General features: G+C 65.8%; 53 protein-coding genes and 1 tRNA gene (1 of these 54 cut by a window edge). 35 read left to right on the plus strand and 19 right to left on the minus strand.

The genetic code is table 11. The features are described from left to right. Positions 1-145 precede the first annotated feature (145 nt). The 9 genes from lysS (at position 146) to dhaM (ending at position 10,868) form a co-directional block, all read left to right on the plus strand. A complete protein-coding gene (lysS, locus tag J7I92_RS15525) occupies positions 146-1,675 on the plus strand; it encodes a lysine--tRNA ligase (protein ID WP_214841894.1) in 1,530 nt (509 codons plus the stop codon). A 2-nt stretch (positions 1,676-1,677) separates the two neighbouring features. Continuing rightward, positions 1,678-1,890 (plus strand): hypothetical protein, encoded by a 213-nt coding sequence (locus tag J7I92_RS15530; protein ID WP_214841895.1) that lies wholly within the window; start codon positions 1,678-1,680, stop codon positions 1,888-1,890. 134 nt (positions 1,891-2,024) lie between these two features. Next, complete coding sequence (locus J7I92_RS15535; RefSeq protein WP_214841897.1) at positions 2,025-2,351, plus strand: Lsr2 family protein; 327 nt, start codon at positions 2,025-2,027, stop codon at positions 2,349-2,351. A gap of 371 nt (positions 2,352-2,722) precedes the next feature. Beyond that, complete coding sequence (locus tag J7I92_RS15540; protein WP_214841899.1) at positions 2,723-5,215, plus strand: ATP-dependent Clp protease ATP-binding subunit; 2,493 nt, start codon at positions 2,723-2,725, stop codon at positions 5,213-5,215. Between the two features lie 116 nt (positions 5,216-5,331). Beyond that, the gene (locus tag J7I92_RS15545) at positions 5,332-7,494 is read left to right on the plus strand and encodes a prolyl oligopeptidase family serine peptidase (RefSeq protein ID WP_214841900.1); all 2,163 of its coding nucleotides are present in this window, start codon (positions 5,332-5,334) and stop codon (positions 7,492-7,494) included. An 87-nt stretch (positions 7,495-7,581) separates the two neighbouring features. Then, positions 7,582-8,100: an amino-acid N-acetyltransferase gene (locus J7I92_RS15550; protein ID WP_251040002.1), complete on the plus strand. Its 519-nt coding sequence runs from the start codon at positions 7,582-7,584 to the stop codon at positions 8,098-8,100. 451 nt (positions 8,101-8,551) lie between these two features. Continuing rightward, on the plus strand, positions 8,552-9,553 hold the full coding sequence (gene dhaK / locus J7I92_RS15555) for a dihydroxyacetone kinase subunit DhaK (protein WP_214841904.1): 1,002 nt from the start codon (positions 8,552-8,554) through the stop codon (positions 9,551-9,553). 2 nt (positions 9,554-9,555) lie between these two features. Continuing rightward, entirely contained in the window at positions 9,556-10,188 is a 633-nt protein-coding gene (dhaL, locus tag J7I92_RS15560) for a dihydroxyacetone kinase subunit DhaL (RefSeq protein ID WP_214841906.1), read from the plus strand. Further along, entirely contained in the window at positions 10,185-10,868 is a 684-nt protein-coding gene (dhaM, locus tag J7I92_RS15565; RefSeq protein ID WP_214841908.1) for a dihydroxyacetone kinase phosphoryl donor subunit DhaM, read from the plus strand. Before dhaL ends, dhaM begins: the two co-directional genes overlap by 4 nt. Positions 10,869-10,946: 78 nt before the next feature. Here the strand turns inward: dhaM and J7I92_RS15570 are convergent, their stop codons facing one another. Continuing rightward, positions 10,947-11,444, minus strand: a complete 498-nt coding sequence (locus J7I92_RS15570; RefSeq protein ID WP_214841910.1) for a hypothetical protein — start codon at positions 11,442-11,444, stop codon at positions 10,947-10,949. 77 nt (positions 11,445-11,521) lie between these two features. Next, positions 11,522-12,478 carry an A/G-specific adenine glycosylase gene (locus J7I92_RS15575; protein ID WP_214841912.1) on the minus strand — a complete coding sequence of 319 codons (957 nt, stop codon included), beginning with the start codon at positions 12,476-12,478 and terminating at the stop codon, positions 11,522-11,524. A 113-nt stretch (positions 12,479-12,591) separates the two neighbouring features. Between J7I92_RS15575 and J7I92_RS15580 the strand changes: the two genes are divergently transcribed. Continuing rightward, entirely contained in the window at positions 12,592-13,275 is a 684-nt protein-coding gene (locus J7I92_RS15580) for a hypothetical protein (RefSeq protein WP_214841914.1), read from the plus strand. A 17-nt stretch (positions 13,276-13,292) separates the two neighbouring features. On the opposite strand, the gene disA is transcribed toward J7I92_RS15580, so the two are convergent. Beyond that, positions 13,293-14,369, minus strand: coding sequence for a DNA integrity scanning diadenylate cyclase DisA (disA, locus tag J7I92_RS15585; protein ID WP_214841916.1), 1,077 nt, complete (start codon positions 14,367-14,369; stop codon positions 13,293-13,295). Positions 14,370-14,765: 396 nt separating this feature from the next. Here disA and J7I92_RS15590 point away from each other — a divergent pair, with 396 nt between their 5' ends. Continuing rightward, a complete protein-coding gene (locus J7I92_RS15590) occupies positions 14,766-16,379 on the plus strand; it encodes a peptide chain release factor 3 (protein ID WP_214841918.1) in 1,614 nt (537 codons plus the stop codon). A 13-nt stretch (positions 16,380-16,392) separates the two neighbouring features. On the opposite strand, the gene J7I92_RS15595 is transcribed toward J7I92_RS15590, so the two are convergent. Then, complete coding sequence (locus tag J7I92_RS15595; RefSeq protein ID WP_214841921.1) at positions 16,393-17,331, minus strand: manganese catalase family protein; 939 nt, start codon at positions 17,329-17,331, stop codon at positions 16,393-16,395. Positions 17,332-17,581: 250 nt separating this feature from the next. Then, on the minus strand, positions 17,582-18,784 hold the full coding sequence (locus tag J7I92_RS15600; RefSeq protein WP_214841924.1) for a CdaR family transcriptional regulator: 1,203 nt from the start codon (positions 18,782-18,784) through the stop codon (positions 17,582-17,584). Between the two features lie 99 nt (positions 18,785-18,883). Here J7I92_RS15600 and J7I92_RS15605 point away from each other — a divergent pair, with 99 nt between their 5' ends. Beyond that, a complete protein-coding gene (locus J7I92_RS15605) occupies positions 18,884-20,011 on the plus strand; it encodes a ferredoxin reductase (protein WP_214841927.1) in 1,128 nt (375 codons plus the stop codon). Positions 20,012-20,021: 10 nt separating this feature from the next. Then, positions 20,022-21,200, plus strand: a complete 1,179-nt coding sequence (locus tag J7I92_RS15610) for an acyl-CoA desaturase (RefSeq protein WP_214841930.1) — start codon at positions 20,022-20,024, stop codon at positions 21,198-21,200. A 97-nt stretch (positions 21,201-21,297) separates the two neighbouring features. On the opposite strand, the gene J7I92_RS15615 is transcribed toward J7I92_RS15610, so the two are convergent. The 5 genes from J7I92_RS15615 to J7I92_RS15635 form a co-directional block, all read right to left on the minus strand. Continuing rightward, positions 21,298-22,419, minus strand: a complete 1,122-nt coding sequence (locus J7I92_RS15615) for an FAD-binding oxidoreductase (protein WP_214841933.1) — start codon at positions 22,417-22,419, stop codon at positions 21,298-21,300. A 53-nt stretch (positions 22,420-22,472) separates the two neighbouring features. Next, on the minus strand, positions 22,473-23,516 hold the full coding sequence (locus tag J7I92_RS15620; protein WP_214841936.1) for a Gfo/Idh/MocA family oxidoreductase: 1,044 nt from the start codon (positions 23,514-23,516) through the stop codon (positions 22,473-22,475). Next, positions 23,516-24,298, minus strand: a complete 783-nt coding sequence (locus J7I92_RS15625) for an amino acid ABC transporter ATP-binding protein (RefSeq protein ID WP_285290119.1) — start codon at positions 24,296-24,298, stop codon at positions 23,516-23,518. Before J7I92_RS15625 ends, J7I92_RS15620 begins: the two co-directional genes overlap by 1 nt. Then, complete coding sequence (locus tag J7I92_RS15630) at positions 24,295-25,083, minus strand: amino acid ABC transporter permease (protein WP_214841939.1); 789 nt, start codon at positions 25,081-25,083, stop codon at positions 24,295-24,297. Before J7I92_RS15630 ends, J7I92_RS15625 begins: the two co-directional genes overlap by 4 nt. 122 nt (positions 25,084-25,205) lie before the next feature. Further along, entirely contained in the window at positions 25,206-26,072 is an 867-nt protein-coding gene (locus J7I92_RS15635; protein WP_396020399.1) for an ABC transporter substrate-binding protein, read from the minus strand. Positions 26,073-26,235: 163 nt separating this feature from the next. Between J7I92_RS15635 and J7I92_RS15640 the strand changes: the two genes are divergently transcribed. Then, entirely contained in the window at positions 26,236-27,336 is a 1,101-nt protein-coding gene (locus tag J7I92_RS15640; RefSeq protein WP_214841944.1) for a LacI family DNA-binding transcriptional regulator, read from the plus strand. Here the strand turns inward: J7I92_RS15640 and radA are convergent. Further along, positions 27,326-28,699 (minus strand): DNA repair protein RadA, encoded by a 1,374-nt coding sequence (radA, locus tag J7I92_RS15645; protein ID WP_214841947.1) that lies wholly within the window; start codon positions 28,697-28,699, stop codon positions 27,326-27,328. The two genes, J7I92_RS15640 and radA, sit on opposite strands and share 11 nt — an antisense overlap. A gap of 91 nt (positions 28,700-28,790) precedes the next feature. Next, positions 28,791-29,918 (minus strand): aromatic acid exporter family protein, encoded by a 1,128-nt coding sequence (locus tag J7I92_RS15650; protein ID WP_214841950.1) that lies wholly within the window; start codon positions 29,916-29,918, stop codon positions 28,791-28,793. Positions 29,919-30,153: 235 nt separating this feature from the next. Between J7I92_RS15650 and pstS the strand changes: the two genes are divergently transcribed. The 4 genes from pstS (at position 30,154) to pstB (ending at position 34,337) form a co-directional block, all read left to right on the plus strand. After that, entirely contained in the window at positions 30,154-31,275 is a 1,122-nt protein-coding gene (gene pstS / locus J7I92_RS15655) for a phosphate ABC transporter substrate-binding protein PstS (RefSeq protein WP_214841953.1), read from the plus strand. 194 nt (positions 31,276-31,469) lie between these two features. Further along, positions 31,470-32,402 (plus strand): phosphate ABC transporter permease subunit PstC, encoded by a 933-nt coding sequence (gene pstC, locus J7I92_RS15660; protein ID WP_214841956.1) that lies wholly within the window; start codon positions 31,470-31,472, stop codon positions 32,400-32,402. Beyond that, positions 32,403-33,512: a phosphate ABC transporter permease PstA gene (gene pstA, locus J7I92_RS15665; RefSeq protein ID WP_214841958.1), complete on the plus strand. Its 1,110-nt coding sequence runs from the start codon at positions 32,403-32,405 to the stop codon at positions 33,510-33,512. Positions 33,513-33,557: 45 nt separating this feature from the next. Continuing rightward, positions 33,558-34,337 carry a phosphate ABC transporter ATP-binding protein PstB gene (pstB, locus tag J7I92_RS15670; protein ID WP_214841959.1) on the plus strand — a complete coding sequence of 260 codons (780 nt, stop codon included), beginning with the start codon at positions 33,558-33,560 and terminating at the stop codon, positions 34,335-34,337. 70 nt (positions 34,338-34,407) lie between these two features. On the opposite strand, the gene J7I92_RS15675 is transcribed toward pstB, so the two are convergent. The 3 genes from J7I92_RS15675 to J7I92_RS15685 all read right to left on the minus strand — a co-directional run bounded on the left by J7I92_RS15675 (position 34,408) and on the right by J7I92_RS15685 (position 37,019). Then, on the minus strand, positions 34,408-35,424 hold the full coding sequence (locus J7I92_RS15675; RefSeq protein ID WP_214841960.1) for an inorganic phosphate transporter: 1,017 nt from the start codon (positions 35,422-35,424) through the stop codon (positions 34,408-34,410). 1 nt (position 35,425) lies between these two features. Further along, positions 35,426-36,043: a DUF47 domain-containing protein gene (locus J7I92_RS15680; RefSeq protein ID WP_214841961.1), complete on the minus strand. Its 618-nt coding sequence runs from the start codon at positions 36,041-36,043 to the stop codon at positions 35,426-35,428. A 316-nt stretch (positions 36,044-36,359) separates the two neighbouring features. Beyond that, positions 36,360-37,019 (minus strand): hypothetical protein, encoded by a 660-nt coding sequence (locus J7I92_RS15685; RefSeq protein ID WP_214841962.1) that lies wholly within the window; start codon positions 37,017-37,019, stop codon positions 36,360-36,362. 239 nt (positions 37,020-37,258) lie between these two features. Here J7I92_RS15685 and J7I92_RS15690 point away from each other — a divergent pair. Then, positions 37,259-37,331: transfer RNA gene (locus J7I92_RS15690), tRNA-Lys, on the plus strand. An 84-nt stretch (positions 37,332-37,415) separates the two neighbouring features. Here J7I92_RS15690 and J7I92_RS15695 read toward each other — a convergent pair. Next, positions 37,416-38,219, minus strand: a complete 804-nt coding sequence (locus J7I92_RS15695; RefSeq protein WP_214841963.1) for a dioxygenase — start codon at positions 38,217-38,219, stop codon at positions 37,416-37,418. A 111-nt stretch (positions 38,220-38,330) separates the two neighbouring features. On the opposite strand from J7I92_RS15695, the gene J7I92_RS15700 reads away from it, so the two are divergent. The 4 genes from J7I92_RS15700 to araA all read left to right on the plus strand — a co-directional run bounded on the left by J7I92_RS15700 (position 38,331) and on the right by araA (position 43,501). Continuing rightward, positions 38,331-39,344: a LacI family DNA-binding transcriptional regulator gene (locus J7I92_RS15700; RefSeq protein ID WP_214841964.1), complete on the plus strand. Its 1,014-nt coding sequence runs from the start codon at positions 38,331-38,333 to the stop codon at positions 39,342-39,344. Between the two features lie 143 nt (positions 39,345-39,487). Beyond that, entirely contained in the window at positions 39,488-41,257 is a 1,770-nt protein-coding gene (araB, locus tag J7I92_RS15705; RefSeq protein ID WP_251040003.1) for a ribulokinase, read from the plus strand. Continuing rightward, the gene (locus tag J7I92_RS15710) at positions 41,254-41,934 is read left to right on the plus strand and encodes an L-ribulose-5-phosphate 4-epimerase (protein ID WP_214841967.1); all 681 of its coding nucleotides are present in this window, start codon (positions 41,254-41,256) and stop codon (positions 41,932-41,934) included. Before araB ends, J7I92_RS15710 begins: the two co-directional genes overlap by 4 nt. Positions 41,935-41,965: 31 nt before the next feature. Continuing rightward, positions 41,966-43,501 (plus strand): L-arabinose isomerase, encoded by a 1,536-nt coding sequence (araA, locus tag J7I92_RS15715; RefSeq protein WP_214841970.1) that lies wholly within the window; start codon positions 41,966-41,968, stop codon positions 43,499-43,501. 24 nt (positions 43,502-43,525) lie between these two features. On the opposite strand, the gene J7I92_RS15720 is transcribed toward araA, so the two are convergent. Beyond that, on the minus strand, positions 43,526-44,620 hold the full coding sequence (locus tag J7I92_RS15720; protein ID WP_214841973.1) for a S1C family serine protease: 1,095 nt from the start codon (positions 44,618-44,620) through the stop codon (positions 43,526-43,528). Positions 44,621-44,710: 90 nt separating this feature from the next. Here J7I92_RS15720 and J7I92_RS15725 point away from each other — a divergent pair, with 90 nt between their 5' ends. Both J7I92_RS15725 and J7I92_RS15730 read left to right on the plus strand, forming a co-directional pair. Next, a complete protein-coding gene (locus J7I92_RS15725) occupies positions 44,711-44,938 on the plus strand; it encodes a hypothetical protein (RefSeq protein ID WP_214841978.1) in 228 nt (75 codons plus the stop codon). Between the two features lie 41 nt (positions 44,939-44,979). Then, positions 44,980-45,795: a nucleotidyltransferase domain-containing protein gene (locus tag J7I92_RS15730; RefSeq protein WP_214841981.1), complete on the plus strand. Its 816-nt coding sequence runs from the start codon at positions 44,980-44,982 to the stop codon at positions 45,793-45,795. Here J7I92_RS15730 and J7I92_RS15735 read toward each other — a convergent pair. After that, complete coding sequence (locus J7I92_RS15735; protein WP_214841983.1) at positions 45,792-46,277, minus strand: NUDIX domain-containing protein; 486 nt, start codon at positions 46,275-46,277, stop codon at positions 45,792-45,794. The genes J7I92_RS15730 and J7I92_RS15735 overlap by 4 nt on opposite strands. Before the next feature lie 279 nt (positions 46,278-46,556). On the opposite strand from J7I92_RS15735, the gene J7I92_RS15740 reads away from it, so the two are divergent. The 9 genes from J7I92_RS15740 to efeB all read left to right on the plus strand — a co-directional run bounded on the left by J7I92_RS15740 (position 46,557) and on the right by efeB (position 55,691). Further along, positions 46,557-46,814, plus strand: a complete 258-nt coding sequence (locus J7I92_RS15740) for a hypothetical protein (protein ID WP_214841986.1) — start codon at positions 46,557-46,559, stop codon at positions 46,812-46,814. A 110-nt stretch (positions 46,815-46,924) separates the two neighbouring features. Beyond that, a complete protein-coding gene (locus tag J7I92_RS15745; protein ID WP_214841990.1) occupies positions 46,925-47,245 on the plus strand; it encodes a hypothetical protein in 321 nt (106 codons plus the stop codon). Positions 47,246-47,403: 158 nt separating this feature from the next. Then, the gene (locus J7I92_RS15750; protein WP_214841993.1) at positions 47,404-48,417 is read left to right on the plus strand and encodes a pirin family protein; all 1,014 of its coding nucleotides are present in this window, start codon (positions 47,404-47,406) and stop codon (positions 48,415-48,417) included. A gap of 165 nt (positions 48,418-48,582) precedes the next feature. After that, positions 48,583-50,106, plus strand: a complete 1,524-nt coding sequence (locus tag J7I92_RS15755; protein WP_214841996.1) for an alpha-N-arabinofuranosidase — start codon at positions 48,583-48,585, stop codon at positions 50,104-50,106. 116 nt (positions 50,107-50,222) lie between these two features. Further along, positions 50,223-50,945, plus strand: coding sequence for an SDR family NAD(P)-dependent oxidoreductase (locus J7I92_RS15760; protein ID WP_251040004.1), 723 nt, complete (start codon positions 50,223-50,225; stop codon positions 50,943-50,945). Positions 50,946-51,034: 89 nt separating this feature from the next. After that, positions 51,035-52,039, plus strand: coding sequence for a LacI family DNA-binding transcriptional regulator (locus J7I92_RS15765; protein ID WP_214841999.1), 1,005 nt, complete (start codon positions 51,035-51,037; stop codon positions 52,037-52,039). A gap of 133 nt (positions 52,040-52,172) precedes the next feature. Next, positions 52,173-53,027 (plus strand): iron uptake transporter permease EfeU, encoded by an 855-nt coding sequence (efeU, locus tag J7I92_RS15770; protein WP_214842002.1) that lies wholly within the window; start codon positions 52,173-52,175, stop codon positions 53,025-53,027. A 31-nt stretch (positions 53,028-53,058) separates the two neighbouring features. After that, positions 53,059-54,294 (plus strand): iron uptake system protein EfeO, encoded by a 1,236-nt coding sequence (gene efeO, locus J7I92_RS15775; RefSeq protein WP_251040005.1) that lies wholly within the window; start codon positions 53,059-53,061, stop codon positions 54,292-54,294. Continuing rightward, a complete protein-coding gene (gene efeB / locus J7I92_RS15780) occupies positions 54,291-55,691 on the plus strand; it encodes an iron uptake transporter deferrochelatase/peroxidase subunit (protein WP_214842006.1) in 1,401 nt (466 codons plus the stop codon). The genes efeO and efeB overlap by 4 nt, the downstream gene beginning before the upstream one ends. A 138-nt stretch (positions 55,692-55,829) precedes the next feature. Here the strand turns inward: efeB and J7I92_RS15785 are convergent, their stop codons facing one another. Then, the gene (locus J7I92_RS15785; RefSeq protein WP_214842009.1) at positions 55,830-56,660 is read right to left on the minus strand and encodes an oxidoreductase; all 831 of its coding nucleotides are present in this window, start codon (positions 56,658-56,660) and stop codon (positions 55,830-55,832) included. 140 nt (positions 56,661-56,800) lie between these two features. Between J7I92_RS15785 and J7I92_RS24665 the strand changes: the two genes are divergently transcribed. Beyond that, positions 56,801-57,004: the 5' portion of a hypothetical protein gene (locus tag J7I92_RS24665; RefSeq protein WP_396020400.1), read on the plus strand. Its footprint extends 51 nt past the window's final position; the window shows 204 of its 255 coding nt (coding positions 1-204); its start codon is at positions 56,801-56,803; the stop codon falls past the right edge of the window.

Genomic DNA, 57,004 nt, shown 5'->3' on the forward strand with positions numbered 1-57,004 from the left:
TAACCCCAGCGTTGCTCCCACCGTATGACTTTGCCCGCCCGCAGCCCGCGTTATCTGGACAAAAACTCCAGTGGACGGCTCGGGTGAGGGGGATCATGGGCGGCCGGAAAAACATGCCGCGTAACTCCCGGTAAACTTAGGGATTGTGACTTCCCAAAACACCCCCACCCCGACCAATGCTGCCGAACCGGCGGACGCCAGCGAACAGATGCGCATCCGCATGGAGAAGCGCGCCAAGCTGATCGAACGCGGCGAGGCCTACCCGGTGGGTGTTGAGCGCACACATTCCCTCAGCGAGATCCGGGAGAAGTACGCCCACCTCGAAGCTGACGACACCACCGGCGACGTCGTGGGCGTCAGCGGCCGCATCGTGTTTATCCGCAACACCGGCAAGCTTTGCTTTGCCACGCTCCAGGAAGGCGGCACCGACGGCAAGGGCACCCGGCTTCAGGCCATGCTGAGCCTGGCTAATGTCGGCGAGGAATCCCTGGCCGAATGGAAGGCCCTGGTGGACCTGGGCGACCACGTCTTTATCAGGGGTGAGGTCATCTCCTCCCGCCGCGGCGAGCTGTCCGTCATGGCCGAGTCCTGGTCCATGGCCTCCAAGGCGCTGCGCCCCCTGCCCGTGCTGCACGCCGGCCTGAACGAAGAGACACGCGTCCGCCAGCGCTATGTTGACCTGATGGTCCGGGACGAGGCCCGCGAGATGGTGTACACCCGCGCCGCGATCACCCGTTCCATCCGCGAGACGCTCTTCCGCCGCAACTACGTCGAGGTGGAAACCCCGATGCTGCAGCTGGTCCACGGCGGCGCGCTGGCCCGGCCGTTCGAGACCCACATGAACGCCTTCGACCAGAAGATGACCCTGCGCATCGCCACCGAGCTTTACCTCAAGCGTGCAGTGGTGGGCGGCATTGACCGCGTCTACGACATGGGCCGCGTGTTCCGCAACGAAGGCGTCGACTCCACGCACAGCCCGGAATTCACCACGCTGGAGTGCTACGAAGCCTGGGCCGACCAGTTCGTCATGGCGGACCGCATCAAGGAGATCATCCTCGACGCCGCGGACGCCGCCGGCGTGGGCCGCACCTTCCAGACTGAAGCCGGTGAGATCAACCTCGACGGCGAATGGGCCTGGCTGGCCGTTTACCCCGGGCTCTCCGAAGCAGTGGGCCAGGAAATCACCCCTGATACCACGGTGGAGGAGCTGCGGAAGGTGGCGGCCAAGCACGACGTCAAGGTGGATCCCAAGTGGGACGCCGAGAAGCTGGCCGTCGAGCTGTTCGGTGAAATCGTTGAACCCACGCTGCTGAACCCGACCTTCGTGTACGACTACCCGCCGTCGGCACAGCCGCTGGCCCGCCAGCACCGCGACGACGACCGGCTGATCGAAGCCTGGGACCTGATCATCGGCGGCATGGAACGCGGCACCGCGTTCTCCGAGCTGATCGACCCCGTGATCCAGCGTGAACGCCTCACCGAACAGTCCATGCACGCCGCGGCCGGTGACGTCGAGGCCATGCAGCTGGATGAGGACTTCCTCCGCGCGCTGGAATACGGCGCCCCGCCCATGGGCGGCATCGGACTCGGGATCGACCGCCTGGTGATGCTGTTCACCGGAGCAGGCATCCGCGAAACCATCCTCTTCCCGCTGCTGAAGCCCGAAGGACACTAGCCGTGGAGTACGTTGCAGTCCTCCTGCCCTCCCTCGTGGTCGGGTTGCTGTTCTGGTTTGCCATGAAGGCGATCTTCAATGCAGACAAGTCGGAACGCCAGGCCGAAGCGCGGGCACACGCTGAAGCTGAGGCCCGCGCGGCTGAATCCAATCATGGACCGAATGCCGCACCTAATAGCGGAACCAATGCCGGCGACGGCAGTAGCACAAACTAATACTTCCTGCTTATTCCTGCCCACCATTCACAGGAACCTTTTGCCGCTTTGACGCGTTGCCATAAACAGGGGGATACTTTTTACAGATACATCCTGCTTTTCTGAATACCGTCCTTTCCACAAGAGAGAATTTCATGGCACAGAAAGTAAAAATCATCCTTGTCGATGATCTGGATGGGGGAACCGCGGACGAAACTGTCCGTTTTGGGCTTGACGGCGCCAGTTACGAAATTGACCTGTCGGCCGCCAATGCCGGAGAACTCCGCTCCTCCCTGGAGCGGTTTGTTTCCAGCGCCCGCAAGACGTCCACCGGCCGCGCGACCCGCACCAAGGCTGCAGGCGGCCGGAATCAGGACTCTGCACAGATTCGCCAGTGGGCCCGGGAGAATGGCTACGCGGTTAACAGCCGCGGTCGGATCCAGGCTGAAATTCAGGAAGCCTACCAGAAGGCAAATTCCTAGCACTGCCGCCGTTTTGGGTGGAAAAGCAATGCCCCTGCCAAACGGCGGGGGCATTGCTTTTTGAATACCGGGGCGCCGGCCTGCCCAAGGCATGCCGGTAAAGCGGGCCCGCTTTTTCCGGCGTTATTGCGGCCGCGAACCAGCCCGCCGAGAGTTCCGCACAAGAACAGCACAATTGGGGCGGTGCGGACGGCCGCATTCAGCACGGACAACAAAGCGAATGTGCGCCTGGTGCCAGTGGCGCAGCACCCTTCCCGGCCGGCAGTGTCAACCCGCAAAGCGGCTCCGGGTTTCCCCTGTGGCGAACACGCTCCACAAGTCCGGGTCCGCCACGTAGCATCAAAGTACGTCGTAGCTAGGAGTGTGGCGAAATGTTTGAGCGATTTACGGACCGTGCCCGTCGCGTAGTTGTGCTTGCCCAAGAAGAGGCACGCATGCTGAACCACAATTACATCGGTACCGAACACATCCTCTTGGGTTTGATCCATGAGGGTGAAGGCGTTGCCGCCAAAGCTCTGGAGTCCTTGAGCATTTCGCTCGACGGCGTACGCGAGCAGGTGCAGGAGATCATCGGCCAGGGCCAGCAGGCCCCGTCCGGACACATCCCCTTCACCCCGCGCGCCAAGAAGGTGCTGGAGCTCTCGCTCCGCGAAGCCCTGCAGCTGGGACACAACTACATCGGCACGGAGCACATCCTGCTGGGACTCATCCGCGAGGGTGAAGGTGTGGCTGCCCAGGTGCTGGTGAAGCTCGGAGCGGACCTCAACCGCGTCCGCCAGCAGGTGATCCAGCTGCTCTCGGGCTACCAGGGCAAGGAGACCACCGGCGCAGGCGTCGGAGCGGGCCAGCCCGAAGGCGCCCCTGCCGGCTCCGTGGTCCTGGACCAGTTCGGCCGCAACCTGACCCAGGCTGCGCGCGAGAACAAGCTGGACCCGGTCATCGGACGCGAGCAGGAAATGGAACGCGTTATGCAGGTCCTTTCCCGGCGCACCAAGAACAACCCCGTCCTCATCGGCGAGCCCGGCGTCGGGAAGACCGCCGTCGTGGAGGGACTTGCCCAGGCGATCGTTCGCGGGGACGTACCGGAGACCATCAAGGACAAGCAGCTCTACACGCTGGACCTTGGCTCCCTGGTGGCAGGTTCCCGCTACCGCGGTGACTTCGAAGAGCGGCTGAAGAAAGTCCTCAAGGAGATCCGCACCCGCGGCGACATCATCCTCTTCATCGACGAAATCCACACCCTTGTGGGTGCGGGTGCTGCCGAGGGTGCCATCGACGCAGCGTCGATCCTGAAGCCCATGCTGGCCCGCGGCGAGCTGCAGACCATCGGTGCCACCACGTTGGACGAATACCGCAAGCACATCGAGAAGGACGCAGCGCTGGAGCGCCGCTTCCAGCCGATCCAGGTCAAGGAGCCCTCGGTTGCGCACGCGATCGAAATCCTCAAGGGCCTGCGCGACCGGTACGAGGCGCACCACCGCGTCACAATCACCGACGGCGCCCTCGCCTCGGCAGCCAACCTGTCCGAACGCTACATCTCGGACCGCTTCCTGCCGGACAAGGCGATCGACCTCATCGATGAAGCCGGCGCCCGCCTGCGCATCCGCCGGATGACGGCTCCGCCGGAGCTGAAGGCCATGGACGAGCGCATCGCCGAACTCAAGATGGAGAAGGAATCCGCGATTGACGCGCAGGACTTCGAAGGCGCCGCCTCCCTGCGCGACAAGGAGCAGAAGCTCATTGCCGAGCGGGCAGAGAAGGAACGCCACTGGAAGACCGGCGGCATGGACGACATCTCCGAGGTGGATGAGGATCTCATCGCCGAGGTGCTGGCCAACTCCACGGGCATTCCGGTCTTCAAGCTGACCGAGGAAGAGTCCTCGCGCCTGCTGAAGATGGAAGACGAACTGCACAAGCGCGTCGTCGGCCAGAACGAAGCCATCAAGGCCCTGTCCCAGGCCATCCGCCGCACGCGTGCCGGCCTGAAGGACCCGAAGCGTCCCGGTGGCTCGTTCATCTTCGCCGGCCCCACCGGCGTCGGCAAGACCGAACTCGCCAAGGCCCTCGCCGAGTTCCTGTTCGGTGAAGAGGACGCCCTCATCACGCTGGACATGTCCGAGTACTCCGAGAAGCACACGGTTTCACGGCTCTTCGGTGCCCCTCCGGGCTACGTCGGCTACGAAGAGGGCGGTCAGCTGACCGAGAAGGTCCGCCGCCGTCCGTTCTCCGTGGTGCTGTTCGACGAAGTGGAGAAGGCCCACGCGGACCTCTTCAACTCACTGCTGCAGATCCTGGAAGACGGCCGCCTGACCGACTCCCAGGGCCGCGTGGTGGACTTCAAGAACACCGTGATCATCATGACCACCAACCTTGGAACGCGCGACATCTCCAAGAGCGTTGCCACCGGCTTCCAGTCCGGCACGGACACGCAGACCGGTTACAACCGGATGCGCGCCCGGGTCACGGAGGAGCTCAAGCAGCACTTCCGCCCGGAGTTCCTGAACCGTGTTGACGACGTCGTGGTGTTCCCGCAGCTGACGCAGGACGAGATCATCGAGATCGTGGACATGTTCGTGACGCGCCTGGAGAAGCGCCTCAAGGACAAGGACATGGGCATCGAGCTCACCAAGGCAGCCAAGGTGCTCCTGGCCACCCGCGGCTACGATCCCGCCATGGGTGCCCGGCCGCTGCGCCGGACCATCCAGCGCGAGATCGAGGACCAGCTCTCCGAGAAGATCCTCTTCGGCGAGCTGCACTCCGGCGACATCGTCGTAGTGGATGTGGACGGCGAAGGCGACGACGCCAAGTTCACCTTCGAGGGAAACGCCAAGCCGCGCATCCCCGAGATCGCCCCGAGCGTCTAAGCTCCACGTTCAAGGCCCCGCCCGCTTCCCACCAGGAGCAGGCGGGGCCTTTTCCGTTTGTCATCACCTAGTCGCGCCGTCTGTTGTGTGCGGGGGAAAGCGTGTTGAATCTGTTCATGGCAACTGAGAACTCGGCGATCCTGAGCGAACAACCTGCGACGCCCTTTCACCATATCGACCACTACCTCGCGATCCCCAGGGTTAGCGGTTTGGCACTTAGCCCTGACGGAAAGCGCCTGGTGACCCCGGTTGCCACGCTCAACGGCAAGGGCACCGAGTATGTGACCGCCCTTTGGGAGCTGGATCCCAAAGGCGAAAAGCATGCCCGCCGGATAACCCGCAGTTCCAAGGGCGAGGCCGGTGCTGCTTTCGCCTCCAACGGGGACCTGTATTTCACGTCGGCGCGGCCGGATCCCGAGAGCCCTGACAGCGACCCCGTCAACGCACTCTGGCAGCTGCCGGCCGACGGCGGGGAAGCCCGCGTGGTCCTGTCGCGGGCCGGCGGGATCAGCAAGGTTATGGCCGCCGCGGACACGGGTGCAACGTTCGTGACCGCGTCAGTCCTGGCAGGTTCCGCGGACGAGGAGGCGGACGAGGAATGGCGAAAGAGCCGCAAGGACAACAAAGTGTCCGCCATCCTCCACAGCGGCTACCCGGTCCGCTACTGGGATGCCGACCTGGGCCCCGACCAGCCGCGGCTGTTCGCCGTGGAACCGGGGGAGGACAAGGAACCCGGCAAGCCGACGACGGTTGACGCTGCCGCCCCGCTCAAGCTCCGCAACCTGACGCCGGACGCGGCAGGATTCCTGCGCAACGCTGATTCGGTGGTCAGCCCCGACGGCAAAACCATCTACACCAGCTTCGACAAGCCCCTCGCCAAGGCTGACTCGCGTTCGGTCCTGATGGCCATCGACGTGGCCACCGCGACGCACAAAGTCCTGCTGGACCAGGAAGGAATGAGCTACTTCGCGGGGCCGGTGAGCCCTGACAGCCGGACATTGGTGGTGATGAGCGAGTCGGACACCACCCCGCACCAGGCTCCGCAGGTGAGGCTGCATCTGCTGGATGTCGGCGCCCCGGGGGAGCCGGCAGCAAACCTCCGGCCGTTGGCCCGCAACTGGGACCGCTGGGCCATCCGTGCAGCCTGGTTGCCGGACGGCTCCGCCCTCCTCGTGACGGCCGACGACGACGGCGCCTCCCCGGTTTTCCGGATCACTCTCGCAGGGGAAGGGGAAGGGGAAGGGGCAGGGGCGGGGGCCGGGTCCGGCCACGCGGGCAGCGAAGAAGTCACGCGGGTGACGCGTGACGCGGCAGCCTATACCGACGTCGTGGTTTCACCGGACGGGCTGAGCGCATACGCGCTGCGAAGCTCCTACGAGTTCCCGCCGGAAGCGGTTCGGATCGACCTCGCGGACGGCGGGGTCACCAGGCTCCCGGCACCCGCTGAGCGTCCCCGCATCCAGGGATCACTGGAGCGGATCGAGGCGACCGCCACCGACGGCTCCCGCGTTCCGGCGTACCTGGCCCTGCCCGATGGCGCCTCGCCACAGACGCCGGCGCCGCTGCTCTTGTGGATCCATGGCGGACCCCTGGGTTCGTGGAACGCCTGGACGTGGCGGTGGAACCCCTGGCTGCTCGTTGCCAAGGGCTATGCCGTGCTCCTGCCGGATCCTGCCCTGTCCACAGGTTATGGCCAGGCCTACATCCAGCGCGGCTGGGGCGAATGGGGCAAGGCGCCGTTCACGGACCTCATGGAGATCACGGACGCCGCGGTGGTACGCCCGGACATTGACGCATCGCGAACTGCTGCCATGGGCGGCTCCTTCGGCGGCTACATGGCGAACTGGGTGGCCGGACAGACCGACCGCTTCGACGCCGTCGTCACCCACGCCAGCCTGTGGGCGCTTGATCAATTCGGCCCCACCACCGACGCGTCACAGTATTGGCTAAAGGAAATGACGGCCGAGATGGCACTGGAGAACTCACCCCACCTGCACGTGGAGAAAATCAGCACGCCCATGCTCGTAATCCACGGCGACAAAGACTACCGCGTGCCCATCGGCGAGGGCCTCCGGCTGTGGTACGAACTGCTGTCCAAGTCACAGCTTGCTGCCGATGAGAACGGCCGGACGCCGCACCGGTTCCTCTACTACCCGGACGAGAACCACTGGATCCTGCAGCCGCAGCACGCGAAGGTCTGGTACGGCGTGGTGGAGCACTTCCTCGCCAGGAACGTGCTGGACCAGGACGTACCCCTGCCCGCCGACCTGGGGCTCTAAATTTCTCCACAGCGGATGGAGATAGCGGCGCAGCCACGGCTTGCGTCACATGGCGCAGGCTCCGAGCCGGAGGAGGGCGGCCGTAAGATGGGGGCTGTGACTGAGACCTTCCGCATCCGCCCTGCCCGCACCAGCGACGTGGCCGCCATCAAGAACCTGGTGGCTCCGCTGGCGGAAGAGAGGATCCTGATGGCCAAGGAGACGGTGGCGTACTACGAGAGCCTGCAGGAGTTCAGGATCGCGGAGTCGGCCGACGGCGAAGTGATCGGCTGCGGCGCCCTGCACGTCATGTGGGAGGACCTGGCCGAGGTGCGGACCCTGGCGGCGTCGGACCGGTGGCGCGGCAAGGGCGTTGGCCATGTGCTGGTGGAAAGTCTCCTCGAGGATGCCCGGGCGCTCGGCGTTTCCCGGGTGTTCTGCCTGACGTTCGAAGTGGACTTCTTCAAGAAGCACGGCTTCGACGTCATGGCCGACCAGACGGCCGTGGATCCGGTGGTGTACTCGGAGTTGCTCCGGTCCCATGACGAAGGCGTGGCGGAGTTCCTGGACCTCGCGCGGGTGAAGCCCAACACGCTCGGAAACACGCGGATGATCAAAGTCCTTTAGCCCTTTTTGGTGTTGCCGATTATGTCTGACTTGCAAGCCTTCCCATATATCGAATCGATGTATAAAGTTAATCCTGCTTGCTTGGAACAACTGGATCCCTCACCTCATCAAAGGAACAAAAATGCGCCAACACGCCATTTTTCCGGATTTTTCGGCCTTTCAAATGGACTTGCCCGGGGCTGACAGCCTGCGCGATCCAGCAGGCCAGCTTCTTGAGGCATCGGCGTTCCACATAGGCGCCGCGGCGTGGCCGGATTTCCTGCCAGCCTCTTGGGGGAAGACCTGAGGCCGGCAGGGCAAGCCAAGCCGGGCACGGAAAAGGGACAGTCTATTGGGGGCTGTCCCTTTTCGTTTGCCTCCGCTGGGCCGGTGAACCGACAGGGCGCTACCGCAGCCGGGGATGCGGTAGTAGGGTCAAGACAAAGCTGCCAGGACACCGAGGAGCACTGCGATGAAGAAGCTGATCAATGATCCCCGCGCTGTGGTCGACGAGTCCGTGGAAGGCTTTGGCCTTGCGCATGCGGACATCGTGACCGTCAGCACCGAGCCCAAGTTCATTACCCGCAAGGATGCGCCGGTGGCCGGGAAAGTGGGCCTTGTCAGTGGGGGCGGCAGCGGCCACGAACCGCTTCATGGCGGCTTCGTGGGGGTGGGGATGCTCGACGCCGCCGTTCCCGGCGCAGTCTTCACCTCACCCACGCCGGATCAGATCATACCGGCCACCTTGGCCGTGAACTCAGGCGCCGGCGTCGTGCACATCGTCAAGAACTACACCGGTGACGTCCTCAACTTCGAAACAGCCGCGGAAATGGCTGAAGCCGAAGGCGTGCAGGTCCGCACCGTACTGGTCAACGACGACGTTGCCGTGGAGGACTCGCTGTACACGGCCGGCAGGCGGGGCGTGGGCGGCACAGTCCTAGTGGAGAAGATCGCCGGTGCTGCCGCGGAACGCGGGGATGACCTCGACGCCGTCGCAGCGATCGGAGACCGCGTCAACCAGAACGTGCGCAGCATGGGCGTCGCGCTGTCCGCCTGCACTGTCCCGCACGCCGGCGTGCCCAGCTTTGATTTGGACGAGAAGGAAATCGAGATCGGCATCGGGATCCACGGCGAGCCCGGACGGCACCGGATTCCCATGGAGAACGCCGACGGCATCACGAACCGCCTCCTTGAGCCTGTCCTGGGGGACCTTGGAATTGCTTCCGGCGACAAGGTGCTGCTGTTTGTGAACGGCATGGGCGGGACGCCGCAAAGCGAGCTCTACATCGTGTACCGCCGCGCGGCGCAGGTCCTCGCGGACAAAGGAGTCAGCGTGGAGCGCTCGCTGGTGGGCAACTACATCACCTCGCTGGAAATGCAGGGGTGCTCCATCACCGTGCTGCGGCTCGACGACGAACTCACCGGCCTGTGGGACGCCCCGGTCCACACCGCAGCCCTGCGCTGGGGGATCTGACCGTGGGACTGGATGTTGACTGGGCCGTACGGTGGCTTACCCTTTCCGCGCAGGCCATGGCGGACCACCGGACGGAGCTGATTGAACTGGACCGTGCCATCGGGGATTCCGATCACGGCGAAAACATGGACCGCGGCTTCAAGGCGGTGCTGGCGAAGCTCGCCGAGGCGCCCCCGGCCACACCCGGCGCGGCCCTTAAGCTCACGGCCATGGCATTGATGTCCAAGGTTGGCGGGGCGGCCGGCCCCCTCTACGGCACCGCCTTCCTGCGCGCTGCCACGTCCCTCGGAGACGCAACGGACATCGACCCCGAAGCGCTGGCCGCGGCGATCCAGGCCGCCCGCGACGGCATTGTGGCCCGCGGCAAGGCCGAGTCCGGCGACAAGACCATGGTGGACGCCTGGACACCGGCCGTCGAGGCAGCGGCAGCGGAAGCCGCTGCCGGCAACGGGGACGTTCTCAAGGTCCTCCATGCGACCGCTGAAGCCGCAGAGGCCGGGGCAGTTGCCACTGATCCGCTGATTGCGCGGAAGGGACGTGCCAGCTATCTAGGGGAGCGCAGTGCCGGCCACCGCGACCCCGGAGCAGTCTCCACCGCCCTGATCCTGCGCGCCGCGGCGGGGGCAGCCGAATGACGGTCCGTCTGGTTGTGGTGTCCCATAGCGAAAAGATCGCCGACGGCGCGGTGGAGCTGGCCGCCCAAATGGCGCCCGACGTCGTGATCCTCCCGGCGGGCGGTACCGACGACGGCCGCATCGGCACCAGCCTGGAGAAAGTCATGGCCGCGCTGGAACAGGCGGCGGGCGGCGACGGCGTCGTGGTGCTCACGGACCTCGGCTCCGCTGTGATGACGGCAGAATCGGCCGTTGAGTTCCTGCCCGAACCCGACTCTGTCCTGCTGGCTGACGCGCCCCTGGTGGAGGGGCTGGTGGCGGCCGCAGTCGCGGCGCAGGCGGGGGCCGACGCCGCTGCGGTGAAGCAGGCAGCCGAGGCCGTCCGACCTGCTCCGGTCCCGGAGGCCACGGCCACTCCGGCGGAAGAGGCAACTCTTGGGCCGCCCGAAGCCACCGGTGATTTTGAGCTGATCAACCAGGCGGGCATGCACGCCCGGCCAGCAGCGAAGATCGCGGGGGGACTGGCAGGCCTGGAAGCGGAAGTCACGGTCAACGGCGTGGACGGCGCCTCGATGACCGGTCTGATGACCCTGGGGGCCGGCATGGGATCAGTCCTGCACGTCGAGGCCTGGGGCCCGGACGCGGCGAAGGCCGTAAAGTACGTCGGCGGGCTGGTGGAAGCAGGGTTCGGCGAGCCCTGACTGGCTCCCTCTCCCTGACGGGCGGTCCCTCGCTGACGGCCCTTTCGCAGGGTCCCTCCCGCCGGCTCCGCTGCGGCTTTACGGCGCCTGCCGGAGGCCCTCGGCGTCGAGCACTATGCCCGCCGTTATGAATTTTCCGCACTGCTCGCCGAACGGGTACTCCGCACGCGGCGTGAAGGTCAGGGTGCGCTCAGGCAAAGGTGTCCCTGCTGTGGACGTGCCGGTGGCCGTGGCGTCGATGCGGGATTCCGTCAGTACGTCCATCATCAGCATGCCGGTGAGCGTGCCGTCGGGCGAGGATGTTGCCGAACACGGGCCGTCGGGCCCGGCCGAGGGTTCGCAACCCAGATCCACGGAAGTGCTGCCGGGCATCAGCTCAAGGTCGGCCTCCCGGCACGTCCCGTCCTGGCAGGCCTTTAAATGGATGGCCTCGACGGTTGGCACGTAGCTCGCTGCCACCGTCAGCGCCACCACCGGTGCCTGCGCGATTGCCGGGCACGGCACTGCCTCGGGCATACAGGCGGACGGGATCAGCGACGTCGTGACCACCGCGAAAAGTACGCCCAAGCTGCGCATGATCCAGCGTAGATCCGCCAATGGCAGTGGCGCCAGCACGAAATAAACTTGCCGTGCCGGGACGCGGGAGCGAAAGCTCAGGCCGGGAGTCTCAGGCCACCCAGGTGCAGCTCCGCCAGGCCGTCGTCCACTAGACCGGCCAGGGCGCGCTCCAGCTGTTCCGGGGCGGAATTGAGCCGGTGGAGCGCCGCCAGCGGAACGCCGATGCCGCCGGTCCCGAAGCCAAGCTCGGCGGCGGGCTGATGGAACATTTCCGGTGCCACGGGGGCATCCGCCAGGCGAAGGACAGCCATCACGGCACCGCGGACCTGCCGGTCGGTGCCGTGCCAGGCCTGTCCCTTCGGGGTGTACGACGGCGGCGGCTCGCCTGCCGCCCGCCACGCGCACGCCCCGCGTACCGGGCAATCACCGCATTTCGGCGTCCGAGCCGTGCACACCAATGCCCCCAGCTCCATGACCGCAGCGTTCCAGCGCACGGAAAGCCCGACGTCGGCCGGCAGCAGTTCAGCGGCCAGCCGCATCTCCGCGGCGGTCAGCGACTGCGACGGCAGCGCCGTGCCCGAAAAGAGCCGCGCGTGGACGCGGCGGATGTTTGTGTCCACCACGGTTTCGCGGCGGCCAAAAGCGAACGCGGCGACGGCGGCAGCCGTGTAACTGCCCACCCCGGGAAGTTCCAGCAGCTCGTCATGGGTGCCCGGAACGTCGCCGTTGTGTTTCTCCACGATGGCGGCGGCGGCCGCGTGGAGGCGCAGTGCCCGCCGCGGGTAACCGAGCCTGCCCCAGTGCCGCACGGCCTCGCCGGAAGCCTCCGCGGCGAGGTGTGCCGGCGTCGGCCAGCGGCGGAGCCAGCCTTCCCACACGGGCAGGACGCGGACCACGGGCGTCTGCTGCAGCATGATCTCGCTGACCAGGACGCCCCAGGCGGAGCAGCCGGATTCGCGCCACGGCAGCTTCCTGGCGGATGCCCCGAACCAGGTGTCGAGTGCTTCGTGCAGGGCCGCTAGCGGCGCGGCGGGGCGACTCGCCGGGGACATGGCGGTGGGTACGGCTAAGGCTTCGATGCAAATACTGTAGTGGATACTGGCCGGGGGTCCGTCCTTCGGCGTGGTGGTGCGCCAATGCCGCCCGCGTTCTCTAGCCTAGAAGGATGGTCAGGCAAGGCACTTCAGGAAAGAGCGGTTCGAAACCGAAGGGCACTCCCGGCCGGCAGCCAGGACGGCCTCCGCTGAAGGCCGTCTACCGCCGCCGCAGGCTGTTCGTCGGCCTGGTGCTGCTTCTCATCGTCTCGGTGTCCGTGGGAGGCTTTGCGGCCGTGTCCGGCGCCATGCGCGGCTCCTCTGAACAGGCCTCCTCGACTGAACACAACGGTTCGTCCGGCCCCTCCGCACAGCCGGAGCCCACGCCGTCCGCTTCGCCCACTCCCAGCACTCCGGCGACGCCAGCCTGCGACCAGAGCCTGGTCACTGTCACCGCGTCAACCGACAAGCCGGCGTACGCAGAAGGCGAAATTCCGCTGCTCAGCCTCAAGGTCACCAACGGCGGAAAGGTGCCGTGCGAGGTGAACCTTGGCACATCCCAGATGGAGTATACGGTCACAAGCGGTTCAGACCGGATCTTTTCGTCCGTCGACTGCCAGGCGGAGAGCGAGGACCTCATCAAAACGTTGGCCCCGGGCCAGAGCGAAACCGCCAACTTCCCCTGGCAGCGCAACCGCACCATCCCCGGCTGCGGAGCGGTGTCAGCCAAGCCCGGTGCCGGCGGTGCATACTACCTGCTTGTGGCGAGGCTGGGCACAAAATCCAGCTCAAAAGCGGCCTTCCAGCTCCTCTAAGCCGCTTTCCCGGGGTTTTAGAGGAACCGGTCCAGCAGGCTCGCTTCGGCCATCCGGCTCAATCCCTCTCGCACGGTGCGGGCACGCTGGTCGCCGATGCCGTCCACGGTCATTAGGTCCTCGATGGTGGCCGCCATCAGGTACTGCAGGCCGCCGAAGTGGTCCACCAGACGGTCCGCCACGGCCTTCGGCACGGCCTTCAGGCCGGACAGGAGACGATACCCGCGGGGCTGCACCACGGCGTCGAGCGTATCCACGCCGCCTGCAAAGCCGATGATGCCGGCGATCCTGCCGAGGTCAATCAGTTCTGTGGGGCCCAGGTTGAGAAGCGCACTGACGGCGCCGTCTATATCCTCCGGGGAGGCGTTCGGTCCGGCGTAATCGCGGATGATCACGTCACTGCCGGGCCCGCGGCCCACGGTTAGCTCGTCCAGCTGCAGTGACAACAGGCGGCCGTCCTCGCCGAGTTCGAGCACGTACTGCGAGATCTCCTCGGAGATCCGGCGCACCATTTCCTGGCGCTGCAGCGTCACGGCGACGTCGCGGACGGTCACCATGGCTTCGATTTCCAGGGCTGAGAGTGAGCTGGTGACCTGGTCCAGGCGGGAGCGGTAGCGTTCGAGGGTGGCCAGCGCCTGGTTGGCCCGGGCGAGCACTTTTTCGGATCCCTCAAGGACGTGCCGCAGCCCGTTCACGTAGAGGGCGATGATCTGCATGGACTGGCTGACGGAGATCACCGGGACGCCGGTCTGGATGGCCACGCGTTCTGCCGTGCGGTGCCGGGTGCCGGATTCCTGGGTTTCGATGCTCGAATCCGGAACCAGCTGCACTGCGGCCCGGAGGATGTTGCCGGCGTCCTTGTCGCAGATGATGGCGCCGTCCATTTTGGCGAGTTCGCGAAGCCGGGTGGGGGAGAAGTCGATCCCGATATCGAATCCGCCGGAGCAGATGGACTCAATGGTGCGATCGGACCCCAGAACGATCAGCGCGCCGGTGCGCCCGCGGAGAATGCGTTCCAGGCCATCGCGCAGAGCGGTGCCTGGAGCCACTCTGCCCAGAGTCGCCTTAAGCGAATCTTCAGGGCTCCGAGCCATAGGTTTTCCCTTCAAAGGTGCAGGCTTCCGCCTGCAGGTATGCCGGGTTTTACGATTCCACCGGCAGGATCAAAAGTACTCAAATTCCCACTGGCTCCATCCTAGAGGCAAAGGAGCGCATTGACCGCACGGATAAGCCTCAAAGTGGCCCGTCGGGGGGTGGCGGGAAGTGGCTCCCGAAGGCAGTAATTAAGGGGTTGTTGACCGGCCACTTTCGGGTATGTTGCGCGACCGGGCGCGTCCGGGGCCGGCCGTTCCGGGGGCGTTTCCCGGTGGCATTTCGCAGGCGCCTTCGGCGGGAGGCTGCCGCTGCGATAAACTTGGAACTTGGCGCTCAGCCAGTCCCTTCCCCCGTCAAGTGTCACGGGTAATCCCCCTCGCAGCGAAAGTAGCACCGTGTCCCAAGAAGTCCTCAGCCCCGCCCGAGTCCACGAGATTCACAAACAGGCGGCCCGGCGTCGGACGTTCGCTGTCATTTCCCACCCTGACGCCGGCAAGTCCACGCTCACCGAGGCGCTGGCGCTGCACGCGAAGGTGATCGGCACGGCGGGTGCGTCAAGCGGCAAGGCCAACCGTAAGGAAACGGTCTCGGACTGGATGCAAATGGAGAAGGACCGCGGCATCTCCATCAGCTCCGCCGCCCTGCAGTTCGCCTACCGGGACACCGTGATCAACCTGCTGGACACGCCGGGCCACGCCGACTTCTCGGAGGACACCTACCGCGTCCTGGCGGCCGTCGACTGCGCGGTGATGCTGGTTGATGCCGCGAAGGGCCTGGAAACGCAGACCATGAAGCTGTTCGAGGTCTGCAAGCAGCGCAATCTGCCCATCATCACCGTGATCAACAAGTGGGACCGCCCGGGTCTGGATGCACTGGCGCTCATGGACGAAATCACCGAGCGCACCGGGCTGCAGCCCATGCCGCTGACCTGGGCCGTGGGCATCTCGGGAGATTTCCGCGGCGTGTGGGACCTCCGCAACGACCGCTTCGCCCGGTTCCAGCGAAACAACGCCGGCGCCAACATTGCCCTCACGGAGTACTTCACCCCGGAGGAGGCCGCCGCCAGCCAGGGCGGCGACTGGTCCAACGCGGTGGACGAGGCCGGTTTGGTCATCGAGTCCAACCTGGCGTTCGACGTCGACGCCTTCCATGCCGGCAAGGCAACCCCCATCCTGTTCAGCTCCGCCGCCCTCAACTTCGGCGTCAAGGAAATCCTGGACGCCCTGGTGGACTTCGCCCCGCCGGCCGCGCCAAGGCCTGACGTGGACGGCGATCCCCGCCCGGTGGATGCCCCGTTCGCGGGTTTTGTCTTCAAGGTCCAGGCGGGCATGAACAAGGCCCACCGCGACCATGTCGCCTTCATCCGCGTGTGCTCCGGCATCTTCGAGCGCGGCATGGTGGTCACGCAGACCCGCACTGGCAAGTCGTTCGCCACCAAATACGCCCAGCAGGTGTTCGGGCGCGAGCGGGAAGTGATCGACGAAGCGTTCCCGGGCGACGTTGTCGGCCTGGTCAATGCCTCGTCGCTGCGGGTGGGGGACAGCCTGTTCCTTGACGAACCGGTCGAATTCCCCGCCATCCCGCTGTTCGCCCCGGAACACTTCCAGGTGGCCCGCTCCAAGGACCCCAGCCGCTTCAAGCAGTTCCGCCGGGGCATCGAACAGCTGGAACATGAAGGCGTCATCCAGGTTCTCCGCTCCGACATCCGCGGCGACCAGGCCCCGGTGCTTGCCGCCGTCGGCCCCATGCAGTTCGAAGTGGTGGAGGACCGCATGGCGCACGACTTCAGTGCCCCCATGCGCCTGGAACGGCTCCCGTACTCAATGGCAAGGATTTCGACGGCGGACGCCATGCCTGCGCTGGCCAACGTACCGGGCGCCGAGGTGCTGCTGCGTTCCGACGGCGAATACCTGGCCCTGTTCAACGACATCTGGGCGCTGCGGCGGATCGAGAAGAACCACCCGGACCTCACCCTGGTGCCGATCGGAACGCATAATCCCGCCAAGTAGCGCCCGCTTCGTTTTACATGGGATTCTCCGCGTCCTGGAGTTCCACTTCTGCCGTGGCCTGAATCAGCGCCAGGAGTTCCGGATCGAGCCCCGGCGCGAATTCTTCGCGGCGTTCCGGCGAGATCGTCATCGGGAATCCTTCGGGCATGACCTCCGTGCGTAGCTTGGTTCCGTCGTTCGACGGCGAGGCGCCCCTGAACAGCTTGCCCGCCTGGCTGAGGTCGTCGGCGCCAAAGGTGTACTGGATGCTTTGCAGGCCCGTGTCGAGCAGCTTCTTCACTTCGGGGAACTGCTCAGCGTTGGTCTTCGGAATCGGCAGAACCTTGCCCCAGTTCACTCCGAGGCTTTCGAGGGCCTTGGCGAAGGCGTTTTCGTGGGCCTGGTCCCGGACGATCAGGTAGGCGATCGTGGAGCGGGCCGTCTTGTTCTCCGTCATTTCGTAGATGCGGCATTTCTGCAGCCGCCCGGTGGATTCGAGCATCAGGTTGTAGAGAAGGTCCAGGACAAGGTTGCCGCTGTTGTACACGTAGGACCCGCTCCATGGATTGCCGGCGGCATCCACTGGCAGAGCACCCTGCGCGCCCACGAGGTAGTGATGGATGTTGCTGGTGTCCAGCGCGATTTTCAGGGGAGTGGCTCCCTTGGCTCCCGGCTCGTCCACCGGGTCGGTCTTTTTGCCCTGGTACCTCGGGGAGCCGTCCAAAAGCTGGGAGATGGTGGTTCCGATGAGTTCCACATGGCTGATCTCTTCGGTTCCGACGCCCTGGAGAAGGTCCTTGTAGGGTTTGGCGGCGGCGTCGCCGCGGAAGTTCATGCTTTGGAACAGGTACTGCATCATGGTGCGCATTTCGCCGAACTGCCCGCCAAGCCCTTCCTGGAGGGCGTTGGCTGCGGCGGGATCGGGTTCATCCGCGGCGATTACGTTGATCAGGAGCTGGGTGTGCAGGTACATGGGCTGGTTCCTCACTGTTGATCTGCTGCTGTGTTCCGCTGTTCAACTCAGGGTCCGGGGGCCTGGAGGCCAAGATGTGCGCCGGATCGGCACGATGAGCAAATAGTCGGCTCCCGGGCCAGTCCTCCCACCATAAGTATGCTTAGTATTGTTGGCAAGGGTTTCCTGCTATTCCCCCAGCCGAGCCAAGAAGAAGGAGAGACTCATCCCGAAGGCAACAGAATCCGCCCGTTCGGGCATGGTTCCGGACCTAGCGCCGCCCGGCGTGCAGGGCAAGTTCCAGCTCGAAGCGGGCCCGCGGATCTTCCAGCGCATCACCGAAAAGTTCGCGCAGCTGGGCCGCGCGGTATCCCACCGTCTGCGGATGAATGCCGAGCTCGGCAGCCACCGGAGCCCGCTGGCCCCAGTGTCGCAGCCAGGAGAGGAGCGTCTCCGCCAGCCGCTCCCGCTGCGCCGGGCGCAGCCCCTCCAGGGGCGCAAGCCTGCGCTCCGCCAATTCCGCGATGGCCGAGGGCTCGGATCCGAGGACAATCTGGGCCAGGTGGTCATCGGCCCAGACGGGTCCGTCCTCGGGGTCTTCCCGCGGCGGCAGCACGGAAGCCGCCAGCACAGCAAGCCGCAGGGAATCGGGCACCTTCTCCCAGCCCCCGGCCGGCCCCACGGCTGCGGACCTGCCCTTCAGGACCTTCTCCAGTCCCGCCCTGCCGGCCTCGGACTCCCGCGCCGGGACCAGGGCCACGGCATCGGTCTCGCGTTCCACCACCAGCGTCCCCGGCCCCAGCTGCAGCCGAAGCCCCGCCGCCCTGTCCAACGGGAGCGTAACCACAACCATCCTCGCCGGCAGGGACCAGTCGGCCATGGACGACGCCTGCCGCAGTGCAGCCTCGTCCGCCTGGCCCATCAGCAGCAGCTCCAGGAGTTCGGTCCTGCGCCGGTCCACCGCGCCTGCCCGCTCAGATTGTTCAAAGGCGTAGGCCTCGGCACTGACCGCGGACAGTTCGTCGATGTAGGCAAGGATCGATTCGCCGAGATCCACCACCACGCTCAGGCCCAGGTCCTTTTCCATCGAGATCCGCGACATCTCCCGGAATGTCACTCGCGCCCCCATGCGGTAGGCGCTCAACAGCGCGTCCATGCTCCGGCCCTGGCGGAATTCACCGCTGCCCAGCCCTGCCACCAGCTGACGGCTGTCCTCGGACAAAGCCGGGAGCCGTGTGCCGGGCAGCTGGAGGAAGCGTTCCAGCGCCGCGGCCACTCCCCGGCGAAGACCCCGTCCGAAGCGGCCCTCAATGGGCCTGGCATAGGCAGGAACCAGCTGCGGAACTGCATCGATGATTGCCTCCACAATGCCGGGCATCATGGGCCGCAGCAGGGCGCTGACCTCTCGGGGCAAGGCGAGCCACGGCGGGTCGTAGGCGGGGGCTGCGGAGCTCTTCGAGGCCGGTGGGTTCATGAGAGACTTCCATAAGTTGTTTTGGGGGAACAGTTTAGAACGTTCGATCGTATGCCTTGGGAGAAGAAATATGCCTCGATCTAACATAAGGTTAATAACATGATCCGGCTCCGTAAGCTGGCGCGCGCCGCATCTGTACTGACCACCCCGCTAGCTCCAGAAGATATTCTGTCGCTATTCAATCCTGTGTTCTCCGCCCGCCAGCTCCGCGGCGTTGTCACGAGGGTGGTCGCCGAAACGGCCGATTCCGCTACCATCTTTTTCCGTCCCGGCCGCGGGTGGAAGGCCCACCAGGCCGGCCAGTGGGCACGTATCGGTGTCGAGCTCGACGGCGTGCGGCACTGGCGTTCGTATTCATTGAGCGCTCCCGCAGGCCAGGACCCCGCCATCACCGTGACCGACGTCGGCGCCGTTTCCAGCGTCCTGGTCCGTGAAACCCGCCCCGGTGACGTGCTGTTCCTTGCCCCGCCGCAGGGCGACTTTATCCTCCCCGAGCACCCCCGTCCGCTGCTCATGCTCACCGCGGGCAGCGGCATCACGCCCGTCATGTCCATGGTGCGCACGCTGGTCCCGCACCGCCCGGATGCCGACGTCGTGCTGATCCACTCGGCCCGAACCCCGGAAGACAGCATCTTCCGAGGGGAGCTCTCGGAGCTTGCCGACCAGTTCCCCAACTTCAAGGTCACGCACTGGTTCACCGGCGAACGCGGCCGGGTGGACTTTTCCTCCGCCGCCGCCCTGGACGAACTCTGCCCGGACTGGCGCCACCGCGCAGCCTATGCCTGCGGACCCGAGGGCTTCCTGGATGACGCCGAAGCGCTGTGGTCCGCCGAAGCCGCGGCTGCCGAGGCAGAGGGATCCGCCTCGGCAGCCGGAGAATCCCACCAGCCGGAAGGGCCGTTCGCGGCCGACCCGATCAACCTCATCATCGAACGCTTCACCACCAGCCTGGCAGCCGGCGCCGGGCACGACGGCGGACTGGTCACCTTTGAGGCGTCCGACCGGGAGGTGGAAGCGGACGGAAGCACCCCGCTTCTGGACGTCGGCGAAGACGCCGGCCTGCTGATGCCCAGCGGCTGCCGGATGGGCATCTGCCACAGCTGCCTTATCCCCCTGCGGGCAGGGCATGTCCGCGACCTCCGCACCGGCGAAGTCCACGGCGAGCCGGGCCAACTAATCCAGACGTGTGTCTCGGCAGCCGCCGGACCCGTTAACCTCGACATTTGAGGAGCACCACATGGCAATAGTTACCAACCACGAACCCGAAGCCACGGAAGACGCCGTCGCTCCGGCCGCGAAGACGCGCCGTGGGGCACTGGCCACCTCCGGCAGTCCCCTGGTCCGTCCGCCGGCCGCAGCGCACCTCTCCGACGAGCAGGTGGCCGAGCTGGGCCGCGAACTTGATGCCATCAAGGACGACATCCTGGCCAAGCGCGGAGCCTCAGACGCCGCGTACATCCGCCGCATGATCAAGATTCAGCGCGGACTGGAGATTTCCGGCCGCGCGACGCTCCTGATGAGCAGGAACAAGGGTGCCTGGGTTGCAGGCACCACGCTGCTCAGCCTGGCTAAGATCCTGGAAAACATGGAGATCGGGCACAACGTGCTGCACGGCCAGTGGGACTGGATGCGGGACCCGGACATCCACTCCACCACCTGGGAATGGGACTTTGTGACCCCGGCCCGCGCCTGGCAGCACACCCACAACGACCTGCACCACCGCTGGACAAACGTTGTGGGCAAGGACAACGACGTCGGGTACAACCTCCTGCGCATGGACGCCGATCAGGAATGGAAGCCGTTCAACCTGGGCAACCCGCTCTACAACGCCCTGCTGGCCCCGGTCTTCGAGTGGGGCATCGCGATCTACGATCTCGAGCTGAACGACTACAAGGAGGGCAACAAGTCCAAGGAGGCCCTGACCAAGGACCTCAAGGCCCTTGGCATCAAGGCCCTGAAGCAGTTTACCAAGGACTACGCTGCAACCCCGGCCGTCGCAATGCTGACCGGCTCCGGCAAGCAGGCGCTCTATGGCACCCTGACCGCCAACGCGGTCCGCAACGTCTGGGCCCACGCAGTGATCTTCTGCGGCCACTTCCCCGAGGGAACGGACACCTTTACCGAGGAAATGGTGGAAGGCGAGACCCGCGGGGACTGGTACGTGCGGCAGATGATCGGCTCGGCCAACATTTCCGGTTCCAAGTTCATGCACCTCATGACCGGCAACCTGTCGCACCAGATCGAGCACCACCTCTTCCCGGACATTCCGTCCAACCGCTATGCCGAGGTGGCGCCGAAGGTGCAGGAGATCTGCAAGCGCTACGGCCTGCCGTACACCACCGGTCCGATCTGGAAGCAGGTTGGCTCCACGTGGGCCAAGGTCTTCAAGCTGGCACTGCCGCCCAAAAAGGCCTAGCGCCGGAGCCAAACAGGCTTGAGTAATTGACGCAAGGGGCGCCTGCCAATGCGGCAGGCGCCCCTTCTTGTGGAGCGAAAGGGGGCCCGAGGGCCCCCTAGGCGAAGCGGTCTGGCCGGAAGGCGGCCAGCATGGGGTGCTTGTTCCCGGACATGATCTCGTCGGAGAGAAGTTCTCCGGCGATGAGTCCGAGCGTGGCCCCCGAGTGGGTGAACGCGACGAAGCAGCCGGGAACCTGGCCTAGCTCACCGAGCACGGGTTCACCGTCGCCGGGAATCGGCTTGTAACCGATCTTCCATGAGGCCGGCTTAAGATCGGGGTTGCCGGCGATCAGTTTGGATGCCTCGTCGGCCAGTTCCTGGACCACGCCATCGGGGATGCTGAACGTGCCGTCCGGGTGCTCGGTGATGTGGTCCTCGTACCAGTCGTGGTCCAGGGCAAAAGTGTTGCGGGGGTTGGGGCGGACGGCGGCCCGCGGTGTGTTCATCACGGCCTTGACCTCGTGGTCCACCGGTTTGGTCAGAACGAGCATGGAGACGGGGGAACCGTTCGGGATCTCGACGCCGAGCGGTGCGACGACGGATGGCGTTGCGGCGCCGCAGGCCACCAGCACCGCATCAGCCTGGTAGGTCTCGCCCGCCGCTGTTTCGACGCCGGTAGCCCGCCCCCCGTGGACCGTTACGGAGGTTTTGCCTGCGTTGAGGACCAGTTGGCCGCCGCGGGCGTGGAATTCCTCCATGAGGAATTCCACCAGGTCCGGCAGGCTGACCCAGCCTTCCCCGGGATTGAAGATGGCAATATCAGGAACGGCGGCGGCGTCGATGCCGGAGGTGGCGGCGGCGATTTCCTCCGGTGCGAGCAGCCTGGAGTCGTAGCCGACGGACTTCTCATAGGCGTGGCGGGCTTCCGTTGCGGCCTGCTGTCCGGCCGCATTCCACATGAGGCCGCCGCCGAACTGGAGCCACTCCCTGCCGGGATCTGCTGCGAAGAGGGTGCGGTATCGGTCCACGCCGGCGAGGCGCAGCAGGTGGTACGGCGTGGACCGCTCACCGGCGGAATTGAGCCAGGAGAGCGATCTGCCGGTGGCTTCACTCGCAAGGCCGCGTTCGGTCAGCAGGACCACGGATGCGCCTTGGCGGAGCAAGTGGACGGCGGTGGATACTCCGAGGATGCCGCCGCCGATGATAGCGACGCGTTTGGGTGAGGCGGTGGAGGACATACGTCTTCCCTTTCTTCGGTGATTGGTGTTGTTCGTGCGGGATTGCCCCGCGGCTATGCGAAGGCGTGGATCTTTTCGATGATCCTGAGGACTTCGAGGGACTCGGCGGGTTGTACGGGTAACGGACCCTGTCCGCGGAGGGCCGCTGCGAGCTCCACGTAGAACCGGGGGTAGTTACCCCGCTCGGCAGGTACGGGCGCAGCATCTCCGTCGCTTCCGAGGACCCCCCAAGAGTCCTGGGGCTCAACACCGTAGGTAGGATCCGACGGTGGCATTCCGGCTGCGAGTGCCGGCTCCTGGCTGTCCAGGCCCCATTTGGTGTAGCCGGCCTTGGAGCCCAGCACGTGAAAGCGCGGGCCGGCCTGGGCTGCCATGCCGTTCATCCACAGCCTGGACCGGACTCCGGATTCGTGGAACAGGGACACGAACGCTTCGGTGTCGGCGCCCTCCGGGTGGGGACTGTGGTTTGCTGTTTCCCCGTAGCTGTCCTGCACGGGACCGAACAGCTGGATGGCCTGGTCTATCAGGTGGGCGCCGAGGTCGTGGAGGATGCCGCCCCCGTCCGTGAGGGTGGCGGTGTCACGCCAGTTCCCGAATCCTTCCGGCCGCCACCACTCAAAGCGCGATTCGAAGCTGCGTATTTCGCCCAGGGCATCCTCGCGCACGAGCTTTTGGAGCGTCAGGAAGTCGGCGTCCCACCGGCGGTTCTGGAAAACCGTCAGCTGCACACCGGCGTCGGCCGCTCGGGAGGTGAGCTCGTCGCCGTGGGCTGATATGGTGACGAACGGCTTGTCCACCACCACATGGAGGCCGTGGGCTATTGCCGTTGCAGCCAAGTCGAAGTGGGTGAGCGGGGGAGTCCCGAGGACCACGAGGTCAAGGTCGGCGGCCAGCGCGAACAGAGCCTGCGGTGTCGGAACGATCCGGGCTTTCGGGTAGCGCAGCGCCGCCTCGGCGGCACGCTCCGGATCCGCCGTCACGATTACGTCGAGGGAGTAGCCGGCATCGGCTGCGATCAGCGGTGCATGGAAGACGCTGCCTGAGATCCCGAAGCCGACGACGGCGGTGCGGATGGGTGCCGTTGAAGTATCAGGCATTACAGCACCTCCGAAAGGAAGCGCTGCAGACGTTCGCTGCGGGGGTTGTCGAACAAATCGGCGGGCGTCCCGGATTCCACGACTTCACCTTCGTCCATAAAGACAACCTGATCGGCGACTTTGCGGGCGAATCCCATTTCGTGGGTGACCACGACCATGGTCATGCCGCGCTTGGCAAGGCCTGCCATGAGGTTCAGCACGCCTTTGACGAGTTCCGGGTCCAGGGCGCTGGTTGCTTCGTCGAAAAGCATCACTTCCGGTTCCATGGCGAGGGCACGTGCGATGGCGACGCGCTGCTGCTGGCCGCCGGAGAGGTCCCGTGGCCGATGGTCAGCGCGCTCCGCGAGACCAACCTCTGCGAGGCGGCGACGGGCGTGTTCCCTTGCTTCGGCCTTGGGCATGCCCTTGACACTCCAGAGCGCCAGTGCCACATTCTCGAGGGCGGTGTGGTCCGGGAAGAGGTTGAAGTGCTGGAAGACCATGCCGATGCGGGCGCGCAGGAGGTCCGGTTTGACCTGCAGGGCACTTTCGCCGGCCAGCAGCACGTCCCCGCTCTTGGGTTCATGGAGGCGGTTGACGCCTCGAAGCAGCGTGGACTTGCCGGAGCCCGAGGGCCCGATGATGCAGGTAGTGGTCCCGGGGGGAACAGCAAGGCTGACGTTGCGGAGTACCTCGATGTCCCCGTAGGCCATGGTCAGGTTCTTCAGTTCCAGGCTGGAGCCGTGGAAGGTCTGGCTTTCCGCGCCGGCTGCGGTGCTGGCAGTGTTGCTTGCGAGGCTCATGTGTTGCTCCCGGTGATCAGCGGCGAGGCCGCGTCGAGTTCTTTGACTTCGTTCAGTCCGCTGCTGGGGGCTGACGGGCGGCGGCGGCCGGTCCTGAACCTGTTGTCGAAGTAGTTGACCAGGTGGGTCAGGGGCACCGTGATCACCAGGTAGAAGATGCCTGCCATGACCAGCGGTGAGAGGTTTCCGGACAGTACGGCCGCGTCCTGTCCCACGCGGAAGAGTTCCCGCTCAGTGACCAGCAGGCCCAGGAAGTAGACGAGGGAGGAATCCTTGACGATGGCGATGAACTGGTTCACCAGGGCCGGCAGGACCCTGCGGATACCCTGCGGCACCACTACCAGGGCCATCGACCTGGCATAGCTCATGCCCAGTGCCCGGCAGGCCTCTCCCTGCCCTTTGTCTACGCTCTGAATGCCCGCCCGGAAGATTTCGCCGATGTAGGCGCTGGCGATCAGGCTTAGCGCGATGATGCCCAGGGGGTAAGGCGAGGGCCCGAAGATGGACTGGCTGAGCCGGGCAAAGCCTTGTCCGATCAGCAGGATGGTCAGGATGGCGGGCAGGCCGCGGAAAAGATCGGTGTAGATCCGGGCCGGCACACGAAGCCACTTGGACGGGGAGATGCCCATGACCGCAACGATCATGCCCAGGGCGACCCCGATGATGGTCGCCGCGACGGAAATGATCAGGGTGTTGAGAAGGCCGACCCCGAGAAGTTGGGGCAGGACTTCGGCCATTGCGCCGAAGTCGAAAAATGTACGGATGATGGTGTTGAGCCAGTCCATGGTTGCTCTCAGACGTAGGTAGCTTGTGAATCCCGGGCTGGCCGCGGATGGCGGCCAGCCCGGTCATTGGCAGCCGGACTCTTGGCCAGGCAGGGGTGCCCGGGCCATCGGCTTGTGTAGGGCTACTTGCTTGGGGCGGGAGTAGCCGTTTGTTCTGCCTTGGGCAGGTACTGCTCGGGCATCGGCGATCCGGGGAACCACTTCTGGTAAAGCTTCTTCCAGGTGCCGTCTTCCATCGCCTCTGCCAGTCCCTTGTTCAGGGCCTCCTTGAAGGCGGTCTTTCCCTTCGCGACGGCGAACCCGGCCGGTGCGTCGAAGGACGGGATGTCTGCCGCGCTGACCAGGCCGTGCTGTTCCTGGTATGCCTTGGCTGCCTCGTAGTCCAGGAAGTGGGCGTCCACGGAACCGCTGTTGACCGCGGCAATTGCAGTGTTGTTGTCCGGGAAACGGACCAGGTTGGCCGAGGTGAAGTTCTTTACCGCGTACGCTTCCTGAAGCGTTCCCTGCACCACGCCGAGCCGCTTGCCGGACAGGCCGTTGGCATCCGTGATGCCCGACGTCTTGGTGGTGATGACGGTCAGGTAGCCGGCGAGGTAGCCGTCGGAGAAGTCAACGGTTTCCTTGCGCTTGTCCGTGATGCCGATGGCGGCCACGCCGACGTCGAATTGCCCGTTGGCAACCGCGGCGAGCAGGCCGGAGAAGTCCTGTCCGGTGAAGACCACATTGTCTACGCCGGCGCGGTGGGCCACGTCCTTGAAGAGCTCCACGTCGAAGCCGGTGAAGTTACCCTGCGCGTCAGCGAAGGTATACGGCTTCGAATCGCCCAGGCTGGCAACCCGGACGGTGCCGGCCTGGATAAGTCCATAGGGGTTCTCGGCGGAAGTGGAGGACGAAGCGGGGGTCGATCCGCCGCAGCCGGAGAGCGCCAGGAGGGTTGCAACGGCAGCTGCAACGATCACCCCGGGGCGGAAGTTCAGTCGTTTGGTCACAGCATTTTCCAATCTTGGGAAGCAGGCGGCCTTCGGCCCTTTTTGTCGAAATCCCCTTGCTGAGTCCGGTCTCACCACCTACGATTGAGACCGGACTCACAGTGGGTTGCTAAAAATGTAACCCAAGCCACACCGGCCGTCAAGGCCCCTCCGGAAGGCGTAAATGAGCAGCAATGGTTCGAGGCGGCGGGATATCACCGTCGCTGACGTGGCAAAAGCCGCCAACGTCTCCAAAGCCCAGGCGGCACGCGCACTGGGAAACTACGGGGCCGTGAGTGAAGACGTACGCGAGCGGGTCCTGGCCGCCGCGGAGGAGCTTTCCTACCGCCCGAATGAACTCGCCCGCAGCATGAATACTGGAAAATCGAACACTATCGGCGTGGTGGTGGGGGACATCGAAAACCCGCACTTCGGCCTTGCCACAAGGGGCATCACCGACACCGCAAAGAAGAGCGGCTTCAACGTCATCCTGATTAACACCGATGAGGAAAGGACGGCCGAAGTTGACGCCGTCCAAGTGCTCTTGGACAAGCGGGTGGACGGGCTCATCGTGGCACCTGCATCATCATCCGATACGGAACATCTTCAGCGGGTTCAGGATTCCGGACGCCCCCTGGTTCTTCTCGACCGCACGGCAGACGGCCTCCAGATAGACACCGTAACCGTGGAAATGACCGGAGTGGCGTACGAATCCACGCGATACCTCATCGAAGCCGGGCACCGGAGGATCGCGTTTATCTCCACGCTCAAATCCGCGGTCCCCTACAGCGAAGGGGTGCAGTTGGATTCATCCCAGATAGCAGAGCGCGTCAACGGCATGAGGCGTGCTTTCCTGGAATCCGGCCTGACGCTTCCCGAGGACCTGGTGCGGTTCAACGCCGGGGACGCCGAATCCATCCGGAACATCACACGCGAGGTTCTCCTTATGCCCGACCCGGCCACCGCGGTGGTCGCCTCAGACGGCCTCATTGCGCTCAGCGTCGTCGAAGCCATCCAGGAACTGAACCTATCCATCCCCGAAGACGTTTCGTTCCTCATGTACGACGACTTTGCCTGGACGAGGCTCACCAATCCGCCGCTAACGGTCATCGCCCAGCCTGTCTACGAGATGGGCGTGGCGGCCGCGGAAGCGTTGGTCCGGCAGATCGAAGGCCGCAAACCCGCCGCCGTGACGCCGATGTTTACTGCGCGGCTGATCAGGAGAAACTCGGTCGGGGTGCCGCGGAAATCCGGGGCACCCAGCGAACCCACCCCTATCCGATAAGCAGGCTCAGCGCCTCGGTCAGGTGTTCCACTTCCCGGACGGAGAAGCCGGACGGGATGGGGCCGGGACCGTTGTGACTGGCCGGGACCACTGCATGGGTGAAGCCCAGCCGGTGGGCTTCCTGGATGCGCTGGTTGATGCCGGGAACGGGGCGGACTTCGCCGGCCAGGCCCACCTCGCCGAACGCGATCAGCCGGATGGGCAGGGGCTTCCGTGCCTTGGCCGAGGCCACCGCCAGCGCAACGGCGAGGTCCGTTGCGGGTTCGCTGAGCTTCACGCCCCCCACAGTTGCCACGTAGGAATCGTCCTTGTGCAGCAGGCAGCCGGCGCGCTGCTGCAGCACCGCCAGCAGCATGGACACCCGGGAACTGTCGAGGCCGCTGGTGGCGCGGCGGGGCTGCGAATTGGGGCTTTCGGCGAGGAGCGACTGCACCTCGGCCAGCAGCGGCCGGCGTCCTTCCATCGTTACGGTGATGCATGTGCCGGACACCGGCTCCTTGGTGCGGCTCACGAATAGGCCGCTGGGGTCCGTAAGCCCGAGGATGCCGTCCTCGTTGAGGTCGAAGCAGCCGACGTCGTCGGTGGGGCCGTACCGGTTCTTCACGGCCCGCAGGAGCCGCAGCCGGGAATGGCGCTCGCCTTCGAACTGGCACACCACGTCCACCAGGTGCTCCAGCAGTCGCGGTCCGGCGATGGAACCGTCCTTGGTCACGTGGCCCACCAGCAGTGTGGTCATGTTGCGCCTTTTTGCCGCGGAAATGATGGAGGCCGCGACCTCGCGGACCTGCGACACACCGCCCGCGCTGCCGTCCACATCCGCGCTGCTCAGGGTCTGGACGGAGTCCAGGATGAGCAAGCGCGGCTCGATTTTCTCCACCTGGCCGAGGGCCTGGCCGAGGTCGGTTTCTGCGGAGAGATACAGGGAATCCGCGACGGCGTCGATCCGCTCGGCGCGGAGCTTCACCTGCGCCGCTGACTCCTCGCCCGTGATGTAGAGGACGTCCTGCGCAGTCCGGGCGAACTTGGCCGCCACGTCCAGAAGCAGTGTGGACTTGCCCACGCCGGGTTCACCGGCCAGCAGGATAACCGCTCCCGGCACCAGCCCGCCGCCCAAAACGCGGTCCAGCTCATCCACGCCGGTGGGCAAAAACGCTGCCGTGGTGGCGTCGACCTCTGCGATGCGGCGGGCCGGCTCCAGAACTGTAGTGGCCGCCGTCGTACGCGCAACAGCGGCGCCGGTTTCCTCAACGGTGCCCCACGCCTGGCACTCGCCGCAGCGTCCCACCCACTTGACGGTGGTCCAGCCGCATTCGGCGCATTTGTAGGCGGGCGCTTTCGAGGCCCGGGAAGTCTTTGTTGCCATTGCTCCACACTATCCGGGGCCAGCGACAACCAGCGCGCCGGGCCTTCCCGCCGCCAGCGCCGCCGCGCCAGCCCGCTACATGCTCAACCCGCTACAGCGGCGGGAGGATGTCCCGGGCTTCCTTCGAGTCCATGCCGCTGGCCTCGAGCAGGTCCACCATCAGGGGCCGGAACAGCATGACCACAGTTTCGCCTTCGAGCCGCTGCACATCCAGCAGCCGCGGATGCAGCCGCCCGGCGATCTCCGTCAGCTCCAGCCGTGACGTCCTCAGATGTGCCCGCCGCGCGCCTTCGTGCATCTCCGCAAGACCAAGCGACAGCTCGTCGATGGCGGCCGCGGTTTCCTGCAGCACCTCGGCGATGTTCTCGGTGGCCTCGTCCGAGAGGGCGGCGTGGTTGATGGCGCTTGTCAGGCGCCGGGCGAACACGCGGCTGTTGCGGAGCGCGAGGTCGATGAAATCCAGCGATTGCTCCAGCCTGTCGATCTCGTCGCGGTGCCGGCGGTAGGCCGGGGCCAGCGTGGCCACCTCACCGGCAGCACGGAGCGACTGGCGCATCCGGTCCACCAGCGGCTGGCAGTTCCGGCCGCGGACCAGCGCGTGCCAGGCCTCGGTGGAGTCGCTGTTCGCCAGTGCGGACGCACACTCGCGCAGCACCTCGGCGAGCTCGTGCAGTAGCTTCTGCACATCCTTCCGGGGTTCCCGCCGCGGATCCTTGGGCACCAGGATGGTGACGAGCAGGGCGAACACCCCGCCCACCACGGCGTCGATGCTCCGGGTGAACGGCCCTCCGGCGGGTGCCGGCAGCAACACCACGAGCAGGGACTGCAGGCCGAGCTGAGTAGTGAAGATCGTGCCGCTGTCCAGGAAGCGGGCCAGCAGGATGGAAAACAAAAGTACGACGGCGGCCTGCCAGATCCCGGGCCCCAGCCAGTGCAGCAGGAGGTCACCCACGGCTATGCCGATGGTGCAGCCCAGGCCGACTTCCATGACCCGCCGCAGCCTCGGGTCCCGGGAAAACCCCAGTGCGATGAGCGAGGACGTGGCCGCGAAGAGCGGGCCGGAGTGGCCCAGGACGTACTCGGCGAACGCATAAGCTCCGACGGCGCACACGGTCATCTGGATGGCGGGCACGAGGGAGTTCCGGCTCCGGACCACCCCGGTGCGCACCCGGGCTCGCAGGAATCTTCTGCTTGCGGAAATTCCTGTCGCGGGGGCCATGGGTTCCAGTCTATTCACAGGTGTTGCACTAAGGCCGCAGATGTGATGTGCGCAATGGCGACGCTGCACTTGTCAGCCGATGTCCCGCCGTCGTTAACCGTCCGTTCACCTTGGTCCATACATCCCGTTACCTACGGCCCCTAACTTCGATAAAGGTACAAAAAGTACGCAACTTTTTTTGTTCGGACGTCTCCGGTCCGCTACGCATCAGAAATCCCTGGAAGGGGTACATTCAGTGAAGGCACTCCGCTTCGGCCGCCACGCGGCTATCGCTGTCATCGCAGCCGGCGCGCTCGCGCTCACCGCCTGCGGTTCCGACAACGCCACGGGCACCGCACAGTCCGGTGCTCCGTCCGCCACCGGCGCCAAAGTCACCGGCACGCTCACCGGCATCGGTTCCTCCGCGCAAGGTGCGGCGATGGACGTCTGGAAGACCAACTTCGCGTCCGCAAACCAGGGTGCCAACGTCCAGTACTCACCCGACGGTTCCGGTGCAGGCCGCAAGGCCCTGCTGGACGGCTCCGCACAGTTCGGCGGCTCCGATGCTTACCTCAAGGACGAAGAGTTCGCATCATCCAAGGACGTCTGCGGCCCCGAAGGTGCCGTCAACATCCCGGTCTACATCTCGCCGATCGCCATCGCCTTCAACATTCCCGATGTCAAGGAACTGAAGCTTGATGCCGTCACGGTGGCCAAGATCTTCCGCGGTGAGATCGCCAACTGGAACGATCCCGCCATTGCGGCCATGAACCCGGATGTCACGCTGCCGGACCTGAAGGTCACCCCGGTGAACCGCTCGGACGACTCCGGAACCACCAGCAACTTCACCGATTACCTGTCGGCCGCCGCTCCGGAAACCTGGACCGACAAGGCTTCCGGTGTGTGGCCGGCCTCGCTGAAGGGCGAGAACGCCAAGGGCACCTCCGGCGTGGTCAAGACCGTCACCGACACCCCGGGCGCCGTGACCTACGCCGATGACTCGGCCGTCAGCGGCAAGCTGGGGATCGCCCAGATCAAGGTGGGCGAAACCTTCACCAAGATTTCAGCCGAAGCTGCAGCCAAGGCTGTTGACGCCGGCAAGCCCGTTGAAGGCCGTTCCGCCAGCGACCTCTCCATCAAGTTGGACCGCAAGACCACCATCGAAGGTGCATACCCGGTGGTCCTGGTGTCCTTCCACGTTGTCTGCTCCACCTACGACAGCCAGGAAACCGTTGACCTGGTGAAGGCCTTCGAAAGCTACGTCGTCTCGGACGCCGGCCAGCAGGCTGCAGCCGACGCTGCAAAGTCCGCCCCGCTGTCGAAGGACCTGCAGGAAAAGGCCGCCGCGGCCATCGAGACCATCAAGGTCAAGTCCTAGGGAAATACATTGCGCAACAGGGCATAGTGGAAACACGAGCCTGACCAAGGTTCCCTGTCCCGAACGGGACGGTCACAGACCGTCGTGCGGGGCAGGGAACCTAGGTGTTTGTCCGAAATAAGCCAGTTTCACCGCTGCCTGCCGGATCCATCCGGCGCGAGGCAGTCGGTTCTATTCGAACCAGAGGATCGTTTGTGACCACCACCTCCCTGACACAGTCCCGGTGCGCAGGGCGCGCCGGCGACAAGGTCTTTTCCGGAGCAGCCCTGGCCGCAGGGTGCCTGATCCTTGCCGTGCTCTTTGGCGTTGCCCTGTTCCTGGTAGTCCAGGCGATCCCGGCGCTGGTGGCTTCGCCTGACAAGATCCAGGGCGGCGAAGGCTTCTTCGCCTACATCTGGCCCATCGTCATCGGCACCCTGATCGCAGCCGTCATCGCCCTGGTCATTGCCACCCCGGTGGCCATCGGAGTGGCGCTCTTCATTTCGCACTTCGCACCCCGGGGCCTCGCCTCGGGCCTTGGTTACGTGATCGACCTCCTGGCCGCAATCCCGTCGGTGGTCTACGGCGCCTGGGGTGCGGCGTTCCTGGCCAGGGAAATCTCCCCGGCCTATGACTGGCTGGCCAACAACATGGGCTGGCTGCCCATCTTCCAGGGGCCCGCGTCGGCCACCGGGAAAACCATCCTCACCGCCGGAATCGTCCTGTCGGTCATGGTCCTTCCCATCATCACGTCCCTTAGCCGCGAAATCTTCCTGCAGACCCCCAAGCTGCATGAGGAAGCCGCCCTGGCACTGGGAGCCACCCGCTGGGAAATGATCAGGATGGCAGTTATCCCGTTCGCCCGCCCGGGCATCGTGAGCGCCGTGATGCTGGGGCTGGGCCGCGCCCTCGGCGAGACCATGGCCGTGGCGCTGGTGCTCTCCTCCGGCGCCCTCACCGCCAGCCTGATCCAGTCCGGCAACCAGACCATCGCCGCTGAAATCGCCCTGAACTTTCCGGAGGCCAGCGGCCTGAAGGTGAGCACGCTGATCGCGGCAGGCCTGGTCCTGTTCATCATCACCCTGGGCGTCAACATGATTGCCCGCTGGATCATCAGCCGGCACAAAGAATTCTCGGGAGCCAACTAAATGACCTCCACCCTCACACCGGTCCGCAAGCGTTCCGCGCTCACCAAGGGCCAGCTGCCCAAATTCGCGCCGTACGTCGTCCTTGCCCTTGCGCTGGTAGTCGGCGCCGCGATCCTCGCTGTTGTCGGATTCAACGCGTTCGGCTGGGGAATTGTCTCCGCCATCCTCTTCACCGCCGGCCTCGTGGGCTGGAGCGCCGCCGTCGAAGGAGGCCGCAAGGCCAAGGACAAACTGGCAACATGCCTGGTGGTGGGCTCCTTCCTGGTGGCACTACTGCCGCTGATTTCGGTGATCTGGACGGTACTGGTCAACGGGCTCCCCGGACTCCTGGACCCCGGCTTCCTCACCACCTCCATGAACGGCGTGACGGGCGCCTTTGATAACAAGAGCGTTGAGGAAGGCACGCCCGTGGTGGGCGGCATCTACCACGCCCTCCTCGGCACCATCCAGATCACCCTGCTGGCCACCGTCATTTCAGTGCCGGTGGGCCTCCTGACTGCCGTCTACCTCGTCGAGTACGGCGAGGACCGCCCGCTGGCCCGCGCCATCACGTTCTTCGTGGACGTCATGACGGGCATCCCGTCGATCGTTGCCGGCCTCTTCGCTGCCGCCTTCTTCTTCGCGGTTGTGGGGCCGGGCACCAAAACAGGTGCCGTTGCCGCCGTCGCGCTTTCTGTCCTGATGATCCCGGTAGTGGTGCGGTCCAGTGAGGAAATGCTCAAGATCGTCCCGAACGAGCTTCGCGAGGCGGCCTACGCACTGGGCGTCCGCAAATGGCGCACCATCCTCCGGGTGGTCATCCCGACGGCGATCTCCGGCATCGCATCCGGCGTCACCCTGGCGATTGCCCGCGTGATCGGCGAGACCGCCCCCATCCTGGTGACCGCAGGCTTCGCCACCAGCATCAATAACAACGTTTTCAGCGGCTGGATGGCCTCGCTGCCCACGTTCATTTACACCCAGATCCTGAACCCCACCTCGCCGTCCAGCCCGGATCCGTCCTCGCAGCGGGCCTGGGGTGCCGCCCTGGTGCTGATCATCCTGGTCATGCTGCTGAACCTCGGCGCACGGCTGATCGCCAGGGCCTTCGCACCCAAGACCGGCCGCTAGTCCGCCGGTAAAATTCAATTCGTATCCAGCAAGTGAAGGAATACCATGTCTAAGCGCATCGACGTCAAGGATTTGAACGTCTACTACGGCAAGTTCCTGGCCGTTGAGGACGTGAGCATCAACATCGAAGCCAAGTCCGTCACGGCATTCATCGGCCCGTCGGGCTGCGGAAAGTCCACGTTCCTGCGCACGCTGAACCGCATGCACGAGGTCATTCCGGGCGCCCGGGTCGAAGGCGAAGTGCTGCTGGACGGGGACAACCTCTACGGCCAGGGTGTGGACCCGGTGACCGTGCGCTCGCAGATCGGCATGGTGTTCCAGCGGCCCAACCCGTTCCCCACCATGTCCATCCGCGACAATGTCCTGGCCGGAGTGAGGCTGAACAACCACAAGATCTCCAAGGGCGAGGCCGATGCCCTCGTGGAGCGGTCGCTGCAGGGCGCCAACCTGTGGAACGAAGTGAAGGACCGTCTCGCCAAGCCGGGGTCCGGACTCTCCGGCGGCCAGCAGCAGCGCCTGTGCATCGCCCGGGCCATCGCGGTGGAGCCGCAGGTCATCCTCATGGACGAGCCCTGCTCCGCGCTGGACCCCATCTCCACCCTGGCCATTGAGGACCTCATCAATGACCTCAAGGACCAGTACACCGTGGTCATCGTGACGCACAACATGCAGCAGGCTGCGCGCGTCTCGGACCGGACCGCGTTCTTCAACATCGCGGGAACCGGCAAGCCGGGCAAGCTGATCGAAGTGGGCGACACCCACACCATCTTCAGCAACCCCACCCAGAAGGCCACTGAAGACTACGTCTCCGGCCGCTTCGGATAAGCCCCTAGGTCCCTGACGCCGGGATCCCTGAAGCCAGGGTCGCTGGAGCCTGGGTCCCTGACGCCGGGGCCTACAACTTGGTCAAGGGCGAGAGCGACAGTTCCAGCACGAAGGCCGCCGCCGCCGTGACAACGGGGGTGAGGACCCAGAAAGCCAGGATCCTGAGCACAAGGCCGCGGTTGGTCACCGGGAAGCCCTGGTTGCTGCCGGCACCCAGCACCGCTGCCGTCACGGTGTGCGTGGTGGAAACGGGCCAGTGCAGCCCGATCGCGCCGAGCAGCAGGATGACCGAGCTGTACAGCTGGGCGACGAAGCCTCGCAGCGGATCTATCCGGGTGAGCTTGTAGCCGATCGTGTAGGAGATGCGCCACCCTCCGGCCAGGGTTCCCGCCGTGAGCATGGCTGCCGGGAGCAAAGCCACCCACCCCGGCATGGCGCCGCCGTCGGACAGGCCCGAGGCAAGGAGCGCCAGGAGCAGCACGGCGCTGGTCCGTTGTCCGTCCTGCAGCCCGTGGCCGAAGGCCACCGCTCCGGCCGCGACCGACTGGGTCCGGCGCGACCGGCTGTTCACCACGCTGGGGGGCGTGTACCGGGCCGCCCAGGTGGCCGGCCACACGAGCAGGTACGCGCCCGCGAACGCGAGGATGGGAGACAGCAGGAGGGGGAGCACCACCTGGAACAGCAGCGAGTTGTTCACGCCGCCCACGTAGTTGCCGCCCACCAGCACACTGGCGAGACCGGCGCCTGCCAGCCCGCCCACCAAGGCGTGCGTGGAGGAGGATGGGATGCCCCGCCACCAGGTGTAGATGCCCCACAGCACGGCGCTGAGCAGGCCGGCGAGCAGGATGGTCAGGCCGTTTTCCCCCTGCGGCAGCGAGATCCAGTCCCGGCTCACCTGGAGCGCCAGGCCCGCACTCAGCGCGGCGCCAACGAAGTTGAAGAGGGCAGCGAGCAGCACTGCCACCGTGGGGGTCAGGGCACGGGTCCGCACGGCCAGCGCCACGGACGTCGAAGCATCGCGGAAGCCATTGAGGAACGCGAACGTTGCGGCGGCGGCCACCACTACGGCAAAAAAGACCAAGGCCACGTCAGGATTCCTTGACGATGATGCTGCCTACCTGGGTGGCGATGCGCCGCATGTCCTTGGTGACTTCCACAAGCTGGTTGGCAACATCCCGGTTCCGGGCGTACTGGGCGGACTTCATGTCCGTGAGCATGTCCGCCACCCATACCCGGTGGGTCCGTTCCGCGCGCTTGGCCAGGCGGAGGATCTCGATCCAGTAGTCCTCAAGGTCGTCCAGGTTGTTCAGGCGGCGCATCGCGTCAACCGTGAGCTCGGCTTGCCGGCTAATGATCTCGAGCTGGTCCGTGGCGCGCTTGGGGTGCCGTTCAAGCTTGTACAGGGCCACCAGTTCAGCGGCGGCGTCCAGCTTCTCCATGGCTTCGTTGAGGTAGCGGGACAGGGCGTACATGTCCTCGCGCGGCAGGGGATTTACGAAGCTGGTGCGCATGTGGGTCAGCAGGGCGAACTGCAGCTCAGCCGATTTGGCCTCGTGATTGTGCATGTCCTCCACGAGGCGGCTGTGCTCCGCGGCCGGAACGCCAAGGATCTCGGCGAGGGTCCCGGTGGCGAGGACGATCTGGCCGGCCATCTGCGAGAGGAGATTCAGCCCCGCGGGCTCCTGCGGAAAGAGGCGGAGCTTCACCTTCGGGTTCCGCTTGGGGCAGCGACGTGGGTAGGGATCTGCATGGAATGTGGCCGCTGGGCCATGTGACTTGACGTTGACCCGCACATGGGGATTACTTTACCGGCACATCAACGCGGGCATAAAAGTGGTGCCGAACCGGATACGCCTCTCGGCGGTAGGCCGCTCTAGGCGGCTAAATGTTGAAGCCCGGGGGTTTCGCGGTTCGGCACCGGTTTCAGTTTTCTACTTTGGCTGAACCAAGTCAACATTGACAGCCGGGCCCCTCCGTGCGTAACAATGGCAGACTTGCGAAGCGCCGGCAGCCGGGGACGGGTCAGTCCAGTTCTCCCAGGCGCCAGGCGTTGGCCGCGTGCTCCAGGTCCTCCGCTGTCTTCACCAGGAGGTGGGAATTGCGGGTCAGTTTGCTGGCGTGGTTTTCATTGCTGTGTTCGGCGCCGTCGGCCAGCGTGGCCTGGCCCAGGGCCACCACGCGGCAGAAAGCGGCGGAACGTTCCAGCGCGACGTCGAACTCGCCATCGAACGCTCCGGAGAGGATGGCATCCGCCATCGTCTTCATCTCGTCCGCTCCCGGCGGCTCGGCCGCCCCGGCAACGACATTGGAGACCTGCGCCGTGTCCTTGCCGGCCTTGAAGTAGACGGAGATGCGTTCGGGGTCCTGGATGGTCGCTGCACGCAACGCGTAGAGGCGCCAGAGGGCGCCGGGCAGGGAGCGCGCCGGGCTTTCCGCCCACATTTCGGCAATGGCTTCCAGGCCCTGCTCATCAGCCAGTTTGACCAGGCGCCTGGTTACCTTGGGATCATCGCTGTCGCGGCCGTGGCGCACCAGCGCCTGGGCGGCCAGGTGGGCAGCTTCGGATACCCGTGCAGGATCCGCGCCGCCCGCGAACGGCTCGAAGTCGATGGGCGCAAAAGGCTTGGGCTTGTGATGCCGGTTTGCTCCGCCGTAGGCCCTGGATCCTGCTTGCTCGCTCATGCCCCCCACGCTACTCCTGTGCTCTTCTGTTATCGAGCTTGCCGCCCGGCGGCTTTAGGAGTAGTGGAATGCGTACAAAGAAAGGGACACCGGTGACGCCGCCGTGAATGTCCGACGGCGCCACTCGCCGTTGTGCCAAAGCTGCCCCCGGCGTGCGGTACAGTATTTAACGTCCAGAAATGGACTGGGCTGACAGCTCGAAGGCGTGCGCTTGCCGCGCGCCGCCAGGCCGTCAGCTGGGGCCTTTAGCTCAGTTGGTAGAGCATCGGACTTTTAATCCGTGGGTCGTGGGTTCGATCCCCACAGGGCCCACTCTTTTAGCGAAGAGTGGAAAACCTCCGGCTTCCTGGTGACAGGTGGCCGGAGGTTTTTTGTTGCCGGTGTTTATTGCCCGGCCTATTCTCCGGTGAGCGTCCAGGAACGCTTTGACAGGCCGAACCAGAATCCGTCGACGGCTGTTTTGGCCTTCAGGTCGCCGGATTCGTAGGCGGCACCCAGGGCAACGTAGAGCGGGGCCCAGTGCTCGCTGCGCGGATGGGCCTCGCGGGCTGCCGGTGCCTTGTGCAGGAAGTCGAGGATGGAATCGACGTCGCCGGCTTCCATGGTTTCCTGGGCCCAATGGTCAAACTCGCTTGAGGCGGAGGGCGGCGCTGTGTCGGGCCCGCCGGCCGGGTTGAACCAGCGCAGGTTGTGCGTGGTGAAGCCGGAGCCGACGATGAGCGTGCCGCGGTCCCGCAGCGGCGCCAGCCTCTTGCCCAGGTTGAACAGGCCCTGCGGATCCAGAGTGGGCATGGACATCTGGAGCACCGGGACGTCGGCCTCCGGGTACATTTCGACCAGCGGCACGTAGGCGCCGTGGTCCAGGCCGCGCTCCTCGTCGCGTTCCACGTGGTGGCCGTGGGTGGAGACGAGCTTTTCCACTTCGGTGGCGAGTTCCGCCGCCTGGGGAGCGTCGTAAGTGACGTCGTAGTACTTCTGCGGGAAGCCCCAGAAGTCGTACACCAGGCCCGGTTTGTTCACGGTGGCGCTGAGTGTCACGGGCGCGTTTTCCCAGTGTGCCGACACCATCAGGATGTCCTTGGGTTTGCCGAACGCTCCGGACCAGGCGCTGAGCTCGCGGGTCCAGCGGGCGTCATCAGCCAAGGGCGGGGCGCCGTGGCTCAGGAATAGTACCGGCGGGCGGTCGAGTGTCTGCGTCATACGTTAATTCTACGACTTCTTAGTTGAATCTTCAAGTATAATTTTTCCGACATATCCCGTCCGTTCCGGGCCTGTTCGCCGATGCGCCGCATGCTCGCGCACAATAGCTTCATGGTCAACAGCAGCGAGCGGCGCCTTCCGCGACTTGAAGATGTGGCGGAACGCGCCGGCGTCTCGCACCAGACGGTATCCCGTGTCATCAACAACCACCCCAATGTCAGCAAGGCAACCAGGGAGCGTGTTGAGGCCGCCATTGCCGAGCTGGGATACCGGCGGAACACTGCGGCGCGCAGCCTGGTGACGCGGCGATCGCATACCATCGGCGTCCTGGCGAGCGAACTGTCCCAATACGGCCCGGCCAACACGCTGCTCGGGGTGGAACAGGCGGCGCGCAACGCGGGCTACTTCGTGAGCATTGCCGCACTGAGGGAGGTGGGCGCGGAGTCCGTCGCCGATGCGGTGCGCCACTTTATGGACCAGGGAGTGGACGGGATCGTGGCCCTGGTGCCCCATGCTGAAACCCTGGCTGCCTTGGAAAAGCTGAGCCTGGATGTCCCGGTGGTGGTGGTCGGTTCCAGTGGTGAGGGCCGGTTCAGCGGGGCCATGGTGGACCAAAAGCTCGGGGCGCGCCTTGCCGTCGCGCATCTGATTGAACAGGGGCACCGGCGCATCGGCCACGTCTCCGGTCCGCAGGACTGGATCGACGGCGCGCAGCGGACGGAGGGCTGGCGCGAGGCGCTTGCCGATGCCGGGCTTGCCGACGACCTCCTGGTTGAGGGGGACTGGAGTGCGGGAAGCGGCTACGGCATCGGCCAGAAGCTCGCCGTGGAACGTGCCGCCACTGCAGTGTTCGTGGGAAACGACCAGATGGCCCTGGGACTGCTGCGGGCCTTCGGCGAAGCCGGGGTGCGGGTGCCGCAGGACGTGTCCGTGGTGGGGTTCGACGACCAGCCGGAAGCGGGCTACTTCACCCCGCCCCTGACCACTGTGCGCCAGGACTTCGAGGAACTCGGCCGCCGCTGCATGGACATGATGCTCGCGCTGCTGGAAGACAGCGCCAGGGCCGGTGCCACCGTGGTGGACCCGCGGATGGTGGTGCGCGCGAGCACCGCGCCGCCAGCGTAGGCCGGACCGGTTAAGCCAGCCCCTTCGACAGGCGGGCTTCCAAACCCCAAACCGCCCAAACTCCAGTGGCATCTTGACACGTTGTTTGTTAGCGCTAACAATTGAGAGCAACCGCAGAGCGGCGGAAACTATTGGAGGAATTGATGAACGTCACAGTAGACGGTTCAGACAGCTTTGTGATCGGCGTCGACTACGGCACGCTGTCCGGGCGGGCCGTGGTGGTCCGCGTCCGGGACGGCAAGGAACTGGGCAGCGGAGTTTTTGAATACCCCCACGCCGTCGTGACCGACGCCCTTCCCGCGGACGTGGCCGGCGTTCCAGGCGAAACCGCCGCCCGGCTTCCAGGCGAGTGGGCCCTCCAGGTGCCCGACGACTACCGCGACGTGCTGCGCCGGGCGGTGCCGGAAGCCATCGCCGACGCCGGAATCGATCCCGCCGCCGTTGTGGGCATCGCCACCGACTTCACGGCTTGCACCATGGTGCCGGTCAAGGCGGACGGCACTCCGCTGAACGAGCTTCCCGGCTTCGCCAACCGCCCGCACGCCTACGTGAAGCTGTGGCGCCATCATGCCGCGCAGGCGCAGGCTGACCGGATCAACTCGCTGGCCGCGGAACGCGGTGAAAGCTGGCTGCCGCGCTACGGAGGCCTCATCTCCTCGGAATGGGAGTTCGCGAAGGGCCTCCAGCTCCTGGAGGAGGACCCTGATGCCTACGCCGCAATGGACCACTGGGTGGAGGCGGCCGACTGGATTGTGTGGCAGCTGTGCGGCAACTACGTCCGCAACGCCTGCACCGCCGGCTACAAAGGCATCTACCAGGACGGCCGCTACCCGTCCGAGGAATTCCTGTCCGCGCTTAATCCGGACTTCAAGGATTTTGTCAGCACCAAGCTGGAACACACCATCGGGCGGCTGGGCGACGCCGCGGGCCGGCTGACTGCCGAGGCCGCGGCATGGACCGGTTTGCCGGAAGGGATAGCGGTTGCAGTGGGCAACGTTGATGCGCACGTCACCGCTCCGGCGGCAAAGGCAGTGGAGCCCGGGCAGCTGGTGGCCATCATGGGCACGTCCACCTGCCACGTCATGAACGGCTCCGAACTCCGCGAAGTGCCGGGCATGTGCGGCGTGGTGGACGGCGGAATCGTTGACGGACTGTGGGGCTACGAAGCGGGCCAGAGCGGCGTGGGCGACATCTTTGGCTGGTTCACCAAGAACGGCGTTCCGCCCGAGTACCACCAGGCAGCCGCAGAAAAAGGCCTGGGCATCCACGAATACCTCACCGGACTGGCTTCCCGGCAGGCGATTGGCGAACACGGCCTCCTTGCCCTGGACTGGCACTCCGGTAACCGCTCCGTGCTGGTGGATCACGAACTCTCCGGCGTGGTTGTGGGCCAGACCCTCGCCACCCGCCCCGAAGACACCTACCGGGCGCTGCTGGAAGCCACGGCGTTCGGAACCCGCACCATCGTGGATGCCTTCCGCGACTCTGGGGTGCCGGTCAAGGAGTTCATCGTGGCCGGCGGCCTGCTGAAGAACAAACTGCTGATGCAGATCTACGCAGACGTCACCGGCCTGCCGCTGTCCACCATTGGCTCAGCCCAGGGACCGGCGCTCGGTTCTGCCATCCACGCTGCCGTGGCTGCCGGCGAATACGCGGACATCCGTGCTGCCGCAGGGGCCATGGGTTCGGAGCCAGGCGGCATCTATATTCCCATCGCGGAAAATGTCGCCGCCTACGAGGAGCTATTCCAGGAGTACCGGACGCTGCATGACTACTTCGGCCGGGGCGCCAACAGCGTGATGCACCGGCTCAAGGCGGTCCAGCGCTCCGCCAGGCGGGCCTCTTCGCCTCCCGCAGGCGGCGAAACTGCCGGCATTGTCTCCGAGCCGGCGGAAGAGGAAGTGTCCGCATGAACCAGCTTCTGGAAACCATCGCACAGGTCCGGCGCGAGGTCTGCGAACTGCACGCCGAGCTCACCCGCTACGAGCTGGTGGTATGGACGGCCGGCAACGTCTCCGCCCGTATCCCCGGCCACGAGCTGATGGTCATCAAGCCGTCCGGAGTCTCCTACGCGGACCTCACGCCGGAAAGCATGGTGGTCACGGACCTCTATGGCGTCCCCGCTGAGGGCGAGTGGGATAACCCGGCCTTCTCGCCGTCGTCGGACACCGCCGCCCATGCATACGTCTACAGGCATATGCCGGAAGTGGGCGGCGTGGTGCACACGCATTCCACCTACGCCACGGCGTGGGCTGCCCGCGGTGAGGCGATCCCTTGCGTGCTGACCATGATGAGCGACGAGTTCGGCGGAAGCATTCCCGTTGGCCCCTTCGCGCTGATCGGTGATGACTCGATCGGCCAGGGAATCGTGGAAACCCTGCGCAATTCAACGTCGCCGGCGGTCCTGATGCAGAACCACGGGCCGTTCACCATCGGCAAGGACGCCCGCTCTGCGGTGAAGGCCGCGGTCATGTGCGAGGAAGTGGCACGCACCGTGCATATCTCCCGCCAGCTGGGCGAACCCCTGCCGATCGACCAGCGCAGCATTGAATCCCTCTACGCCCGCTACCAGAACGCCTACGGCCAGTAGGCCGCAGCCCGCTTTCTTCAGGAGAACCCCCATGAGCAACGCCAACAACACGTCCGCCAACAGGACTTCGCTGGAGCACTACGAGGTCTGGTTCCTCACTGGCAGCCAGCACTTGTACGGCGAGGACGTCCTTAAGCAGGTTGCGGTGCAGTCGCAGGAGATTGCCGACGCCCTGAACGGGTCCTCCGACGTTCCGGTGAAGGTGGTCTGGAAGCCCGTCCTCACCGATTCGGACGCCATCCGCCGCACCGCGCTGGAAGCCAACTCGGACGACGCCGTAATCGGTGTGACCGCATGGATGCACACCTTCTCGCCCGCCAAGATGTGGATCCAGGGCCTGGACCTGCTCCGCAAGCCGCTCCTGCACCTGCACACCCAGGCCAACGTGGAGCTGCCGTGGGCGGACATCGACTTCGACTTCATGAACCTGAACCAGGCAGCCCACGGCGACCGCGAATTCGGCTACATCCAGTCACGCCTGAATATCCCGCGGAAAACCGTCGTCGGGCATGTCTCCAACCCTGAAGTTTCCCGCCAGGTGGGCGTGTGGCAGCGGGCATCGGCCGGGTGGGCAGCCGTCCGCACCCTCAAACTGACCCGCTTCGGCGACAACATGCGCAACGTGGCCGTCACCGAAGGTGACAAGACCGAAGCAGAGCTGCGCTTCGGCGTCTCGGTGAACACCTGGTCGGTCAATGAGCTCGCCGACGCCGTCCACGGCGCCGCGGAGTCCGACGTCGACGCCCTCGTTGCGGAATACGAGCGCCTCTACGACGTGGTCCCCGAACTGAAAGCCGGGGGGGCACGGCACGAATCGCTGCGCTACAGCGCCCGCATCGAACTGGGACTCCGCAGCTTCCTCGAGGCCAACGGTTCGGCTGCGTTCACCACCTCCTTCGAGGACCTGGGCGAGCTGCGCCAGCTGCCCGGCATGGCGGTGCAGCGGCTGATGGCCGACGGCTACGGCTTCGGCGCCGAGGGCGACTGGAAGACTGCCATCCTGGTCCGCGCCGCCAAGGTGATGGGTGCCGGCCTGCCCGGCGGCGCGTCGCTGATGGAGGACTACACGTACCACCTCGCGCCGGGCCAGGAGAAGATCCTGGGCGCGCACATGCTGGAGGTCTGCCCGTCGCTGACCGCCACGAAGCCGCGCGTCGAGATCCACCCGCTGGGCATCGGCGGCAAGGAAGATCCGGTCCGCATGGTGTTCGACACCGATGCCGGCCCCGGCGTCGTCGTTGCGCTGTCCGACATGCGCGACCGGTTCCGCCTCGTGGCGAATGCCGTGGACGTCGTGGACCTGGATGAGCCGCTGCCCAACCTGCCGGTTGCGCGGGCGCTGTGGTCCCCGAAGCCCGACTTCGCGACGTCAGCCGCAGCATGGCTGACTGCCGGCGCTGCGCACCACACCGTGCTCTCTACCGCCGTGGGCATGGACGTGTTCGAGGACTTCGCCGAGATCGCCAGGACCGAGCTGCTGACCATCGACGAAGGCACCACCATCAAGCAGTTCAAGAAGGAACTGAACTGGAACGCCGCCTACTACAAGCTCGCGGGCGGGCTGTAGCCACTCCTGCTTCCGGCCGGCCGCTCAGCCTGCAGTGGCCGGGCGGGCGGCCAGAGTCACTTTGGCTTCCTGCGAGTCCGTTCCGCGGCGGATCCCCACCGTCACGGTCTGGTCCGGGTTCTTGTTCCGGAGCTCGGCCAGCAGGTCCTCGGGCGAGGACAGCTCCTTGCCGTCGACGGCGGTGAGGACATCTCCCGGCCTGATGCCGGCGGCGTCCGCCGGGCCGCCGTCCACAACGGACAGGACCAAAGCGCCGCGGGTGTCTTGCAGGCCCAGCCGCTCTGCGATCTGAGGGGTGATCTCTCCCGGGCGGAGGCCGATGAAGGCGTGGTCGGCCGTGCCGTCCTCGCGAAGCTGTTCGGCCACCCGGACCGCCGTTGCTGCCGGAATGGCAAAGCCCAAGGCCACTGCCCCTGACTGCGGGGGTATGTACGCCTCGCTGACGCCGATCACCTCGCCGCTGGAATTGACGACGGCGCCGCCTGAGTTTCCGGGGCTGATGGCGGCGTCGGTCTGGATCAAGTCCACCAGCGACTGGCTGCTGGCCGCAGAACCCGGGATCTCGCGGTGCAGTCCTGAAATGATGCCGGCTGTGGCGGTGTTTTCGAAACCGAGCGGTGAGCCGATCACCACTGCCAGCTCGCCGACCCGGGGGAGCGCGGTCTGGAACTTCGCGGCCGGCAGCCCGCTGCGTTTGGCTTCCACCAGGGCGAGGTCCGAGATGGCATCGGCAGCCTTCACCGTGCCGGCCACCCGCTGGCCGTCCGCGAAGGCAATCTCCACATCGGAGTTGCCCCGCACCACATGCTCGTTCGTCAGGATCAGCCCGTCGGCAGCGAAGACAACACCGCTGCCGACGCCGTCGTCTGTCTTGACCGTGACGACCGACGGTTGCACGTTTTCGACGATGGAGGGGATGTCCGCCGTTCCCTGCGGTGCGCCCTGACCTTGCCTGTTCGCGGGCGACGACATTGGCGTTGTGGCGGGCGCCGGGTTCGATGGACTCTGTTGCGGACTGCCGGTGCAGGCAGCGGCCGTCAAAAGGACGACGGCGGCTGCCGCTGCAGATACGGTGACGCGGCCGGGACGGCGGCGTCCGGCGGCTGAAGTTGGCCCCACTGTTCTTCCCTTCTTCTGAGCTTCCCGCTGGGCTATGCAGTTATCATAAGGTTACTTATTATTCGGCGTCCCGTTCACTACAATTGGTGCATGGACCCATTGGCCTCGATCGTGTTGGTGTTCTGTGCGGCGTTCCTTTGGCTCGCCTTCGCCCTCATCCTGCTGTCCAGGATCAATCGTGAGGAGCGCCGGGCGTTGCGGCGGGCGCGCAAGGCGAGCCGCGTGAAAACGGCCCACCGCATCCGCCCCGTTCCTGCGGCGCACGACAGCATGCCCCACCGGCACCGCCTGCGGTTGATGCGCCGCCACTCCCTGTAATCGACGCCTGGTCCTGGGCGGATTGATGAAAGGATCTGCTCATGATTCAGGACTTGGAAGACGTGCCGGTTCGGCTTCGGGCAACGCTCCGGCACATCATCGGCGCGTGCCGAAGTGACCTGCGCTTTCGAGCCGTCTGGCTCCAAGGGTCGCTGGCGCGCGGCCTTGCCGACGATTGGAGCGATATCGACCTGCACGTCGCCGTTGACGATGTGAAGGACTTCGACGCCGTGGAATGGCTGGCGTCGCTGCTTCCTTTGGTTCTGGCAGACGCGATCCCCGGACTGCCGGGGGCGTTCATCTGCCTGACCCCGGAGTGGGTTCACATCGACCTGAATGTTCACGCACTAACGGACGAGCTGCCGGGTAGGCTGCCGCGCCGCGTGCTGCTCGACCGGACCGCATCAGTTTCCGACATGCCGGAGACCCGGCGCACCGCCGGCCGAGCGTTTTTCCCCGGGCAACAGGCCCAAATCTTCCTGCACTTCATGGGCAAGGCCGTGGCTGCAGTCCACCGGGCCGATTGGATCGCACTTTCACACACAACGGTGGCTATGCGCGACAGCCTGCTCATTCCGCTCATGCTCGCCGAGAACGGCAGCCGGACTGATCCAGGAGAGAAACGCATCGCCAGGCATCTGAACGATGAGCAGAAGGACTCGCTGCAACGACTTCCCGCTATCGGGCTCACTGAGCGCGACCTCCGGGAAGCCCAGCAGGCGCTCGCCGTCGAGTACCTGACGAGGGCACGCCGGTTAGCAGACGCATGCAGCGCGGTATGGCCGGCGGAACTCGAGCAAGCGGCGAAGCAACTCTGGCTACGGGAACTCGGGATTCACTTGCCGGGCCGTTTTTAGGCGCCCTGCCCGCTCCCTTCCGCGAGGTGCCGGATCAACTCGTCGAGGATGGGGAGTTGGCCCTTGACCAGCTTGGTGCGCGCCACCGCCTCATCCACCCAGGCGGCGTCGTCGATCTCCGGGAAGTTATGGACCGTGCCGGATCCTTTCGGCCACTCCAGCGGAAAGGTGTTGCTCACGATCCGTTCGGGCTGGAAGTCCGATTCTGCCGCAAACACCGTGATGATCTTGCCGGAGGGCTGCAGGAAGGCGCCCAGGTGAAAGTAGTCGGCTGCCGGCGCAGGGGAGCCCATCTCCTCGGCGAACTCACGGTGCGCTGCCAGCAGCGGGTCTTCGTCTTCGAGGTATTCGCCTTTGGGAACGGACCAGGCACGGGCGTCCTTGCCGGCCCAGAACGGTCCGCCCATATGGGCTATCCACAGCTCCAGCTGCGATCCCCTGCCCCGCCTGTACAGCAGGATTCCTGCGCTTCGAACGGTCATCTGCACTCCACGTCCCAAGGCTATCCGTGATCATCGCCCCGGATCTACCCCAGGATTTGCGGCTTCCGGAAGGTCCGCCGGACCCGTTCGGATTCCTGCGATAAAAATCAGGCGGGAAACCTATATACAGTCCGGGAGGCAGGGGGTAGCGTCAATACAGGAACCCTGCCTACTAGAACTTTTTCGCAGGGCCCCTCCCGGCGTTGTGCAGCGCGCCCGGAGGTAATGCTGCTATAGCCTCATGGCGGCTCGTCCTGCACCCTGAGGAAAGAGCCTACGATGGCCACCTCTCATTTCCAGCAGTTCCTTCGCGACGCCACTTCCCCCGCCCCGGACACCGACACCCCACTGGGTCCGGATTGCCTCTACGGCCTGTACACCAGCTGGTGTCTGCTCCAGGGACTGACGCCCCAGCCGGAGCGGTTCTTCCGCGCCGGGATGCGCCTGTGCCGGGTCAACATCCACGGCGGCAGGCTGAGGATGAAGGGACGGGCCGCGGCAGATTACATCCTTTCCAGCTACCCGTACTCCGGTTGATCATGTCACTGCGAGATCCCGGCTTCCGCCCAGACCGCGGAGGACGGGCACGCGTCATGCCGGTAATGTGCGACCGCTGCGGCACCGACCGCCATCTCATCATCAGGTCCGTGACAGAGCTGCCAGGCCAACCGGCCGACATCCTCCTGGCGTCTTATACCTGCCAGCGGTGCCGGCGCTTCAGCGAACATCCTGCCCGGGTTGCTGATCTCTCAATAGTCCTGGGCCGCCCCGAACAGACAGGGGACGTGCTGATATTCGGCGGGCACTACATGCACTGCGGCCAGCCGATGGAAAAGGCCGGCTCCGAACTCCGCCGGCTGTCCGCGCCCCTGTCCACCGAAGCCGCGGACCACGACGCGCTGGATGTCTACCTCTCCACCCGGGTCCTGCGATGCGCATGCGGCTTCCAGATGGAACTGCCCGAATGACCATCACAGTTACCCCGCCCGTTGCCCGGAACCGGCATTCTTGAAAGGATCGGACTATCCGGCCGGACAGCCCTCACCAGGGGCTGGTGCCGGCAGGCCGCGACGCGTGACACCGGCGCCGCACACATAAGGAGCGTAATGGTCGGCGGAGCAGCGGCATGAGCAACCTCGAGGCAACCCCCGAAGAAATCGTGTGCACCGAGGGCGACCGCACCGCCGGAGTCGAATTCCTGGCCCCGCGGGAAGTGCCGCTGGGCGGGCCGCGCGCCATGCCGGTCCGGCGCACGCTTCCCCAGCGGCAGCGGAGCCTGATCGGCGCCTGGTGCTTCCTGGACCACTACGGCCCGGCCCTCGTACCGGCGTCCGGCGGCATGCGCGTCGCGCGGCACCCCCACACGGGCCTTGCGACGGTGAGTTGGCTCTTCACCGGCGAGATCGCCCACCGCGACTCGGCAGGGTTCGAGGCGATGGTCCGGCCCGGCGAGGTCAACCTGATGGTGGCCGGCAGGGGGATCTCGCACCAGGAGTTCTCCACCCCGGAGACAACAGTGCTCCACGGCGCCCAGCTGTGGATCGCCCTGCCCGACGCGACCAGGAACATGGCTCCCACCTTCGAGCACTACGCACCGGAGCCGGTGCGCGGCGAGGCTTCAGAACTGCGCGTCTTCCTCGGATCGCTGGCCGGGTCCTCCTCGCCGGTGACCACGTACACTCCTCCGCTGCTGGGAGCGGAGGCCGTGCTGCGGGCCGGCGGCCGGCTGGAACTGGACCTGGATCCGTCCTTCGAGCACGGAATCCTGCTGGACACCGGCAGCATGCTGCTCGACGGCACCCCCATGGCGGTGGACCACCTCCATTACCTCCGGCCAGGCCGCAGAAGGATGGTCCTGGAAGCAGGAGAGTCGCCGGCCCGCGTGCTCATCCTGGGAGGGGAGCCGCTTGGCGAGCAAATCGTGATGTGGTGGAACTTTGTGGGGCGCACGCACGACGAAGTCGTTGCCTACCGTGCCGCCTGGCAGGCCGAGATCGGCGCCGAACCGGCGGCGCCTCCTGCCGGTACTCCATACCCCGACGGCGCGCCCTATCCACGGTTCGGGCCGTTCCCCGACGGACAGCCCGACCCGCTGCCCGCCCCCGTCCTTCCCAACGCCCAGCTGCGCCCCCGCGGCTGACGAGGGGCTGAGCTCAGCCCCCGCGGGTCATCGGGGCGACTGAGCTGCGTCCCCAGCGCTGGTCGCGCGGTCGGTGCGAACAATCACCCACTTGACGTCCCGTTGTGCAGCGCTAACAATTGTCTTCTATAACGTTGTAAAAGAAGCAGAAACGAGGACGTTTACGTGGGCACTTCCGAACAGGCCACAGCCAAAATCACCATCGACCCCGCCTTTGCCGTGGGGCCGGTCCGCCGCCGCACCTTCGGTGCTTTCGTGGAGCACCTGGGCCGCTGCGTGTACACGGGCATCTATGAACCCGGCCATCCCAAGGCAGACGAGGAAGGCTTCCGGACCGATGTCCTGGAACTCACCCGCGAACTTGGCGTATCCACCGTCCGCTACCCAGGCGGCAACTTCGTCTCCGGCTACCGCTGGGAAGACGGCGTGGGACCCGTGGAGCAGCGGCCCGCCCGCCTTGACCTGGCCTGGCACTCCACCGACCCCAACCACGTGGGTGTGGACGAATTCGCCAAATGGTCCGTCAAAGCAGGTGTCGAACCAATGATGGCCGTGAACCTGGGCACCCGCGGAACCCAGGAGGCACTGGACCTGCTGGAGTACTGCAACATCGACGGCGGCACGGCCTTCTCCGATCAGCGCCGGAGCAACGGGGCCGAGAACGGCTACGGGATCAAGATGTGGTGCCTGGGCAACGAGATGGACGGCTTCTGGCAGATCGGCCACAAGAACGCCACAGAGTACGGCAGGCTGGCTGCGGACACGGCCCGTGCCATGCGGATGGTGGAGCCGGACCTGGAACTGGTGGCCTGCGGGTCGTCGTCCCCGGACATGCCCACGTTCGGCGAGTGGGAGCGGGTTGTCCTGACGGAAACCTACGACCTGGTGGACCTGATCTCCGCGCACCAGTACTTCGAGGACTTCGGCGACCTTCAGGAACACCTCTCCTCCGGCCACCGGATGGAGGCTTTCATCCAGGACATCGTGGCGCACATCGACCACGTGAAGTCGGTCAAGAAATCCACCAAAGAGGTCAACATCTCCTTCGACGAGTGGAACGTCTGGCACATGAGCCGCGACGAATCGAAGGCGCCAACCGGCAAGGACTGGCCCGTGGCCCCCGTGCTGCTGGAGGACTGCTACACCGTGGCGGACGCCGTCGTCGTCGGCGACCTCCTCATCACCCTGCTCCGCAACACCGACCGCGTGCACTCCGCCAGCCTGGCGCAGCTGGTCAACGTCATTGCCCCGATCATGACGGAGCCCGGCGGCCGGTCCTGGAAGCAGACCACCTTCCACCCGTTCGCACTGACTTCGCAACATGCCAAAGGAACCGTGCTGCAGCTCGCCGTCGAATCCCCGCTGCTCAGCGGCGGCAAGACCGCGGGCTTCGCCGCGCTGTCCGCCGTTGCGACATTTGATGCGGAGGCCGGTGAAGCTGTGGTCTTCGCCGTCAACCGCTCGGCCACCGAAGCGCTCATGCTCGACGCCGCCCTGGCGGGCCTGGGCAGCGTCAAAGTCGTCGAGGCTGTCACCTACGCCAACAAGGATCCTTACTGGCAGGCGACGGCCGACGATGCGACCTCGGTACTGCCGGGCGAGAACGTCAGCGTAAAGGTCGACGGCCGCCGGCTCACCGCCGAGCTCCCCGCCGTGTCCTGGAGCATGATCCGCCTGGCGGTCAACTAACCTGGCAGGTCAACTAACCGGATAGCTACAAAGCGTGCGACGGCGGCCCCGTGCCGCCGTCGGGCGTTTAATGCTCTTAGTGGCACTGCAGGCAATCTTGGAGAGGCAGGCGGATCATGAGAGTCCTTGTCACAGGTTCCGCGGACGGCCTGGGACGTGCCGCTGCGGATTCGCTGCTGTCGGCCGGGCATGGCGTGGTGGTGCACGCCCGCAATCAGGACCGCGCAGCCGGCCTCGACGCGCTCGTCCACCGCGGCGCGGGCATCGTGGTGGGTGACTTCACCGAGCGGGAGGCAGTGCGGCGCATCGCCGCGGAGCTGAACGACGAGGACCCGCTGGACGCGGTGATCCACAACGCCGGAGTCTGGAACGGGCGGGCGGTCATGCCGGTGAACATTATCGCGCCGTACCTCCTCACCGCGTTGCTGCACGGACCGCGGCGCCATGTGTACCTGAGCAGCGGTTCCCATTTCGGGGGGCACCCTTCGCTCGCCGGGGTCGATTGGCTGGGCAAAACGCCCGGCTCGTATGCGGACAGCAAGCTGTTCGTCACCGCGCTCGCTGCCGCCGTTGCCCGCCTGCACCCTGAACTGGTCAGCAACGCGGTGGACCCCGGCTGGGTGCCGACCAGGATGGGCGGACCCGGAGCGCCGGACGATCTGGATCTGGGCCACCAAACCCAGGAATGGCTCGCGACGAGCGACCAGCCACAGGCGCTCACGAGCGGCGGCTATTGGTATCACCGGCGGCTGCGGAAGCCACACGATTCAGTCAACGACCAGGCATTCCAGGACCGGCTCCTGCAAGCCCTCGCCAAGGAGACCGGCACTCCGCTCTGACCAATCAACCGTCCAAGCCGCCGAAAAGGCAAAAACGGTGCAGGTCTGCAACGATGTAGCTGTACGTGTTGCCGGGAAAGGAACCACCTGTGGCTGTGACCATGAACGACGTTGCGCGCGCCGCCGGCGTCTCGTTGAAGACCGTGTCCAATGTGCTCAACGACTACGAGTTCATCCGGCCCGTCACCAAGCAGAAGGTGCTGGACGCCATCGCCGAGCTGGGGTACGAAGCAAACCTGACGGCCCGGAGCCTGCGCTCGGGCAAAACCCGCATGCTGGGGCTGGTGCTGTCCGACCTATCCATCCCGTACTACGCGGAGCTCGCGTCGCGGTTGATGACGTTTGCGTCGGCCCGCGGCTACCGCGTCCTGGTGGAGCAGTCGGGGGCCGAACCGGGGCACGAACTCAGCGCGCTGCAAGGTCCGTTCCGCCAGCTCACGGACGGCCTGCTGTTCACCCCGCTGGCCCTCGACGCCGGAACCATCGCCGCCCACCAGGGGACCAAGCCGGTCGTGATGCTCGGGGAGCACATCGCCGATCCGCGGTTTGACCTGGTGACCATGAAGAACGCCGAAGCCGCGGCGGCGATCACCGCCCATCTGCTGGCCAGCGGCCGGCGGCGGATTGCCGTCCTGGGGGCGGCATCGGAAGACACTACAGACAGCCCCGGCCTGCGTTTGAACGGCTACCGGGAGGCGCTGAAAACTGCCGGCGTGGAGTTTGATCCCGCCCTGGTGGTGCAATGCGACTGGCGCCGCGACGGAGGAGCGTCGGCCGTCGGCAGCCTGCTCGACGACGGAACAGAGTTCGACGCCGTCTTTGGCCTGAATGACGCCATTGCACTGGGTGCCATGCACGAACTCCTGATCCGCGGCCACAAATTGCCCGGCGACGTCGCGGTGGCCGGCTTTGATGACATCGACGAGGCCCGCTTCGCGTCGCCGTCGCTGACCACGGTGTCGCCCGGCATGGAGGAGATCGCGGAGCGGTCCGTCAAGCTGCTCATTGACCGGATCGAAGGGGCTGAGGCCTCATCTGAGGGCCTTCACGTGGAGGCGGGATTTGAACTGAAAGTCCGGGAGTCGGCGCCCTAAGCAGGGAAGGAATCGACCGGCCCGCGTAATCTTCGCGAATTAGGTCACGTTCGGCTTGCGAATTAGGTGAGCGTGGGGAATCCTCTTATGAGGCAAGCCTAACCTTGGCTGCGATATTTGAGGCTCCACGTTCATGACTGCAAACTATTTGATCGGCCTGCGCGAAGGCCTCGAGGCGACGCTCGTTGTCGTTCTCCTGATGGCCTATCTCATCAAAACAGGCAGGCAGCACCTGCTGCCCCGGCTGTGGGCAGGCGTCGGCTTCGCCGTGGCGGTGTCCGCGGGCTTCGGTGCCCTGCTCACTTTCGGCCCGCGCGGACTCACCTTCGAGGCGCAGGAAGCGATAGGCGGAAGCCTTTCCGTCGTCGCGGTGGGGCTTGTGACCTGGATGGTGTTCTGGATGGCCCGGACCGCCCGGACCCTGGGCACCGAACTGCGCTCGCAGGTGGACAGGTCGGCAGGTGGCGGCGGCTGGGGGCTCGCCGTTGTTGCCGCCCTTGCCGTGGGCCGCGAAGGCCTGGAAACGGCACTTTTCCTGTGGGCTGCCGCGCAGGCCACGGAACAGTCGGCAACACCGCTCTTCGGCGCCCTGCTGGGACTGGCCACCGCCGTCCTGCTGGGGTTCCTGCTCCACCGCGGAGTGCTCAAAATCAACCTCGGGGCATTCTTCACCTGGAGCGGCGCCGCGCTGGTTGCTATCGCCGGCGGTGTCCTGGCGTACGCCATCCACGATTTCCAGGAAGCCGGAATCCTGCCAGGTCTCCACAGCCTCGCCTTCGACGTATCGGCGGCCATCCCGCCGTCGTCCTGGTACGGAACATTGCTCAAGGGCACCCTGAACTTCTCGCCCGCCACCACCTGGCTGGAAGCGGCAGCATGGCTGCTGTACGTTCCGGCTGTACTCTTCTTCTACCTTCGATCCAACCGCCGCGCGTGCCCGGCGCCGCAGCCCGAACCAGCTGCCCGGACCGCCGTCGCGGCGTCCTGACCCACCCCCGCACCCCCAAAGGATCACCCCCATGCCCAGCCCCAGCCTGCCCACGTCCGACCTTTCAGCAGCGACCCGCACCTCCGGCCGCCGGCGCCGTGCCGGCCGCCTGGCCGCAGTCGCCGCCGTCGCCGTCCTTCCGCTGGCCCTGGCCGCCTGCACGGACAACGCGGCGCCGTCGTCCCCGACCGGAACCGCCGGGGCGGCAGGCCCCATCCAGGTGACCAGCACCAGCGATGCCTGCAAGGTGTCCGTGGCCTCCGCGAAGAGCGGCAACCTCACCTTCGCCGTCCAGAACGACGGCGACCAGGTCACCGAGTTCTACCTCCTTGCGGAGGACGGACTGCGGATCCTGGGCGAGGTGGAAAACATCGGCCCGGGCCTTACCCGCAACCTCGTGGTCACGGTTCCGGCGGGGAAGTACAACACCGCCTGCAAGCCCGGCATGGTGGGTGACGGGATCCGGTCCGCCTTCGAGGTGACCGAATCCGGCAGCCAGCCAGCCGTGGACAGCGACCTCAAGGCGCTCACAGACCAGGGTACGGCCCAGTACGTGGCGTACGTGAAGGACCAGACCGAACAGCTGCTGGCCGGAACCAAGGAATTCGCCAAGGCCTACGCTGCCGGTGACACGGCCGCCGCCAAGGAGCTCTACGCCTCAACGCGCATGCACTGGGAGCGGATCGAACCCGTTGCCGAGTCCTTCGGCGACCTCGACCCCAAACTGGACGCCCGCGAAGCTGACCTGGCCGAGGGCGAGGAGTGGACCGGCTGGCACCGCGCCGAAAAGGACCTGTTCCCGCCGGCAGGTTTCCAGGCACTGGCCGCCGCTGAGCGTCAGAAGCTTGCCGACCAGCTGGTTGCCGACACGGAGGAACTGGCCAAGCGCACCCGGACGGTGGAGCTCACCGCGGACAAGCTGGGCAACGGCGCCAAGGAACTGCTGGACGAGGTGGCTACCGGCAAGGTGACCGGCGAAGAGGAAATCTGGTCCCACACCGACCTGTGGGACTTCCAGGCCAACGTGGACGGCGCCCGGATCGCCTTCGAAAACCTCAAGCCCGTGCTGAAGCAGAAGGACCCGGAGCTCGCCAAGAGCCTGGACACCAAATTTGCCGCGCTGCAGGCCGAGCTGAAGACCCACGCCAAGGGTGACGGCTTTGCCTACTACAACGAACTGACCCCGGAGCAGGTCCAGCGCCTCGCCTCCCTGGTGGACTCGCTCGGCGAGCCGCTGTCCAACCTCACCGCGGCAGTCGTGCTGTGACCGGCTGCCCCTTCGGCGGCGAGGACGGCGGCCAGCGCGACACGTCCCCGGCCAACCCCGGTGCCGCCGCACCAGCTGACGGGGCCGTTCACGGGGGCACGGCTGATGCAACGGCCAGTCGGCGCGGAGTGTCGCGCCGCGGACTCCTCTCCTTCGCCGGAGTCGGCGGTGCCGGCGCCCTGGCCGGGCTCGCCGCCGGCCTGCTGGGACGCGACGCCGTGTTCGCCGCAACACCCGCCGCGGTGGCGGCGTCCAGCGACACCGTCCCCTTTTACGGGGACCGTCAGGCCGGAATTACGACGGCGGCGCAGGACCGCCTGCACATGGCCGCCTTCGACGTCACCATCGAGGACCGGGACGAGCTGATCCGGCTCCTCAGGGTCTGGACCGCCGCGGCGGAGGCCATGACCCAGGGCAGGGAAACGGGTGAGACCGGCGCGGCCGGGGGCTCGTATGACGCCCCGCCCGAGGACACGGGCGAGGCCATGGGCCTCAGCGCAGGCAAGCTCACGGTGACGTTCGGCTTTGGCGCCGGCCTCTTCGAAAAGGACGGGAAGGCCCGGTTCGGGCTGGAAGGCCGACGCCCCGATGCCCTGATCGACCTGCCGCATTTTCCCGGCGATGACCTGCAGCCCGGCCGCAGCGGCGGGGACATCATCGTCCAGGCCTGCGCGGACGATCCGCAGGTGGCGGTGCACGCCATCCGCAACCTGGCCCGGCTGGGCTTCGGGAAGGTCCGCGTCCGCTGGTCCCAGCTGGGCTTCGGACGTACGGCCTCGACATCACGGGCGCAGCAGACGCCCCGCAACCTGTTCGGTTTCAAGGACGGCACCAACAACCTCAAGGCCGAAGACACCGGCCTGCTGGACGAGCATGTCTGGGCTGGTGCAGGCACCCGCCCCGGCGAGGCATGGATGCAGGGCGGCAGTTACCTTGTGGCCCGCCGGATCCAGATGCACATCGAGATTTGGGACCGGACGTCACTGGGTGAGCAGGAAGGCCTGATCGGACGGACCAAGGCCGAGGGCGCGCCGCTGTCCGGCGGCAAGGAATTCAGCGCGCCGGACTTCAACATCAAGGGCAAGGACGGCGAACCTCTGATGGGGATGGACTCCCACGTGCGGCTGGCACACGCCGACCAGAACGGCGGGGTCCGGATGCTGCGTCGCGGGTACAACTTCACCGATGGCTCGGACGGCCTGGGGCACCTCGACGCCGGCCTGTTCTTCATTGCCTTCGTCACGGACCCCCGCACCCACTACGTGCCCATGCAGATGACCATGGCCAGGAAAGACACCCTGGCGGTTGAGTACCTCAAGCACACCGGATCCGCCCTGGCTGCAGTACCGCCGGGCATCAGGCCCGGCGGCTTCGTCGGCGAAGGGCTGTTCAGCTGACACTCGTTCCGCATGGCTGCCGCCTGGCTGACAGGCAGGATCAGTCCGCGGAACAGATGGCCGAGCTCGCCGACATCCAGATGTAGACGCTGGATGGCCGGGTTCCCTCCGGAGCATGCGCTCGCCGCTCATGCTGGATTAGTCGTCAATGCCGGTGCTGAGGCTGAGCCCGCGCCATTGGTCCAGTTCCGCGCGCTGCGCATCGGCGACGGCGGTGAAGGCGCCGTACGCATCCTTGCCGAGGACCAGCAGGGCAGGCGGCTTCGGGGACTCGACGACGGCGATGATCGCCGCGGCGGCCTTGTCCGGGTCGCCCGGCTGGGTACCGTGGACGGTGTCGTTCTCCTTGCGGCGCTTCCCGGCAGTTTCCGCGTAGTCTGCGATCGCCGTCGTTGACTGGGTGAGCGAGCGGCCGGCGAAGTCGGTGCGGAATGCACCGGGCTCAATGACAGTGACGTTGATGCCCAGCGGCTGGAGTTCCTTGTGGAGTGACCCGGAAAGCCCTTCGAGGGCGGCTTTGGTGGCGGAGTAGTAGCCGGAGCCTGCCGGCGAGATGCGTGCGCCGATGGAGGAGATGTTCAGGATCGACCCGGCCCTCTTGGCCCGCATGTCCGGCAGGACTGCCTTGATCATGTCGACGGCGCCGAAAACGTTCGTGTCGAACAGTTGGCGGATATCGGCGTCGTCGGCTTCTTCCACAGCGGCACGGTAGCCGTAGCCGGCGTTGTTCACGAGCACGTCGATGCCGCCGAATCTGGCCCGTGCCTTATCCACCGCCGCGGTGATTTGGTCCTTGTCGGTGACATCGAGGGGGAGGGCCAGCGCGGTGCCCGGGAAAGCAGCCGCTATATCCTCCACCGCGGCAACATTCCGGGCGGTGACGACGGCGTTGTGACCGTGTGCGAGCACTGTCTGGGCGAGTGCCCGGCCGAGTCCGGTCGAGCAGCCTGTGATGAGCCAGGTGGCCATTGGCGTTCCTTTCGATGATGCCGTGCATCCGGGTGGATTTCGGCGACTGATTCCAGTCAAGCGTGCATTCCCGGGTTCCGGGAGGGGCTGGCGATACAGGTACTCGCAGTGCCTCCCGCTGGCGGCCGGAGGCTTCTAGGGTGGGGATAGGGATAACCGGAAAGCGGTCCGCGAGTTCCTCGCCCGGCGCCTCCGGGAGCGTGCTGGACGCCGTCGCCAGGGCTCTGCAGCTTGACGAGCCGGAGCACACACACCTGATCGACCTTGCGGGGGCGGCCGGTCCTGCACCGAAGTGGACGAGCTGGACGGCGGCCGACGCCGGACCTGCACCTGCCGCTGCATCC

Source organism: Arthrobacter sp. ISL-72 (assembly GCF_018613755.1).
GTDB lineage: Bacteria > Actinomycetota > Actinomycetes > Actinomycetales > Micrococcaceae > Arthrobacter.

Coding starts and splice junctions, on each gene's coding strand:
- J7I92_RS15640 (WP_214841944.1), top strand. CDS start 26,236: ATGAGCAGCAATGGTTCGAGGCGGCGGGATATCACCGTCGCTGACGTG.
- J7I92_RS15620 (WP_214841936.1), bottom strand. CDS start 23,516: ATGCCTGATACTTCAACGGCACCCATCCGCACCGCCGTCGTCGGCTTC.
- J7I92_RS15710 (WP_214841967.1), top strand. CDS start 41,254: ATGAACCAGCTTCTGGAAACCATCGCACAGGTCCGGCGCGAGGTCTGC.
- araB (WP_251040003.1), top strand. CDS start 39,488: ATGAACGTCACAGTAGACGGTTCAGACAGCTTTGTGATCGGCGTCGAC.
- J7I92_RS15580 (WP_214841914.1), top strand. CDS start 12,592: ATGGTCAGGCAAGGCACTTCAGGAAAGAGCGGTTCGAAACCGAAGGGC.
- J7I92_RS15595 (WP_214841921.1), bottom strand. CDS start 17,331: ATGTACCTGCACACCCAGCTCCTGATCAACGTAATCGCCGCGGATGAA.
- J7I92_RS15625 (WP_285290119.1), bottom strand. CDS start 24,298: ATGAGCCTCGCAAGCAACACTGCCAGCACCGCAGCCGGCGCGGAAAGC.
- J7I92_RS15735 (WP_214841983.1), bottom strand. CDS start 46,277: ATGACCGTTCGAAGCGCAGGAATCCTGCTGTACAGGCGGGGCAGGGGA.
- J7I92_RS15725 (WP_214841978.1), top strand. CDS start 44,711: ATGGACCCATTGGCCTCGATCGTGTTGGTGTTCTGTGCGGCGTTCCTT.
- J7I92_RS15685 (WP_214841962.1), bottom strand. CDS start 37,019: ATGAGCGAGCAAGCAGGATCCAGGGCCTACGGCGGAGCAAACCGGCAT.
- J7I92_RS15535 (WP_214841897.1), top strand. CDS start 2,025: ATGGCACAGAAAGTAAAAATCATCCTTGTCGATGATCTGGATGGGGGA.
- efeU (WP_214842002.1), top strand. CDS start 52,173: ATGACTGCAAACTATTTGATCGGCCTGCGCGAAGGCCTCGAGGCGACG.
- dhaK (WP_214841904.1), top strand. CDS start 8,552: ATGAAGAAGCTGATCAATGATCCCCGCGCTGTGGTCGACGAGTCCGTG.
- efeO (WP_251040005.1), top strand. CDS start 53,059: ATGCCCAGCCCCAGCCTGCCCACGTCCGACCTTTCAGCAGCGACCCGC.
- J7I92_RS15615 (WP_214841933.1), bottom strand. CDS start 22,419: ATGTCCTCCACCGCCTCACCCAAACGCGTCGCTATCATCGGCGGCGGC.
- J7I92_RS15610 (WP_214841930.1), top strand. CDS start 20,022: ATGGCAATAGTTACCAACCACGAACCCGAAGCCACGGAAGACGCCGTC.
- J7I92_RS15545 (WP_214841900.1), top strand. CDS start 5,332: ATGGCAACTGAGAACTCGGCGATCCTGAGCGAACAACCTGCGACGCCC.
- J7I92_RS15630 (WP_214841939.1), bottom strand. CDS start 25,083: ATGGACTGGCTCAACACCATCATCCGTACATTTTTCGACTTCGGCGCA.
- J7I92_RS15550 (WP_251040002.1), top strand. CDS start 7,582: ATGGGGGCTGTGACTGAGACCTTCCGCATCCGCCCTGCCCGCACCAGC.
- J7I92_RS15540 (WP_214841899.1), top strand. CDS start 2,723: ATGTTTGAGCGATTTACGGACCGTGCCCGTCGCGTAGTTGTGCTTGCC.
- dhaM (WP_214841908.1), top strand. CDS start 10,185: ATGACGGTCCGTCTGGTTGTGGTGTCCCATAGCGAAAAGATCGCCGAC.
- J7I92_RS15570 (WP_214841910.1), bottom strand. CDS start 11,444: ATGCGCAGCTTGGGCGTACTTTTCGCGGTGGTCACGACGTCGCTGATC.
- J7I92_RS15785 (WP_214842009.1), bottom strand. CDS start 56,660: ATGGCCACCTGGCTCATCACAGGCTGCTCGACCGGACTCGGCCGGGCA.
- J7I92_RS15760 (WP_251040004.1), top strand. CDS start 50,223: ATGAGAGTCCTTGTCACAGGTTCCGCGGACGGCCTGGGACGTGCCGCT.
- J7I92_RS15730 (WP_214841981.1), top strand. CDS start 44,980: ATGATTCAGGACTTGGAAGACGTGCCGGTTCGGCTTCGGGCAACGCTC.
- pstA (WP_214841958.1), top strand. CDS start 32,403: ATGACCTCCACCCTCACACCGGTCCGCAAGCGTTCCGCGCTCACCAAG.
- J7I92_RS15600 (WP_214841924.1), bottom strand. CDS start 18,784: ATGAACCCACCGGCCTCGAAGAGCTCCGCAGCCCCCGCCTACGACCCG.
- J7I92_RS15750 (WP_214841993.1), top strand. CDS start 47,404: ATGAGCAACCTCGAGGCAACCCCCGAAGAAATCGTGTGCACCGAGGGC.
- J7I92_RS15700 (WP_214841964.1), top strand. CDS start 38,331: ATGGTCAACAGCAGCGAGCGGCGCCTTCCGCGACTTGAAGATGTGGCG.
- J7I92_RS15740 (WP_214841986.1), top strand. CDS start 46,557: ATGGCCACCTCTCATTTCCAGCAGTTCCTTCGCGACGCCACTTCCCCC.
- disA (WP_214841916.1), bottom strand. CDS start 14,369: ATGGCTCGGAGCCCTGAAGATTCGCTTAAGGCGACTCTGGGCAGAGTG.
- pstB (WP_214841959.1), top strand. CDS start 33,558: ATGTCTAAGCGCATCGACGTCAAGGATTTGAACGTCTACTACGGCAAG.
- J7I92_RS15695 (WP_214841963.1), bottom strand. CDS start 38,219: ATGACGCAGACACTCGACCGCCCGCCGGTACTATTCCTGAGCCACGGC.
- J7I92_RS15650 (WP_214841950.1), bottom strand. CDS start 29,918: ATGGCCCCCGCGACAGGAATTTCCGCAAGCAGAAGATTCCTGCGAGCC.
- J7I92_RS15575 (WP_214841912.1), bottom strand. CDS start 12,478: ATGTCCCCGGCGAGTCGCCCCGCCGCGCCGCTAGCGGCCCTGCACGAA.
- radA (WP_214841947.1), bottom strand. CDS start 28,699: ATGGCAACAAAGACTTCCCGGGCCTCGAAAGCGCCCGCCTACAAATGC.
- araA (WP_214841970.1), top strand. CDS start 41,966: ATGAGCAACGCCAACAACACGTCCGCCAACAGGACTTCGCTGGAGCAC.
- J7I92_RS15605 (WP_214841927.1), top strand. CDS start 18,884: ATGATCCGGCTCCGTAAGCTGGCGCGCGCCGCATCTGTACTGACCACC.